The sequence below is a fragment of the Microcoleus sp. C2D2 genome (genome assembly GCF_036702495.1).
Lineage (GTDB): Bacteria > Cyanobacteriota > Cyanobacteriia > Cyanobacteriales > Microcoleaceae > Microcoleus.
On record NZ_JAUBTO010000023.1, the window covers coordinates 1 to 57,671 of the forward strand.

The 57,671-nt window shown below is 46.0% G+C and carries 47 protein-coding genes (1 of these 47 running past the window's edge); 21 read left to right on the plus strand and 26 right to left on the minus strand.

Annotation, left to right across the window (positions count from 1 at the left end; genetic code table 11):
- The 3 genes from QUB61_RS10225 to QUB61_RS10235 all read right to left on the minus strand — a co-directional run.
- Positions 1–1,775: two-partner secretion domain-containing protein (locus tag QUB61_RS10225; protein ID WP_333189931.1), on the minus strand; the 1,775-nt coding region annotated here is incomplete at its 3' end.
- Positions 1,776–2,854: 1,079 nt separating this feature from the next.
- The gene (locus QUB61_RS10230; protein ID WP_333130971.1) at positions 2,855–4,624 is read right to left on the minus strand and encodes a DUF3352 domain-containing protein; all 1,770 of its coding nucleotides are present in this window, start codon (positions 4,622–4,624) and stop codon (positions 2,855–2,857) included.
- 321 nt (positions 4,625–4,945) lie between these two features.
- Complete coding sequence (locus QUB61_RS10235) at positions 4,946–6,037, minus strand: hypothetical protein (protein WP_333130969.1); 1,092 nt, start codon at positions 6,035–6,037, stop codon at positions 4,946–4,948.
- Positions 6,038–6,300: 263 nt separating this feature from the next.
- Here QUB61_RS10235 and QUB61_RS10240 point away from each other — a divergent pair, with 263 nt between their 5' ends.
- From QUB61_RS10240 to QUB61_RS10250, 3 genes are all read left to right on the plus strand, one after another.
- Entirely contained in the window at positions 6,301–7,539 is a 1,239-nt protein-coding gene (locus QUB61_RS10240; RefSeq protein ID WP_333130966.1) for an LL-diaminopimelate aminotransferase, read from the plus strand.
- A 453-nt stretch (positions 7,540–7,992) separates the two neighbouring features.
- Entirely contained in the window at positions 7,993–9,303 is a 1,311-nt protein-coding gene (locus tag QUB61_RS10245) for an AAA family ATPase (RefSeq protein WP_333130964.1), read from the plus strand.
- A complete protein-coding gene (locus QUB61_RS10250) occupies positions 9,293–10,234 on the plus strand; it encodes a hypothetical protein (RefSeq protein WP_333130962.1) in 942 nt (313 codons plus the stop codon). Before QUB61_RS10245 ends, QUB61_RS10250 begins: the two co-directional genes overlap by 11 nt.
- A 31-nt stretch (positions 10,235–10,265) precedes the next feature.
- Here the strand turns inward: QUB61_RS10250 and QUB61_RS10255 are convergent, their stop codons facing one another.
- The gene (locus QUB61_RS10255; RefSeq protein ID WP_333189933.1) at positions 10,266–10,508 is read right to left on the minus strand and encodes a helix-turn-helix transcriptional regulator; all 243 of its coding nucleotides are present in this window, start codon (positions 10,506–10,508) and stop codon (positions 10,266–10,268) included.
- 239 nt (positions 10,509–10,747) lie between these two features.
- On the opposite strand from QUB61_RS10255, the gene QUB61_RS10260 reads away from it, so the two are divergent.
- Both QUB61_RS10260 and QUB61_RS10265 read left to right on the plus strand, forming a co-directional pair.
- On the plus strand, positions 10,748–11,011 hold the full coding sequence (locus QUB61_RS10260; protein WP_172186722.1) for a hypothetical protein: 264 nt from the start codon (positions 10,748–10,750) through the stop codon (positions 11,009–11,011).
- Between the two features lie 208 nt (positions 11,012–11,219).
- Entirely contained in the window at positions 11,220–11,861 is a 642-nt protein-coding gene (locus tag QUB61_RS10265; protein WP_333130958.1) for a Uma2 family endonuclease, read from the plus strand.
- Positions 11,862–11,921: 60 nt separating this feature from the next.
- Here the strand turns inward: QUB61_RS10265 and QUB61_RS10270 are convergent, their stop codons facing one another.
- Together QUB61_RS10270 and cofH are read right to left on the minus strand one after the other, a co-directional pair.
- Positions 11,922–12,527 (minus strand): hypothetical protein, encoded by a 606-nt coding sequence (locus tag QUB61_RS10270; protein ID WP_333130956.1) that lies wholly within the window; start codon positions 12,525–12,527, stop codon positions 11,922–11,924.
- 3 nt (positions 12,528–12,530) lie between these two features.
- Positions 12,531–13,688, minus strand: a complete 1,158-nt coding sequence (gene cofH / locus QUB61_RS10275; RefSeq protein ID WP_333130953.1) for a 7,8-didemethyl-8-hydroxy-5-deazariboflavin synthase subunit CofH — start codon at positions 13,686–13,688, stop codon at positions 12,531–12,533.
- Positions 13,689–13,834: 146 nt separating this feature from the next.
- Here cofH and QUB61_RS10280 point away from each other — a divergent pair, with 146 nt between their 5' ends.
- Both QUB61_RS10280 and QUB61_RS10285 read left to right on the plus strand, forming a co-directional pair.
- Positions 13,835–15,049, plus strand: a complete 1,215-nt coding sequence (locus QUB61_RS10280) for a glycosyltransferase (RefSeq protein WP_333130951.1) — start codon at positions 13,835–13,837, stop codon at positions 15,047–15,049.
- Between the two features lie 127 nt (positions 15,050–15,176).
- Positions 15,177–16,976, plus strand: a complete 1,800-nt coding sequence (locus tag QUB61_RS10285) for a glycosyltransferase family 39 protein (protein ID WP_333130949.1) — start codon at positions 15,177–15,179, stop codon at positions 16,974–16,976.
- On the opposite strand, the gene QUB61_RS10290 is transcribed toward QUB61_RS10285, so the two are convergent.
- From QUB61_RS10290 to QUB61_RS10310, 5 genes are all read right to left on the minus strand, one after another.
- Complete coding sequence (locus tag QUB61_RS10290; RefSeq protein ID WP_333130947.1) at positions 16,964–17,149, minus strand: hypothetical protein; 186 nt, start codon at positions 17,147–17,149, stop codon at positions 16,964–16,966. The genes QUB61_RS10285 and QUB61_RS10290 overlap by 13 nt on opposite strands.
- Positions 17,150–17,156: 7 nt before the next feature.
- Positions 17,157–17,567: a hypothetical protein gene (locus tag QUB61_RS10295; protein ID WP_333130945.1), complete on the minus strand. Its 411-nt coding sequence runs from the start codon at positions 17,565–17,567 to the stop codon at positions 17,157–17,159.
- A gap of 674 nt (positions 17,568–18,241) precedes the next feature.
- Entirely contained in the window at positions 18,242–18,694 is a 453-nt protein-coding gene (locus QUB61_RS10300) for an HNH endonuclease (RefSeq protein ID WP_333130943.1), read from the minus strand.
- A 2-nt stretch (positions 18,695–18,696) separates the two neighbouring features.
- Positions 18,697–18,969, minus strand: coding sequence for a hypothetical protein (locus QUB61_RS10305; protein WP_333130941.1), 273 nt, complete (start codon positions 18,967–18,969; stop codon positions 18,697–18,699).
- 56 nt (positions 18,970–19,025) lie between these two features.
- The gene (locus QUB61_RS10310) at positions 19,026–19,163 is read right to left on the minus strand and encodes a hypothetical protein (RefSeq protein WP_333130939.1); all 138 of its coding nucleotides are present in this window, start codon (positions 19,161–19,163) and stop codon (positions 19,026–19,028) included.
- Positions 19,164–19,725: 562 nt separating this feature from the next.
- On the opposite strand from QUB61_RS10310, the gene QUB61_RS10315 reads away from it, so the two are divergent.
- Positions 19,726–21,870 carry an NACHT domain-containing protein gene (locus tag QUB61_RS10315; protein WP_333130937.1) on the plus strand — a complete coding sequence of 715 codons (2,145 nt, stop codon included), beginning with the start codon at positions 19,726–19,728 and terminating at the stop codon, positions 21,868–21,870.
- Complete coding sequence (locus tag QUB61_RS10320) at positions 21,867–23,132, plus strand: SUMF1/EgtB/PvdO family nonheme iron enzyme (RefSeq protein ID WP_333130935.1); 1,266 nt, start codon at positions 21,867–21,869, stop codon at positions 23,130–23,132. The genes QUB61_RS10315 and QUB61_RS10320 overlap by 4 nt, the downstream gene beginning before the upstream one ends.
- Positions 23,133–23,217: 85 nt before the next feature.
- Here QUB61_RS10320 and QUB61_RS10325 read toward each other — a convergent pair whose 3' ends face one another.
- Both QUB61_RS10325 and QUB61_RS10330 read right to left on the minus strand, forming a co-directional pair.
- Positions 23,218–23,823, minus strand: coding sequence for a DUF3318 domain-containing protein (locus tag QUB61_RS10325; protein ID WP_333130934.1), 606 nt, complete (start codon positions 23,821–23,823; stop codon positions 23,218–23,220).
- A gap of 189 nt (positions 23,824–24,012) precedes the next feature.
- On the minus strand, positions 24,013–25,587 hold the full coding sequence (locus tag QUB61_RS10330) for a nucleoside transporter C-terminal domain-containing protein (RefSeq protein ID WP_333130932.1): 1,575 nt from the start codon (positions 25,585–25,587) through the stop codon (positions 24,013–24,015).
- A 220-nt stretch (positions 25,588–25,807) separates the two neighbouring features.
- On the opposite strand from QUB61_RS10330, the gene QUB61_RS10335 reads away from it, so the two are divergent.
- Positions 25,808–26,086, plus strand: a complete 279-nt coding sequence (locus QUB61_RS10335; protein ID WP_333130930.1) for a hypothetical protein — start codon at positions 25,808–25,810, stop codon at positions 26,084–26,086.
- A 189-nt stretch (positions 26,087–26,275) separates the two neighbouring features.
- Here QUB61_RS10335 and QUB61_RS10340 read toward each other — a convergent pair whose 3' ends face one another.
- Together QUB61_RS10340 and QUB61_RS10345 are read right to left on the minus strand one after the other, a co-directional pair.
- Entirely contained in the window at positions 26,276–26,470 is a 195-nt protein-coding gene (locus QUB61_RS10340; protein ID WP_333130928.1) for a hypothetical protein, read from the minus strand.
- Positions 26,471–26,524: 54 nt separating this feature from the next.
- Positions 26,525–26,752, minus strand: coding sequence for a hypothetical protein (locus QUB61_RS10345; protein WP_333130926.1), 228 nt, complete (start codon positions 26,750–26,752; stop codon positions 26,525–26,527).
- Positions 26,753–27,073: 321 nt separating this feature from the next.
- On the opposite strand from QUB61_RS10345, the gene QUB61_RS10350 reads away from it, so the two are divergent.
- Positions 27,074–31,942 carry a CHAT domain-containing protein gene (locus tag QUB61_RS10350; RefSeq protein WP_333130924.1) on the plus strand — a complete coding sequence of 1,623 codons (4,869 nt, stop codon included), beginning with the start codon at positions 27,074–27,076 and terminating at the stop codon, positions 31,940–31,942.
- A 111-nt stretch (positions 31,943–32,053) separates the two neighbouring features.
- On the opposite strand, the gene QUB61_RS10355 is transcribed toward QUB61_RS10350, so the two are convergent.
- Positions 32,054–32,743 (minus strand): hypothetical protein, encoded by a 690-nt coding sequence (locus QUB61_RS10355; protein ID WP_333130922.1) that lies wholly within the window; start codon positions 32,741–32,743, stop codon positions 32,054–32,056.
- Between the two features lie 28 nt (positions 32,744–32,771).
- Complete coding sequence (locus tag QUB61_RS10360; protein ID WP_333130920.1) at positions 32,772–34,157, minus strand: ATP-binding protein; 1,386 nt, start codon at positions 34,155–34,157, stop codon at positions 32,772–32,774.
- A 396-nt stretch (positions 34,158–34,553) separates the two neighbouring features.
- Here QUB61_RS10360 and QUB61_RS10365 point away from each other — a divergent pair, with 396 nt between their 5' ends.
- Positions 34,554–34,877: a DUF3155 domain-containing protein gene (locus QUB61_RS10365; RefSeq protein ID WP_006635576.1), complete on the plus strand. Its 324-nt coding sequence runs from the start codon at positions 34,554–34,556 to the stop codon at positions 34,875–34,877.
- 325 nt (positions 34,878–35,202) lie between these two features.
- On the opposite strand, the gene QUB61_RS10370 is transcribed toward QUB61_RS10365, so the two are convergent.
- The 3 genes from QUB61_RS10370 to QUB61_RS10380 all read right to left on the minus strand — a co-directional run bounded on the left by QUB61_RS10370 (position 35,203) and on the right by QUB61_RS10380 (position 37,060).
- A complete protein-coding gene (locus QUB61_RS10370; protein ID WP_333130918.1) occupies positions 35,203–35,736 on the minus strand; it encodes a cofactor assembly of complex C subunit B in 534 nt (177 codons plus the stop codon).
- 317 nt (positions 35,737–36,053) lie between these two features.
- Positions 36,054–36,446, minus strand: coding sequence for a PadR family transcriptional regulator (locus tag QUB61_RS10375; protein ID WP_190745100.1), 393 nt, complete (start codon positions 36,444–36,446; stop codon positions 36,054–36,056).
- A gap of 410 nt (positions 36,447–36,856) precedes the next feature.
- On the minus strand, positions 36,857–37,060 hold the full coding sequence (locus QUB61_RS10380) for a DUF751 family protein (protein ID WP_190745103.1): 204 nt from the start codon (positions 37,058–37,060) through the stop codon (positions 36,857–36,859).
- 50 nt (positions 37,061–37,110) lie between these two features.
- On the opposite strand from QUB61_RS10380, the gene QUB61_RS10385 reads away from it, so the two are divergent.
- The 6 genes from QUB61_RS10385 (at position 37,111) to gloA (ending at position 42,600) form a co-directional block, all read left to right on the plus strand.
- Positions 37,111–37,248, plus strand: a complete 138-nt coding sequence (locus tag QUB61_RS10385; RefSeq protein WP_333130916.1) for a hypothetical protein — start codon at positions 37,111–37,113, stop codon at positions 37,246–37,248.
- An 88-nt stretch (positions 37,249–37,336) separates the two neighbouring features.
- A complete protein-coding gene (locus QUB61_RS10390) occupies positions 37,337–38,212 on the plus strand; it encodes a DNA adenine methylase (RefSeq protein ID WP_333130914.1) in 876 nt (291 codons plus the stop codon).
- A 551-nt stretch (positions 38,213–38,763) separates the two neighbouring features.
- Positions 38,764–38,964 (plus strand): heavy-metal-associated domain-containing protein, encoded by a 201-nt coding sequence (locus QUB61_RS10395; protein WP_333129941.1) that lies wholly within the window; start codon positions 38,764–38,766, stop codon positions 38,962–38,964.
- A 322-nt stretch (positions 38,965–39,286) separates the two neighbouring features.
- Positions 39,287–41,542: a heavy metal translocating P-type ATPase gene (locus tag QUB61_RS10400; protein ID WP_333129938.1), complete on the plus strand. Its 2,256-nt coding sequence runs from the start codon at positions 39,287–39,289 to the stop codon at positions 41,540–41,542.
- Positions 41,543–41,561: 19 nt separating this feature from the next.
- A complete protein-coding gene (locus QUB61_RS10405) occupies positions 41,562–42,074 on the plus strand; it encodes a cupredoxin domain-containing protein (protein WP_333129935.1) in 513 nt (170 codons plus the stop codon).
- 97 nt (positions 42,075–42,171) lie between these two features.
- Positions 42,172–42,600, plus strand: coding sequence for a lactoylglutathione lyase (gene gloA / locus QUB61_RS10410; protein ID WP_333129932.1), 429 nt, complete (start codon positions 42,172–42,174; stop codon positions 42,598–42,600).
- A 113-nt stretch (positions 42,601–42,713) separates the two neighbouring features.
- Here gloA and QUB61_RS10415 read toward each other — a convergent pair whose 3' ends face one another.
- The 3 genes from QUB61_RS10415 to QUB61_RS10425 all read right to left on the minus strand — a co-directional run bounded on the left by QUB61_RS10415 (position 42,714) and on the right by QUB61_RS10425 (position 47,157).
- On the minus strand, positions 42,714–44,492 hold the full coding sequence (locus tag QUB61_RS10415) for a hypothetical protein (RefSeq protein ID WP_333129930.1): 1,779 nt from the start codon (positions 44,490–44,492) through the stop codon (positions 42,714–42,716).
- Between the two features lie 272 nt (positions 44,493–44,764).
- Positions 44,765–45,736 (minus strand): DUF459 domain-containing protein, encoded by a 972-nt coding sequence (locus QUB61_RS10420; RefSeq protein ID WP_333129928.1) that lies wholly within the window; start codon positions 45,734–45,736, stop codon positions 44,765–44,767.
- Positions 45,737–45,741: 5 nt separating this feature from the next.
- Positions 45,742–47,157 carry an MBOAT family O-acyltransferase gene (locus tag QUB61_RS10425; RefSeq protein WP_333129926.1) on the minus strand — a complete coding sequence of 472 codons (1,416 nt, stop codon included), beginning with the start codon at positions 47,155–47,157 and terminating at the stop codon, positions 45,742–45,744.
- A gap of 728 nt (positions 47,158–47,885) precedes the next feature.
- Between QUB61_RS10425 and QUB61_RS10430 the strand changes: the two genes are divergently transcribed.
- Positions 47,886–50,807: an AAA family ATPase gene (locus tag QUB61_RS10430; RefSeq protein WP_333129924.1), complete on the plus strand. Its 2,922-nt coding sequence runs from the start codon at positions 47,886–47,888 to the stop codon at positions 50,805–50,807.
- A 217-nt stretch (positions 50,808–51,024) separates the two neighbouring features.
- Here the strand turns inward: QUB61_RS10430 and QUB61_RS10435 are convergent, their stop codons facing one another.
- Positions 51,025–51,255 carry a photosystem II protein, Psb35-related gene (locus tag QUB61_RS10435; RefSeq protein WP_333052866.1) on the minus strand — a complete coding sequence of 77 codons (231 nt, stop codon included), beginning with the start codon at positions 51,253–51,255 and terminating at the stop codon, positions 51,025–51,027.
- Positions 51,256–51,832: 577 nt separating this feature from the next.
- On the opposite strand from QUB61_RS10435, the gene treS reads away from it, so the two are divergent.
- Complete coding sequence (gene treS / locus QUB61_RS10440) at positions 51,833–55,216, plus strand: maltose alpha-D-glucosyltransferase (protein ID WP_333129922.1); 3,384 nt, start codon at positions 51,833–51,835, stop codon at positions 55,214–55,216.
- Between the two features lie 604 nt (positions 55,217–55,820).
- Here the strand turns inward: treS and QUB61_RS10445 are convergent.
- Together QUB61_RS10445 and QUB61_RS10450 are read right to left on the minus strand one after the other, a co-directional pair.
- Positions 55,821–56,144: a 2Fe-2S iron-sulfur cluster-binding protein gene (locus QUB61_RS10445; RefSeq protein ID WP_333129918.1), complete on the minus strand. Its 324-nt coding sequence runs from the start codon at positions 56,142–56,144 to the stop codon at positions 55,821–55,823.
- A 175-nt stretch (positions 56,145–56,319) separates the two neighbouring features.
- A complete protein-coding gene (locus QUB61_RS10450; protein WP_333129916.1) occupies positions 56,320–56,967 on the minus strand; it encodes a sigma-70 family RNA polymerase sigma factor in 648 nt (215 codons plus the stop codon).
- 217 nt (positions 56,968–57,184) lie between these two features.
- On the opposite strand from QUB61_RS10450, the gene QUB61_RS10455 reads away from it, so the two are divergent.
- Positions 57,185–57,671, plus strand: the 5' portion of a protein-coding gene (locus QUB61_RS10455) for a phage Gp37/Gp68 family protein (RefSeq protein ID WP_333129914.1). The gene runs 302 nt beyond the window's last position; the window shows 487 of its 789 coding nt (coding positions 1–487); its start codon is at positions 57,185–57,187; its stop codon lies off the right edge, out of view.

A 57,671-nucleotide genomic window follows, 5' to 3' on the forward strand; every position in this document is an offset into this window, starting at 1 on the left:
GTTGGAGAATCTGTCGGCGCCGGTGTTGCCGTCGGTGTTGGAGAATCTGTCGGCGCCGGTGTTGCCGTCGGTGTTGGAGAATCTGTCGGCGCCGGTGTTGCCGTCGGTGTTGGCGCCGGTGTCTGTGACGGAGAAGCCGTAACCTGTTCCCCTGTAATAAAAATTGGGTCTTTCTTATTCCCAGTTGCAATCTTGCCAGCAGTACCGCTGTCGTTGTCCTCATAGGCGGACCCGACGCCGAAAGTAGCGCCTCCGTGGCTAATGCTGATACCTCCACCATTATTACCGTTGTTCCCTGTCGTGGAGGCGGAAATGCTGCAACGTTGATCCGAACACGACTCGTTGTTTGAGCTTGCGATCAAGCCTGTAGCTCGGAAATAACCGCCGGCTGTAATGGCAATATCTCCTCCTTCTGTTTTGCCTTCGGTGTTGATATGGGTTACTACGATGTCGTTGCTGGCGTTGAGGGTGACTTGACCGCCGTTTTTGCCTGTGGCGTCTATGGATCCTGTTTGAATGTTGCTTGAGGGTCCTACAGTTTCAACGTCTCCGGCGTTAATAGTAACGTTTCCGGAGTCGCCGTTTTTGTCGCTCGACCCTGCGTTGATATTGCCTGTTTCTACTTTTCCTGTCTCGCTGGTGACGTTGATGTTGCCGCCGTCGTTGTTGGAGCTGGAGTTGAGATCGCGAGTGCTAATGTCGCCGTTAGCTTTTAGGGCGATCGCGCCGCCTTGGGTGGTCAGGTTTGTGCTGACTGCAACGCTGTTGGCTGCTTGAATTTCGATCGCGCCGCCTTCGGGGGCCAGGTTTCCGGTGACTGCAACGTCCCCCGCAGCTACTACTCGGTTAGCCGGGTTAGACGCCGTGAGTACCACTTGACCGTTGTCCAAGCTGAGGCCTGTAGCGTTCGCTTGACCGATGCCTGTGAGCAGTTCGGGCAAGGATGCGATCGGCAATCCCGAACCTGTGCTGCTCGTCCCTGAAGCCTGGATTTCCAAACTTAGCAAACTGTTTGCCTCGCTGACGCGCACTAAATTTGTCCCGGGGACTGATGCTAGGGTAATTTGACCGTCTGGGGCCGAAAGGCTGCCGGTGCTGACAACGGTGCCGCCGAGCAAGGTTAAGTTCCCTGACTCGACTGTTAAGTTTGCCGTGCTGATAATTGCCCCTGCTTGAGCGCCTCCAAAAGCAAAGGAAGTGGGCGCCCCTGTCAGAGATGTGTAGTTGGGAGTACCGACAGCGTTAAAGAACAACGAGCCATTACTACCAAATCCAATACCCGTGGCGGTGGTTGCTGTGAAAGAACCCGGCACGTCTAAGCTGGCCTTGCTGCCAAATATAAGGCCGGATGGATTCATCAGAAACAAGTTAGGATTGTTGCCGCCGCTTACTTTAATTAAGCCGTTAATAATCGAGGGGTCGCCCCCGTTTATGCGCCCTAAAATGTTTTCAATTTTGGAGTATGAGTTTGATAGTTTAAAGAGGGCAGTCTCGTTTTGCAACAAGCCGAATTGTGTAAAACTGTGGAAGAGATTTTTTCCCTTGTCCGAGGTTGTTCCGCCTTCAATATTGAAAGTTCCGTTTTGGCCTGCGGGAGTGCTTACTGTTGTTCCCGTTCCCGTGGGGCCCGTCTCTGGCTGAATGCTTTGAGCTTCGGCTTTTGCTTGCAACAAGTAAAGATTTATTAAGATCATTGGCAGAGAAAGTGCCAGCGATCTTATTCTTCTTTTAGAGATAAAGCTTGCCTGTAATTGAATATTTTTGGGGGTTTTCATAGGTTTTTAATGGGTAAAATATATCAATACTTTGGACGGTTTTTGATTCCCAACCTTAGAATAAGGGTTTCAAGGCTCCAAGGAATCGAGCTACCAACGGAAAATCAAGGGTTTCAGACTACGAACTAAAAACAGTCCGGACTATTGATACATAATTAACAGAGATTAGGTAAAGAAACCCGGTTTTTCAGAAAAATTGGGGTTAAAGTCTATATTTATGAAGCTACCGGGTTTCGGAATGCAAGTGCGATCGAGAGTCAATGAGGAAAATTTCCTTGTAAAATTTGCCTCTGCATTTGCAATTCCCCGATCGTATCTTCTCCACAATCTAAGTATAACTCGCAATGCCAAGAAGCTGTATCTTCGGCATGACCTAAAAAAAACGGCTTTCCTAGACGCACTCCGACGCCTAGAAACCTGTTGTTTTTTATATGAGTGAGAGTTTGAACGAAGTATGGCGGTTTAAAAAACCGGTTTCTGCGCCCAAAACAGACGCTTGAAAAATCAAGGTAAAAAAATTTTTATAAAAAAAAACGCATCTACAATTGCCGACCATTAAAATTATGACAAAAATAAGCAGTCCTGGACGCAACGGGCACAGAGAGTAGGGCGCGTCAATCGATTTTAGATTTTAGATTTTAGATTTTAGATTGATCCCACGGATAAATGCGGGGGCTTGAGGATTTTCGATTTGCGATTTTGGATTGATTCCACGGATAAATCACGTGGCGGGTACCATCAAGAAATTCTTGGTCAGGAAAGATCGATTGCTTCTCGATCCCTGGACGCAGAAACCGAGTTTTTGTACGCGAAAATACTTAGGTGCAGTCCCAGGTTTAAAAAACTCGGTTTCTTTGGTAGTCCTGGACGCAGGGGTGCATAGAAACCGGGTTTGTTAACGAAAATAATTCGTTGCAGCCGGCAGAAACGATAAAAAAACCCGGTTTCTGTAGTCCCTATGCGTAAGTCTTGTTCTTGCTTCTTGGTTCTGGCTTCTGGCGGTTGTCTTTGGGTTTTAATCTGCGGCCCCGTTGCTGTTTAATGGGCTGTCCGGGCGGATTTGTGGAATGATTTAAGAGTTAGTTGGGAGAAGTTTGGACGGTGGGCGAGGGACTGGGTGAAGCAAGCCTCGGTGAAGCAGGACTCGGAGAAGCAAGACTCGGTGAGGGATTTGGTGAAGGAGTGGATTGGTTGGATTTTTTGAGACCCACAAAAGCGTCGTAACGGGTGGTACGATCGCCAATGACGGCGGCTGTAACGCCGATCGACCGCGTGGCGTCTATCCACATTTTTTGGTTGGGAGGAAACTCCGGCAAAGCTAGGTTTTTCGGGTTAAACGCACTCTCGGTGTCGATGAAGAAATTGCCGTTGTGGGGTGTAAGTTGCGATCGTACAGTTTTCTGAAACAGTTCGCTGCTTAAAAGCGGACTTTTCGGTGCCGGAACGATCGCATCAACCACTGGAGCTCCTACTGCGATAAACGCTACATCGTTCATCCAGCCGCGAGTTACCGTAATCCCTCCAAACGGCGATGTCCATTTTGTCGCAGGTTTGCCGCCGACTTTAATTTCCTCAACTCTAAACCCTTTCATTTTCATCGTTTCATCAAGCTGTTTCAGGGATTTGTTGGCTGCCCCCCGGTTGTTTGTTTCGACCATAAATACAAATCCGGCGGCAAATTTGTCTTTGGGATTCTGCGCCGGGGCTGGTATTAATGATAGAGAAAATTCTCCCGCCATCCAGTTCATCAAGTCTTTATCTAAATCCATGCCCGTAGTGGATTTTAAACCTGTGCGCAAAACTTGGGGATTAATCGGGGAAATCGGGTTCGCATCGGCTCCCAATACGTAGTCTTGCCACAAACGCTGCAAGTTGCCGCCGGATACCATCATTATTGTATTGTTTGGCAGGCGGTTAACCATTTTTAGAGCATTGTTTTCTACTGCTATCCTTCTGGTAGAATCTGGTTTTAGCCAAGAGACTGATTTGAATCCAATTCCTTCTGCTTCCAGCGTCGCTGTGGTGGCAAATCCCTGATTTTGTTGCAGTTTTTCGAGGTTTTGGGCCGAAATTTCGCGGGCTGAGTTGGCGGCGGCATAGGCGGCGGCAACGGGCATATTGACGTAGATTTGACCGAAGGCGCCCGGACTTTTTATTTTTTCTATGGCGTCTGCATAGCCAGGGGTTTTTGCTAGGGAAGGTTCGCCTTTGTAGGTGTCGATTATTCTGTCTGTAGCGCTAGGATCTGTGGTGACTGCTAGATAGTTTGTGCCGAGTACCGCGACTGAGAAATTGCGATCGGGTACGCCTTGAGTTTCTGTGACTTGCACGCCTTTATAATTACGCTCAACTATTTTTCCTTGGCTCAGAGGTCTGGGTTTTGCTAATAATTCTTTGGCTTTGATCGGGTTGGCAATTGGCAGGATAATTGCCACTGACTGTTGAATTGGCGGAGGCGGGGGCACATTGGGTGCGGGCGGGGGGACTGGTATAGCTATTTTGTTGCGGAGAAAGGCTACCATTGCTGTGTTACCCACCCAGGGTTGAATGTCTTGCCCGTAGGCGTAGCCGTTGCTTGTCAGGAGGCGATCGCGCATTTGGCTTAAAAACCTCTCAAAGGAAGCTTTTGACTCGGGCGTGCCAAACTCTCGCAGTTTATTCCACTGCGATTCATCGGTGCTGATGGATAGGGCCATCATCGTATCTTGCGGGACAACGGTTGCCCCCGCCGGCAAATCTTTGGCGGAGCCACGGGAGAGGACGAGGTAGTAGGTGACAAAGCCTAAACCGATCAGAAGTGTGGCGGCTCCGATCGTAAACAGCAGGGAAGATTTATCTTTCTTAAACATTATTCGTAAGGTTCGGGTGCTCGCAACATCATAAATTATATTGGGGATGGGGCATGGGGGATGGGGCATGGGGCATGGGGCATGGGGGATGGGGCATTGGTAATTTGTTGTTTTTTATTTGTTATTAGAAAAACTACTAACCAGTAACCACTAACCACTATAGTCCTAGACGCAGAAACCGTTTTTTTACTAAATACTGGATTTGAGCGTTGAATCCTGGTAAAAAACCTGGTTTCTTTGGAATTTACGCATAAGCCCTACACTAACTACTCCCGAGCCCCAATTCCCGATGCCCGATGCCCGATGCCCAATTCCCCGATGTTAGTTTCTGGCCTTAAAGTCTTTAAAGATAGTTTGAAACGAGTACATCAGCCGATGCACATCGTTTGTGGCTCTCGGAAAAATGTTGAGTTCCCATTTTTTGCGAGCAGTAGTTAACAGTTTTGCTACGGGTTGGGAGTAACTGTTAGAAATGAAATAGCTGCCGCCTTCATAGCGAATATCAGACGCTAATCCGATAAAAGCACCAGCCATTTCTAGTTTGAGTTCCGAGGTGCTGTGTTCAGATTTTACTGCTAAAATTACCTGCGAGTGCCGGGGTTCGCGGTTGAGCACGCGGCAGATATTAGCTTCTTTTTGGTACAAAATTAACACGTTGCAGTTGTGCAGAACTCCGGCTCTACCTTGGACTTTCACTCCTAGGTGAACTTCCAAAGCTGGTTTGTCGGGAAATTCCACAACAGCATGAGTGTATGGATGTGCAGTTCCGTGGATTTTTCCCGCCGTTTTTCTAAATGTTAAATATTTCGGTGTTTCGTCGTCTAAAACATTGTTATAATAAATATTACCCCCTTCATTAGCAACTGCTTTTAACAGAATAGTGAATAGGTAAGCGTCAAAAATTCTGGCTTGTTCTGCCACTCCGTTGAAATCAGGATCGAGCGAGCTTTTTAATTTGCTTTTAATTTCGGAATTTGTGGCGTAGTTGCTCGGCCCGGAAGGCAGTTTTTCCAGCAAGTGCTTGAGGGCGATCGCCTGTTTGTGACGGGGGGCTGTGACGCTGGAAGTAAACTCGATTGTTTGGGCTGATTCTGCACCTGAATTCGCAAATGTTATTTTTGTGCCGAGGGGAGAGGTTTCTGATTCTACTTTCAAGAAATAAGCAATTTCGTCTTCCATTTCGGAAGTGTTCACAGTCGATTGCTCCACAGCATCAATTAACAGCAAAAGTTGTTCTTTTGCGGTATAATCTTCTATCTTGAGCAGGGGTGTTTTTCTTTTGAGCGATCGCTCTTCAATTACTTTGCCTATCTCTACAGTATCCGCTACTTGTTGAACTACCCAACCCAAATTAAACTCATTCAGAATTGCCGCCAGTTCTTGATAGAGTTTGGCGTACTCGATCTCGTCCATAATTGTTTCTGCAGTGCATACTATTCTGATTATACAAGCAGATTTGATTTTTTTGTCAATGGCTGGTGAGCAAGTGCGCAGATTGCCTGTAATGGCGGATTGGCGGAGTGTTCGAGTGTTCGAGTGGGGAAAATCTTTGTCTTGGCCCAATATCCATCCGTTACATCCGTTAAATCCCGTACACTGCTGGTTGCCGAAGTTCCTGCTGCTTGAGAGAGACAATTGGGAGTAAGCTATTCTACGACATTTGTAGCGATCGAACTATGGCAACTATCAACGACAACTACCTCAAACTCAAAGCTGGCTACCTGTTTCCCGAGATTGGGCGCAGGGTGAAAGCTTTTGCAGAGGCGAATCCCGAAGCGCCCATCATTCGGCTGGGGATTGGCGACGTGACTGAACCACTACCGGAAGCTTGTCGCCAAGCGATGGTGGCGGCGGTGGAAGAAATGGGTTCGCGGGATACTTTTAAAGGATACGGCCCGGAACAAGGTTATGAGTGGCTGCGGGAGAAAATTGCCGAGCACGATTTCAAGTCGCGGGGATGCGATGTTGATGCTTCGGAAATCTTTATTTCTGATGGTTCTAAGTGCGATTGCGGCAATATTCTCGATATCTTTGGCAACAATAACACGATCGCAGTTACCGATCCTGTTTATCCGGTGTATGTAGACACTAACGTGATGGCCGGGCACACGGGAGATGCGAACGAAAATGGCGAATACGGCGGCTTAGTTTACCTGCCAATTACAGCGGAAAACAATTTTACTGCGGAAATTCCCACGGACAAAAAAGTCGATTTAATTTACTTGTGTTTTCCGAATAACCCGACGGGGGCAACTGCAACTAAGGAACACTTGCAAGCTTGGGTAAATTATGCTAAGGCTAACGGTTCGATTATTTTCTTCGATGCGGCTTACGAAGCGTATATTACCAATCCGAGTTTACCGCATTCTATCTACGAAATTGAAGGGGCGCGGGATTGTGCGATCGAATTTCGTTCTTTTTCCAAAAATGCTGGTTTCACGGGTACTCGCTGTGCGTTAACAGTTGTACCGAAGACGTTGACTGGAAAAGCAGCAGATGGTTCCGATGTCGAAATTTGGAAGCTGTGGAACCGCCGCCAATCTACTAAATTTAACGGAGTTTCTTACATCGTGCAGCGCGGTGCTGAGGCGGTTTATTCTGAGGCTGGCAAGGCACAGATTCAGGCTTTAGTCAATTTTTACATGGAAAATGCTGCGATTATTCGCGAGAAATTGACAGCGGCGGGAATCGAGGTTTTTGGTGGCGAGAATGCACCTTATGTGTGGGTGAAAACGCCTCACGGTTTGTCGAGTTGGGATTTCTTTCAGAAGTTGCTGGAAACTTGCAATGTGGTGGGAACTCCGGGTTCTGGTTTTGGTGCGGCGGGTGAGGGTTATTTCCGCATTTCGGCGTTTAATAGTCGGGAGAATGTGGAGGAGGCGATGAGACGGATTGTGGAGAAGTTTAAGGTGTAAAAGGGCGAGAGATAAGTCTTTCTGGGGCGGGCAAGATGCCCACCCCACAAGAAATTTGATGTGTTGTGGAACAGGCATCTTGCCTGTTTCTTTGGGCGGGCAAGATGCCCACCCCACAAGAAATTTGATGTGTTGTGGAACAGGCATCTTGCCTGTTCAAGTGGGTGGGCATCTTGCCCACCCCACAAGAAATTGATAAGTTGTGGAACAGGCATCTTGCATGTTTCTTTGGGCGGGCAAGATGCCCACCCCACAAGAAATTGATAAGTTGTGGAACAGGCATCTTGCCTGTTTCTTTGGGCGGGCAAGATGCCCACCCCACAAGAAATTCATATGTTGTGGAACAGGCATCTTGCCTGTTTATGAAAATAGTAAAAAATGTGAGTTATAATCTAAAATGATTGTGGGTCAGGGTTTCAATAAAAAAATGCAAGCTAACACCAGGAGTTTATTATGCACTTGCTACGAGTTCAAGTTCCTGATTTTCGCGGTTTGAAAAATATAGACATCTCTTTTGAAAAGGACTTTTTTCCTAGTATTTTTCCGCTAGGTAGTCAAAATGGCGGCGGTAAAAGTACCCTATTGCAGTTGATTTTTGTATTGCTACATTGTTCCGGTAATTATAATAAAAAAATATTTTTAGAAAACCTGCTTCATGGATTTAAAATTTCTGATGAGGAAGACAAAAGAGTCTTAGCGATCATTGATATTTGGGATGGAAAAAAAATTGTCAAACTTCAATTTATCTCTCACAGAAATCTTTCTATAAAAGAATTATTGCCCTTAGATATTAAAAATGAAGCTATCGATGAAGCTGCTCTCAGTTTTTCGGGATTAAAACAATTAGAAATACTTCAAAATAATATTGATTATCTTGAATCTCAAGATATGGACAGTTACGATGAAATAATAAAAGCTTGTGAGAAATTAGAAGCTCTTGAGGTAATTTATAGGGGAAGTATTGAATATTTAAAATCCCAAAATATGAAATATATCTGTAACTATTCAAGTGACAGAAATTCCAATCATCATCAAGATGAAGCTTTACTCTGTCATATCAATAATATAAAGGGCAAAGAAGTAGGAGATTTTTTTAAAAAACTGTCAAATAAAATATTTTTGGCAGCTCCTTCCACACAAGTTTTTCTATTTCTTCCGCCGGATTCTAGAAGACTATTATTTAGCAACTCAAGTAAGGAAGATAAGAATTATTACGGGATACTCGAATCTGCAAGATCTAAATTAAATGGGTTGTTTACCTATGACTTCCTTGCTGTAAAGCTACTTATTAAATCATTTAAAGATGCTCGCGATCGCGATTTCAGAGAAGCGATAAAAACTGGTAGCTACGGGAACAGCTATCAATCTCTAATTAATGACTTAAATCTGCTATTAGGCAATAAAAGGATAAATTTAAATGAAGATTTTTCGGGAGTCAACTTTCAATTGTATAATAATGGTGAAGCTATAGAACTATATCCCGAAGATTTAAGTCACGGCGAACTCAAAAGACTCAGCATTTATATATGGCTCAAGTCCCGCAACATAAAAGATGCTATTGTTTTGATGGATGAAGTTGAAATTGCTTTTCATCCTGATTGGCAATATCAAATTATATCAGACCTCCAAGAGTGGGGGCCCAGCAATCAATATATTCTGGCAACTCACTCCTACGCCTTGTGTGAAGCTTTGACACCAGCTCACGTTAAAGAAATCGAGCCAAAACTGCTCAAACAACAATCTAATATTACAAATGAGTCTTAGTCCAGAACAGCTAAAAAAACATTGCGAGGCAATTCTTCAATCTCCCAGAATTAAAAACAAAATTGTGGTATTGTGCGAAGGTGATATTCGCAAGACGCAGGGTAGAGAGTCACCTCAATCTTATAAAGCAATGGAGCAAATGCCTGATGCCAACTTTTATAAGGCTTGCGTTCCGACATGGTGGAGACAGAAGCGACCGGAATTTTTCAACTGCGGCGATCGCAAAGATGTAATAGACACCTACTTTACTCTTTCAATATTACACGAAAAGGATACCACTAATTCATATTTAGATCCCGATCGACTTTTTGCAATGATAGATTTAGATTTGCAACTGCAAACGATCGACAATTATATTTTTACAGATACAGAAGCAATTTTTCGGGATCTTTACGAAAAATCGCAGGTGAAAGAGCAAAATGCAGCACAGCACCGGATCTGGATTACAGGTTTGATTCATAAAGAAGCATATTTTCTGACACCTGAACTTCAACCAATATTTGACAATTGTTGTAACAAGCCGATTTATAAGCGAAATCCTGCGGTACTCGCAAGTATTTATCTGGATATGGCTGATGCAATTTGTAGCGACTTGGATTTACAGAATAACCTACAGAGAGCCTTCGCTCGCATTAGTTACTGTTCTGGATTGGATTGTACTGAAGTTCAAGCATTTCAGGCTTCGTGGAAAGAGCGGTTTCAAAATGCTGTAGATGAAACGCATAAGAATCAGTCGATCGCAGTTTTGCTGACAATTAAAAAAGCTAAAGATTATTGGCATCAAATTAAGCCATTTGGTGACTTTAGCCGGGAAGATTGGGTATTTAGAGAGCAACTCTCGTTAGAAATTGGGAGATTTTATTCAGAGCAAAGTAGCGATGTTAAGTATCATATTCCTTTTTTTTTCAAAACATTGTATGAGTTCGTTTAAATAAAACACATCGATTATAATGTTTCATTTTCTATCCCTCAGCATCGCTGGGATAACCAAATTGATCTGGCAACTCATCGACAGTAATTTGCAAAAGCTTTAACAATTTCTTGAACTGAACTGGCGTTAGCTTCGGTACAGATCGCCCCGATTCCCAGTTGCTTACCGTCATTTCCGTAACTCCAAGTGCTTTTCCTAGCTGTTTTTGAGTCATAAACCGCTTAACTCGGAGTCTCTTTAGTGGCGATCGCTCGAATTTTTTAAACATTTCCATAAGCTAATTGACCCTGACCGTAAATTGATTTACGCTTACCCTAAATTGATTTACGCTTACCCTAAATTGATTTACGCTTACCCTAAATTGATTTGCTCTAGGCAAATACAGAAACATCAGATAGTATTGTTTTAACAAATTGTGCTTTACGGAAATAGCGGTCTTTTCTTTAATTAGAAATTGTACGCGGTTTTACCGTTACAAAGCATCAAACCTATCCAAAATTATTAGTCAAAGCTATGTTGCAAGATTCATCATCGAACCAAACATCGCCCAATGTTTTAACCAACCAAACCTTTGAGGGCGATCGCGAAGCAGTCCGTCACGTCATCATCGGTTCGCCGCTGGGGGTACGCCGAACTATCCACCAACTGCACGCATTGCGCTACGAGGAAGCTGTTCGTTGGACTCATCCGATCGCCATTCCCGACAATCGCATCATTATTACACCCGACCAGGGAGAAATCATGAGTCTGTTAGTCAAATTAATCCGGCTGCAATGAAGCCATAAATGTGCGAGCGATGTTTCTAGAATTGAGTCAAAAGTGCGATCGCGAATCTCTTCTCGTTGCCCGTGCTACACTCAAGAGATATCTTGTATTCTTATCAATAACAGGCAAGATGCCTGTTCCACAAAGAATGAGTTTTCTTGTGGGTAGGCATCCTGCCTGCCCTTGGCACAAACTTAACAACTAGCTCGCAATTCAGCTTATGATTGTTATCACCCCCGTCCTAAAACCCGTTAGCCAGATAACGCTTTCTCCCGGTAGTGTCGTAACTATTCCCAATATAACTTGGCTGGAATTTGAGTCGATTTTGCAGGAATTAGGAGAAAAGCGAAGAACTAGAATTGCCTACAGCAACAGTACCTTAGAAATCATGGTTCCCTTACCCGAACACGAAAGGCCGAAAGATTTAATTTCCGATATTGTAAAAATTTTACTCAAGTCAGCGGGCAGAAGATATGAACCCTTTGGTTCTACTACTTTCAAACGGGAAGGTGCAGCAGGAGTTGAACCTGATGCTTGCTTTTATATTCTAAATTATCAGCGGATGATTAACCGCCGCCGACTTTTACCAGACGATCCGCCGCCCGATTTGGCAATTGAAACGGATGTTACTTCTAAAACTAAGATCGATGCCTATAAAATTATTGGAGTTCCAGAAGTATGGGTTTATGACAGCGGCAGACTTCGCATCTATTTGCTGCAAGATGGAGAGTATGTAGAATCGGATATGAGTCCGAATTTTCCAGAAATCGCGATCGCCCAACTTATCCCCACTACAGTAGAACGTGCTTTGCAGGTAGGAAGTTGTCAAGCGCTAGAAGAATTTGAAAGTGCGATCGGCTAAACTCCTAGGATTCTTTACGCGCTTCGCATCCGACAAGCTTTACCAACTGAGAGGTTTTAATTAGCCATCTCGTACCATCCAAACCAGCATTCCCAAAATTTCGTCCACCGGAGGTAAGGCATAGTCATTAAGATCGATCGATACAATTTTTTCCTCTAGTTTGAGAAATCGCCACTGCGTGCCGTTACTGACACTGCCATAAATAACTGAAATTGGTTTCCCCTTCGCTTCATTAAACTTCTGCATTGCCACCATTTCTGCAACGCACTGTCCAATTCCTGTCTTCAAATCAGCTTTTTTAGCCTCAACAACCGCCACTGCGGGTGCTTCAATCTCCAACATTTCTGCAGAACGACTAATCAAATAATCACAAATCCCGTTTAGTCCACTTTCATAATCAACCGTAAAGTCTTCTCCCGAAAACAAGCTAATATTCTGCTGCAAAATCTTCCTGACTTCCAGCAGTACCGGAGTAATAATCATTTCCGATCGAGCTTTTTCGCTACCTGTGGCCACAGCTACGGGTAAACTATTCGCCAAAAAATCTGTCAGGGTTGCACTCGGATCGATCGGAGTTGTTTGCGGTAGAAATCGCGGGCCTTCTACAGTTGTTAATCCAAAGGCTTGTTTAACTTTGATAATTGAGGTGAACTCGCGATAACACATCGCTCAATTTATCCTACTACTTATTACTGCAAAATTGTCAACCCCTAAAGGTCGATAAATTGTATCTCTTTGCTGATAACTCCGGCCCAAAGAACTAATTGCATTTTGCAAATCTTCGACAGATTGACAACTGCCGCCAACCGCACCGGCCATTGTAGTAATGTGCTCTTCCATCAAAGTGCCGCCGATGTCGTTGCAGCCCCATTTCAGCGCTTCAGTAGCTCCATCTAAACCTAATTTTACCCAACTCGGCTGGTGATTGGAAATCAAATTTCCCAAGAAGATTCTCGATACAGCGGTGAGTAACAATGTATCTGCTAAAACTGGTTGGTCGCGGCCGACTCGACTCCGCAAAGGTGCCGGTGCTTCCTGTCCGACAAATGGTAGTAAAATAAATTCTGTGATGCGTGCCCCATAGTTTTGGTCGATCGCACTTTGTTGGAGCGATCGCACTTTTTCTAAATGCAAAACCTGCTGTTGGGCCGTCTCAATATGCCCGCAAAGCATCGTACTCGTTGTCGGCAAACCCAGACGGTGAGCCGTTCCCACAATTTCCAGCCAACTTGCCGAATTTAGTTTTTCCGGGCAAATCACCCGTCGCACAGAATCGTCGAGAACTTCCGCCGCCGTTCCCGGCATCGAACCGACTCCCGCATCCTGCAAAGCCGAAATTACATAGCTGAAACTAAGATTATCTCCTCTGGCAATAAATTCTATTTCTTGGGGCGAAAAAGCGTGCAAGTGCAACTGAGGAAACTTATCCTTAATAGTTTTCACCAATTGCAGATAATAAGGTAAAAATGCGCCGTTGAGCTTAGCTTGAAGATTTAAGCCGCCCTGCATACAAATTTCCGTCGCACCCCGCTGCACTGCATCAGTTGCCTTTTCCTGAATTTGAGCTGCATCTAACCAAAAAGCGCCCTCATCTCCCTCGTCGCGGCGGAATGCACAAAAACTGCAATGCTGCTCGCAAATGTTAGTAAAGTTAATATTTCGATTTATAACGTAGGTGACTGTATCCCCTGATTGTCGGCGGCGGAGCAAATCAGCGGTTGTTTGAATAGAAGCTCGCGCATCGGGATCTCTTTGCTGCAAAAGTACCAAGGCTTCTGCGGAAGAGATATTATAACCTTGTAAAGCTCGATCGAGAATTGCATCCACAGTTTTTTTTTGTTAGCTAAGCTACAGAATTGCTGCCTATAATTAAGGCTTTTTTATATTTTAACAAATCAACTCTAGACGAAACAGATTCTAAAGTCTAAAGTAAAGTCATCAAAACATCTTTTATATTTCTATAAACGGGAATTATGACCATCAAGCAATCAAATCAGGTATTGCCAGTGCCGTCTGGGCCTTTGGAAATTCCTGCTGTAGAGACTTTCAATTCAACTTTTACAGACGCAGGCACACCGCCAATTTATTTTTCCCTGGTCATTCCCACCTACAACGAGTGCAAGAATGTCAAGAGTATTGTGGAAAAATTGAGCCACTTGCTCGATGGCAGCATTCCCGGCAACTACGAATTAATTGTAGTCGATGACGACAGCCCCGATCGCACCTGGGAAGTTGCCCAGTCCCTGACACCGGAATATCCGCAGTTGCGGGTGATGCGCCGCGAACACGAGCGGGGACTTTCCACAGCGGTAATTCGCGGGTGGCAGGCCGCTCGGGGCGAGGTTTTGGGCGTCATCGATGCCGACTTGCAGCATCCCCCGGAGACGCTGTTGCAGCTTTTAGCAGAAATTCAGCGGGGAGCCGATTTGGCCGCTGCGAGCCGCCACGTCGCCGAGGGCGGGGTGAGCGACTGGAGCATTGTCAGGCGATTTTTATCGCGGGGCGCTCAAACCCTGGGGTTGGTGATCCTGCCGGGAGTGGTGGGCCGAGTTTCCGATCCGATGAGCGGCTATTTTATGGTGCGTCGCAGTTGCATAGCGGGCAAAACCATGAATCCTGCTGGTTACAAAATATTGATTGAAGTGCTCGGCAGAGGCGATATCCGCTGGATTGGAGAAGTTGGTTACGTGTTTCAGGAGCGGCAAGAAGGCGAGAGCAAAGTTACCTGGAAACAGTATATTGACTATTTGCGACATTTGCTTCGGTTGCGGTTTGCCCGGTGGCCGATGGGCAAGTTTCTGCGGTTTGGCCTTGTGGGTTTCAGCGGCGTGTTTGTGAATATGGGGGTTTTGTACGTGCTGCGGGATATCCTCAATTGGGAGCTGACTCGCAGTCTGATCGTTGCTGCTGAATTCGCAATTATCAGTAACTTTTTGTGGAATGATTTGTGGACTTTTGGGGATATTTCTAAGCGGCAGCCAGGAAAGCGCCAGCAATTGAAACGGCTGTTGAAATTTAATACGATTTGCTTGATGGGTTTGATTTTGAATGTGCTGCTGGTTAATTTGCTGTTTAATATTTTTGGGATGAATGAATATTTGGCTAACTTAATTGCGATCGCGGCTGTGACTCTGTGGAATTTCTGGATTAATATGAAGTTGAGCTGGCGGGTAACGGATGTTGATTAGCTAATTGGTAAGGGGTAAAGGGTAATCGGTATTTGGTAATTGGTGATTGATAATTGATAAAATGATTGATGGCTAATGACTAATTACTAATTGCTCTTCTTCCCTATGCCTTTGAATGACTGAATTAATGATTAAGAACAAACAACTGTTGTTGCTATTGCTGTGGACGGCGATCGCCTTTATTTTGCGCTTTGCCAATTTAAACTCGAAACCGCTGTGGACAGATGAGTTTTCTACTCTAGTTTTTAGTTTGGGCAACAGTTTTCGAGGGGTGCCGCTCGATCGCGCGATCGACCTTTCTACATTATTACAACCGCTGCAATTGGATCCCGGTGCTGGCATTGCAGATGTCCTCAACCATTTGCTGCTAGAAAGCAACCATCCACCAGTGTATTTTATGCTCGCCCACTGGTGGATGCGACTCTTTGGGCCGACCGAGGATAGTTTAGTTTTGATTGGGCGAGCTCTTCCTGCATTATTGGGCGCGATTTCAGTTCCAGCTATCTACTTTTTGGGCAAATTTGCTTTTAGTTCTCGTTTAGTCGGTCAATGTGCGGCCGCGATGATGGCAGTTTCTCCCTACGGCATTTATCTCGCTCAAGAAGCTCGCCATTATACTTTAGGAATCTTATTAGTTATTACCTCTCTTTTTTGCCTCGCCTTAGCTGCAAAAAAGCTGCAACAGCGCGCTCCCCTGCCTATTTGGGCGGTGCTGCTTTGGGTACTTGTTAACTGTTTGGGAATTGCGGTTCACTACTTTTTTGCACTGACTTTGTGTGCCGAAGCAATAGCATTAATTGCTGTAATCTGGCAGCAGTTTAAGGGAAAGTTGCCAATTGACAACAGCCAGCAGCCTAATATTTGGCAGTTTCAAATCCTCGGGAGGCTTTTCTCCGTAGCGATGGGTACTTTAGCAGGCGGTTTAGTTTGGCTGCCGGTATTTTTGTCAAATAAATACGGCAGCGAACTAACTAATTGGATTGTCAGCGGCGATCGCACATTTTTAAATTGGATCAATCCGATTTTTCAAGCTTTAGCTGGATGGATCACTGTCATGTCTCTGCTGCCGGTGGAATCGCAAAATTTGGCAGTAGTAGTTGTATCGGCGATCGCCATGACAATATTTTTTATATTGGTGCTTCCCATCCTGTTTAGCGCTCTTAAAAATTCCTTAACCACGCCCGATACTCGTTTAGGTACTGTTATTTTCGGCGGATTTGTGCTCGGAGCAATTTTCCTATTTTTCAGCTTTGCATATATTCTAGGGATTGACCTAACTCGCGGCGCACGATACAATTTCGTCTACTTTCCGGGGGTGATATTGCTTTTAGGAGCAACTTTGGCGGTTATTTTTAACACACCTACAGCCAAAAGTCAATGGTTTAATTTACGGGCGATCGAAGTTCCGGGCAAAAAAGCAGTGGTGCTAATTTTAGCAATGGGTTTTTTTAGCGGTGTCACAGTAAATTCCAATCTCGGCTATCGCAAATATTACAAACCAGACCTTTTAATTCCGATTATCCGCGAATTATCGAAAGTTCCCGTGTTAATTGCCACTACTCAAAAGACTCATGTAGAAATAGGAGAGTTGATGGGGATAGGGTGGGAATGGGAAAGAAGGAAGAAGGAAGAAGGAAGAAGGAAGAAGGAAGAAGGAAGAGGGAAGAGGGAAGAAGGAAGAGGGAAGGAGGAGGATGTTAAAGCATCGGATTATCCACAGTTTCTTTTGGCTAATCAGAGAAGGGAGGGGCCGGAAATAGCGGCAGGGACACTTGACAAAACACTCAGTCAATTGGAACGTCCGCTTGATTTGTGGTTGGTTAATTTTCGCGTACCTGTCAATCTAGCAGCACAAAAATGTCAGGTTGAATCGGGCGAGTTGCCTGCGGTGGATGGGTATGAATATCAAGTTTATCATTGTTCCTGATTTGGCGATCGCCCGCAGCTAACGTCCGACTGAGATGTTGCACCATTGTCAGCAACAGGCAAGATGCCTGTTCCACAAAGAGTGAATTTCTTGTGGAACAGGCATCTTGCCTGTTCATAAAAGCACTGCGCTGGGCGCACCTTACCGCTATCAATACGATCGAGACTGTTCAATCAAACGCTAAGAGTCAGCGGCCAAATGTTTAATTAAGACACTCATCACTTCACCTGGATTCTGAGTTGGGACAAGCGGACTCCAGTCAGAAACGCAGGCAAAATTATCGCGGTGAAAAGAATGAATGACGCGGGAAACAACAGGACGAGAACTGATAAGGAAGATTTTCAAGAGTTCTCGGTTAACTGAAGTTTGCAAGTTTGGTTCTTTAGCAGGGGGCTGATTGAGTTCGGTAGTTGGATTTTCTGGCCCAACCTCGAAAGCAAGTATTAATTCGGTATTGGGTAGCATTTGCCGGATGACTTTCAGGGAAGATTCTGCTTCGCTGCGGCTGCGAAATAGCGCGACGGGTAAGCGCTGAAAGTTGGGCAGGAGTCGGTAAATAATCCAGGCATTCGCAGTTTCTGGGGTGTTCATGGCTGTATTGTAAATTGGGTATGTTTGCCCATAGAAAAGTGACAGACTTGCACTTTATTGTGAGCGCGATCGAACATCGCGCTACTTCAATAAAGATGCGTCCTAGTTGATGATTTTTCCTCGATTGCCTCAAGAGATATCGGAAACTATATCGTGTTGGGCAATAACGCTATGTTAGCTCGAAAATCAACTTTTAGATTGAGTTATTACATAATTTAATTCCATTAGTTAAAGGTTCAAAATAAGCGCTTAAAATAGGCGGTTAAAATAGGCTACTCAAAAGCAATAACAATCATAAATAAACGTTAGACAATGCCAAAAACCAACAATTCAGCTCAAAATTAATTTAAGTTTTCGCACCAGTACACGGCACTGCCGTGTCCCTACTTCGTCGGTGCGGCGATGGGAAAAGGGAGACGAACCTACGATGACTGTTCGGCAAATGAGGGATTTTTGCCGTTTGGTGGGGGTATGTTTTGATGACTTGCCGGATTATCTCAGTCGGCGAGTAGATGAGGAAGAGCCATAGGGGGATAGATTGGTCGATCGCACTTTCGATTAAAATAATTAAAAAAAGTGCGTTAGCGAAGCTTTCCGCAGGAATCAACCTTTCATTTCAGTACAAATTTTGCGGCAGAGGTAGCCGCTCCCACTTTTAGTAACTCTCAGGATGCTCAACTTTCTGATTGAATTAAATCGCCTGCAGGTGGATGTCGTTTTATAACTTTGTCAGCGGCCCGAATATTAATGACTCTCTCTCGATTTAAGACTAATGCTGTAACTGTAGCTCGTCCAATTGGAGTCAAACCAACTATTGATAATCTATCCGCCGACCAAATAAAATGTTCGTTCCAACTATCTTGTCGGGGGTTAAACAACGGTACTTCTACGTCTGACTGAGCATCTATCGCTGTAGTTTTATCAGATTTCTTGCGGTTGCAGTGAAAGCAAGCTAGTGCCAAATTGTCAATATCGTTAGTCCCACTTTTAGTTAAGGGAATGATGTGCTCGATAGTAAACTCTACGTACTGCCATTGTTCGGAGGCATGACAATATTCGCACAGACAGTTTGCTCTCTGACGAACTTGATTTTGGATATTTTCAGGGATTTGACGGCGACCGGACATTTCTACACAGTAGGCTGAATCTGGCCCAAGAAAAGATTGCGGACAGTCCGATTGACAAAACTGAGGTAATCGTCGATTTCTTCGTAAAGATTGAGTTCTTGTTCTTCGTCAGGATTGAGAGGTAAATTTTGTTGTTTGTCTAACAGTTCTTCTATGCGATTTTTGACAGTTGTGGAGGCTCTAAACATGGGTATACCTTCCACTAATTCAATGCGAACCGCTCCTTCTAGGGGTAGAGTATCGCGTAGGTTTTCCAGTTGTGGCAGGATTAGCATAGTTGTGGATTTTATGGGTTTCCGTCTTGATTATATCAATAATTCTCAAGGGTAACTCAACCGATCGCACTTTCGATTAAAATAAGTGCGTTAGCGCAGCTTTCGGCAGGAATCGCACTTTTTTCCTCAGTCGCAACAGTATAAAGTGCGATCGCTCTTGCGTTTAGCAAAACTGCTAAAATTACATCACTCAAAAATTAAAAGATAAAAAACATGACTTTAAAGGCAGTTTTTAGTCTTGTTAATAAGTTTTATATCTCCGAAAAGTTACGGTTGATTAAGTGGATGGTTCCTGAGATATAGCAATCCTAAATGATTATACTCGTTACCAGGCTCTGCCTGGTAACTCATATCCGGAGGCTCTGCCTCCATTGTCGCAGCCGAGGCAGAGCCTCTGGACATCGGTTCCCAGGAAGAGCCTGGAAGTTAATTGTGGGGTTTATGGGCTGATTTGGGAATTGCACCATCGGCTGCTGAAATAGATGAAGTTCGCGGGTAAAAATGGGCGAATTTTCCCAGGCAGGATTTTTAATGTTGCGTGCCGTAGCTGATAATTATGCAGTTATATCGAGTGTCAATACAATTTGGTAAAGCGGATATTTTTATAAAGTAGGCTGAATCTAACTGAAGCAGCGGGCGATCGCCAAATCTACTTCGCAAATATCGCACATCAGCCATAAATAACACCTATTGCTAACGATCGATCGCTACGATCGCCTAAACTGGGAAACAACAAGCTTTTAAGTGCGATCGCGTATGTCCAGATTTATACAAAATTGGCTGCTACCATTGCTATTGATACTCAGTAATGGTTTCTTGGGTTGGCTGATCAACCAACTGCCCGATAAACAGGACTTAAAAATTGAAGACCCTATCATAATCATACTGACAGTAGTGTGTCTCTTGGCACTTTTTATCCTCGGTGCTATATCCAGTCAGTCTCAGCCGAGTTCAACGCCTGCAAATCAAAATTGGGTTCTTGGTTTTTTACCCCTGCTGGGAGGTGGCATCCTTTTCGCACTCTTGAAGGGGAACCACGTAGCCGCCGAATTCAACCCAGCAGTTTTTTATACATCTCTCATTCTGTTTGGCTTGGGGACTGTGCTCCCGCCTGTACTGCTTTTACCGAGACAATGGCAGAACAGGTTGGTATGGTTGCCGCCCGGTTTGGGACTGGCGGTAACGTTGTATTTCATACTGAGGGGCGAATGGACAGCAGGGTTTTTGGCTTTGGTTCTGACTGTAATTTTGATGCTGTTTATCCATGCCATCAAGTTCCTCATCCCAGTTACGAACCAGCTTGCACCGAAGTTTAGGGCAAAGAGACAGCAACTTGCAATTAGTTTTGCAGACGGGATTGGGAATAAATTTGAAGATTTTACCTCATCTTTTCAGCGGCAATATTACAAGGGTTTGACTTATATCTGTCGAGACTATCAAACACAGGGATTGGATACAGACCGGACCCTGAACTTGGAAAAGGTATTTGTGCCACTCAAAATTGCTGTAACAGAGGCAGCGAATACAAGTCACAAAATGATTCAGCCACCCAAGGATGAAACAAATAACTCAAATGAAACACAAATTTGGAATTTTTTAGCAGAAATAGATAAGCAGCCGGCATTTCGGCGCATGGCAGTTTTGGGCGCAGCCGGTTCCGGGAAAACTACCCTTTTGAGATATTTAACGCAGATTTATGCTACAAAGCAACAGCGGAAAAAGCATCCGAAAGCGCCGAAACTGATTCCGATATTGTTGTATCTCCGAGATGTGCGTCAGGAAATTGTGAATAATAATCAACTCACTCTGGCAGAGTTAATTACTCAGCAGGTACAGAAGCAGCAGCAAAAATATGAACTGGAGAATCCACCGCCTAACTGGTTTGCCAAAAAAATACGTCAAAACAAATGTTTGGTCATGTTAGATGGATTGGATGAAGTGGCAGATGAAACCCAGCGCCAGCAAGTAAGTCGTTGGGTAGACCAACAGATGCAGAGATACCCGGATACGCCTTTTATCTTAACCTCTCGACCTGTTGGCTATAAAACTGCGCGGTTGCAACAATATGTGACTGTCTTAGAAGTGCAACCATTTAACCTGAAACAAACGGAAGAGTTTATTCGTAGCTGGTATTTGGAAACAGAGGTAATAAGTCACCCTGGACAAGATGATGCGAGAGTACGGGCAGACGCTAAAGAAAAAGCTGATGATTTAATTAAGCGGATTAAGAATAGCAAACCTCTGGCGGACATGGCGGTGAATCCTTTGCTGCTAACAATGATTGCCACAGTTCACCGTCGCGGTAGTGCCTTGCCCGGAAAACGGGTTGACCTTTACAAAGAAATTTGCCAGGTTTTACTAGAAAGGCGACAAAGGGCTAAAAATATTGCGGATGCGCTAACAGCGACGCAAAAGCAATCTGTTCTGCAAGTGCTGGCATTTGAATTAATGCAGCAGAAAACTCGTGAGTTCAACCTATCCGAGGGAATTGATTGGATTACAGACACATTGGCAGATGTAGCAGGCAGTGGGGCGAATCCAGAGGAATTTATTCAACAAGTTCAGGATGTGAGTGCGTTGTTAGTGGAAAAAGAAGTAGGCGTTTATGAATTTGCTCACTTGAGTTTCCAGGAATATTTAGCAGCGGTTCAGATTAAGGAATCGAACCAAGAGAGTCTGTTAATCGGAAATATTAACAAGTCCTGGTGGGCGGAAACTATCCGTCTTTATGCAGCGCAGAGTAATGCTAGCAATCTGATTCGTAAAGTCTTGGGGATGCCATCTCCATCCGTTGAGGTAATGGCACTCGCCTATGATTGTTTGGAGGAGGGGTTGAGTGTAAATCCAGACGTTCGGCAACAACTGGAGCAAAGGTTAAACGCAGATTTGGAAAGTCGATGACAGAAAGATTCACCTTAGCAGCTAATGTTTTGTTATCCAGGCGCCTGCAAAAGCTACTGCGGATTGATGAGAATGTCGAAATTGACATGAGTTACATCACCTGCGCCGAATATCAGCTTTTTATTGATCAGAGGCTGAAAGCAGATGAACATCGCCAACCTGACCATTGGACAACTTACAGATTTCCACCAGGAGATGCCAAAAAACCTATTACTGGAGTAAGGTTCAGTGATGCTGAGGAGTTTTGTGAATGGTTAACTCAGAAGGAATCTGTACCAATATTTAAATATAGACTTCCAACTTTAGCTGAAGTAGAGGAGTATCCAGTTACAGAAAAACAAGTAGGATGCTGGTGTTTTGATGGAGAACAGCGAATCCTTGCAGGCATAGAAACTGGACAGAAGCAAACTTGGCAACAGAATTTAGCTAAAGTTTTGCTCCTCGACCGCGACCTCGACCGCGTCCTCGATTTCATCCTCTACCGGGTTCTCGACCGCGTCCGCTACCGCGACCTCTACCGGGTTCTCGACCGCGTCCTCGACCGCGTCCTCGACCGCGTCCGCGACCGCGTCCTCGACCGCGACCTCTACCGGGCCCTCGACCGCGTCCTCTACCGGGTCCTCGACCGCGTCCTCTACCGCGACCTCTACCCCGACCTCTACCGGGTCCTCGACCGCGACCTCTACCGCATCCTCGACCGCGTTATCGACCGCGAACTCTACCGCATCCTCGACCGAGTCCTCGACCGCGTTCTCAACCGAGTCCTCGACCGCGACCGCGACCACGACCTCTACCCCGACCTCTACCCCGACCTCTACCGCGTCCTCGACCGCGTCATCGACCGCGACCTCTACCGCGTCCTCAACCGCGTCATCGACCGCGACCGCGACCGCGACCTCTACCCCGACCGCAACCGCGTCCTCGACCTCTACCCCGACCGCGACCGGGATCTCAAAGCCAAAATTAAAGCTGTTGAAGCAAGCGAAGCGAATGATTTCCTGCTTTTATACTTCCTACTGCTTTTTGTTATTGTTATCTATCATGCCTTGTCAGCAACTTATGAGGTAATCTCCGAAAATAAAGAGGCACTCAATACTATTAAGTTAAGCCGTCAAGAGAGTGAAGCTATTAGAAGTAAGTATCTAGAGAGTTTCAATGAAATCTACCCAATTTATGTTTACTTGGTATTACTAGATGAGCGGCAAGCGGGTCGGATGCCAGCATGGGAGAGTATTCGGATTGTCAGGGAAAGAGTTGAGTAGCAGATATAGCGCCTGGATAGTAGGGACACAACACTGTTGTGTCCTTTGGCTGCGGAACACAGGATTGTTTGTGAAATAGTATTTTCTAATCTTGCCTGACACTATCGGGCACGCCCACCGTCGAAATACCCGATATCGCCCTTAAGTTTTGACACCGAATCAATTCGTTAAAATCCAAACTGCGCCCTTCAATTTGCGCCACAGCCTCGATCGCCTCCAGCAAATGTCCGGCCGCTTCCGCTTCGTTGTAACCGCGCCTTCCCGCTACTCTAATCGCCGCTTCGTCAGCATCTAACTCTACTTGGGAACTGCGGTTGTCGCGCCAAATTCGAGTCATGGCGAGTCCCGTCAAACCGCCCGCGATCGCAGTGCCGATCGCATCTCCCTGCAACAATTCTACAACAGTCCCGACAATTCCCGCCAGAGCCGCACCTTGATAAATATCCGGTTTAAACCACTTAAAACTGCACAGAAAACATACATTCCGCAATAGCAGTAAATCCCGCTGCGGCTTAGAAAGCAGCCGCCACCAATCAAAATTAATATAAATCGGGCGAGATTGATTCCAAGGCAAAGGAAAATCGCAGTCAATTACCGTTGATTGTTGTGGCTTATTAATAATTTTACACATCATGCGGCCGGAAGCGGGCATCACATCTAACAGGCGGCGAATTTCTGGTTCGGGATTCATAACTTTTTGGGTAATTGGTGGTTGGTTATTAGACCTATTGCATAAAATTTTTATTAATATGTCAACCGCAGATTAAAGGCAGATAAACGCAGATAAACGCAGATAATTTCTAGATAGTTTCGGAATGCTTGCAATTTGAGTCTAATCTGTAGGGACACGGCATTGCCGTGTCCTTTTCCCGCAGCTCATTTAAGGGCTTTTCTTGGAGTCAGATTTGGGAGATTCTTGAGCTTTCGGAGCCGCTTTTTCGGCCTTGGGTGAAGGCTTCGGACTGGGAATTGCTGGGGCAACTGACGGCTTTGAATTCGTGGCTGGGGATGGCAGCGGTTTGGGAGAATCAGGGGCTGTTAGCGGTGCAGCAGGGGCTGTCTTAGCGCCTAAAATGCTGGCGTCTCCGGTGTCAAATGTGCCGGCGATGCAAGCGATCATCATTGTAGCTAAGGTGCCGACAAATAATGCTTTCCAACCGAGCTCGGAAATGTCTTTGCGGCGGGATGGAATTAGAGCGATCGTGCCGCCGACAAATATGCCGACGGAGGCGAGGTGGGCGAAGCCGGAAAGGGCGTAACTGACAATTAAAACTGTACGATCGCTCACCAGTCCTTTTGCCCCCGCTTCTGCTAAACTTTGATAGGGCGGAATCGCTGTTTCTAACAACCTGCGACCGATAATTACTGACGCTTGCCAAGAGTCGTCTAATGGAACTCCTGTTAATAGCGTCAGGGGATAAAATAAGACTCCCATAATGTTGGCTAAGGTGACAACTTTGAACAAGTCACCAATTGGACTTGGCAAAATTGCCAGCCAGCCAAAGAATTGATTGATTAAGGAAACTAAGCCCAAGATTAAAATCAAAACAGCGGCAATGGCTACCGCCATTTTTACACCGTCCAAGGCGCCAACAATTGCTGCATCCAAAGGGCTGACTCGTTCGATGGGTTCTCCCCCCACAGTCTCTTGTTTCAATTCTGCGCCCTCCATTTCGGAAATTTCTTCGCCCACAAATTCGCTGCCTTTAGGCTTCGGTTCTTCCTTGGGAATGCCGCCCATTGTCAGGGGTACGCCTGTTTCCGGTACTAAGATTTTGGAGAGGACAAAACAAGCGGGAATGGCGATAATTGAAGCTGAAACTAAATGCCCTAAAATATTGGGAAAAACTGGCTTGAGAAAACTAACATAAATTGCTAAAGTTGAAGAAGCGGCGGTTCCAAAACAGCAAGAGAGGATTGCACAAAGTTCCGAACGAGTCATTTTCGGCAAATAAGGCTTGACGACAATTGCCGCTTCAATTCCTACGAAAATATTAGCCGCACCGCTGAGGGCTTCCGCGCCACTCAACCGCATTGTTCTATAAAAGATTTTGGCAAAAAATTCGGTGATAATTTGAATCACGCCGATGTTGTATAGCAAGGCCATGAGGCCAGAAAAAAAGATGACTGTCGGTAAAGCTCTAAAAGCAAAAATATATCCTAAATTAACTGCCGGATCTTTACCAGGTATCGGTACAACATTGCTCCCGAATACAAATCTCGCTCCAGCGTCAGCAGCGGTGAATACTCCATCCAGTAAGCCAGTAAACCACTCTAGGGCGATGCGAGTAGGGGGGAACAGGAATACTAAAAATCCTAAGACTAATTGCAGGCCAATGCCCCAGATGATGACGCGCCAAGGTATATACTGAACTTTGCGGTTTTCTGAAAAAACCCAGGCGATCGCACACAAGCCAAAGATGCCCAGAAACGAGATAAGATTGTAGATAGACATGAGCCTAGTCCTTGAAATAGTTCAGAATGCCGATCGACGGTTTGCACCACATCAGTTATACTATTCATCTGACGGCAAATGTTAAAAAAAATAACGGGCAGATGAATTACGCACTCAACAGCGTACTTATGTCATTGCTTAGGTCATTCCCAAGTCTGCGGATCTTTCGCAACCCTTGATTTGCCGTAATTACCAGCAGTTTAGATAGAAACTCTAACACATGGAAGCTTTTGCTCCACATCCTCCTGAATGGACTGCGACGGCGGTTCACGCTAATGAGTTTTGCTGTCCCAAGTGCGGCGCTAGCTGTACGGATGCCGCTGAGGTCTGGATTAATCGCCGATCGCCAGTATACACCGAGTTCAACCGCCGCAAGTGGCAAGAATTTTACCGCTGCCAGTGCGACGGCGTGTGGTGGGCCTGGAGTAACGATAGGCCTCCTTCTGAACTGGTGCGTCGCGATGAAAGATCCGATGAGGGCCCCGATGATGATTTTTAGAACGGTGACAGAATTTTCGATTTTATAGAAGAAGGAAGAAGGAAGAAGGAAGAAGGAAGAAGCGGTAATAGCAATGGTTTCAGCGATTAAGAATGTCCTCACCGTCTTGGCGGTTGCTATATTTAAAATTAGGGTAAGGTGCGCGGCCCGGCGCACCCTACATTTAGATAGGTGAGGGCCACTTCTAAACTAATCGAGCACGTCAAGTATTCCCTTGACTACGCCTTCCATGACTCTTTCAATTAAGCTCAATTCATTTTCGCCGATCGACTCATTTAAAAGCATTGACTTAATTCGCTGTCTGTCATCGCGAGTAAGTTCGCCTGACGAAAATATCCGCTCTACTATTTGTTCAGTTAGAAATGAGTAAGTTTGACTTTGCATGGTTGGTCTCTAAAACCATCAATATTTTGTTTTTAACTTTATTAGAAAAGCCAGTTATTTTGTGGGTTTTTGCCGTCCCAGCCAATCAGTGTTCCAATCATAGGACTCTAGGGGCATTTTGTCAAGACACCGGCTGCAGATAAATATAAAATCTGCATTGTATTTCCGACATTCTGGCAACGGCTGGTTTTGGAGGGCGATCGACTGATGCCCTGTGCCTGCAAGCTCGATCGACCTCCGGCGGTGGCGGTGTTCGATCGACCTTTTTAAGTTTATTGGCACTTGGGCGGAACATTACTGCTCAAAAAAAATCAAAACTACAATAGATTTAAATTGGTAATCGGGAATTGGCTTTTCTGACTTCCCTCTTCTTTCCGGCTAATGACTAATGACTAATGACTAATATAGCCTTTCTCAGTAACATGAGGTAGCCGACGTGCATAGGGCATAGGGCATAGGGCATAGGGCATAGGCCTCCGTGGGCATAGGCCTCCGCGGGCATACCTCACCACGCGATCGAACCGCTATAACTAAGGACTAATGACTAATAACTAATAACTAAGGACTAATGACTAATAACTAATGACTAATGACTAATAACTAATGACCTATTTTCGTTCGGCTCTAATTTTGACATTAGGTTTGTGGCTGCTACCCCTAGCAGTTCGAGCGCAACCTGTCGTTCCTGCAAATGACGGCACTAATACTGTTGTTAAGTCCGAGCAAAACCGCACAGACATTAGTGGCGGACAACTGTCAGGAAACGGGGCAAATCTGTTTCACAGCTTCAGCCAATTTAATCTCAGCGAAGGTCAAATTGCTAATTTTCTAACTAATCCCAATATTCAAAATATTTTAGGGCGAATTTCCGGCGGCGATGTTTCCGTCATTAACGGTCTGATTTCTGTAAGCGGCGGCAACTCGAATTTATTCTTAATGAATCCGGCGGGAATTGTCTTCGGTCAAAATGCTAGATTAAACGTGCCGGGGTCTTTTTTCGCGACAACGGCTACAGGTATGGGTTTCGGCGACGGCTGGTTTAATTCGACCGGAATTAATGATTACAAAGCTTTAGTGGGAAATCCCAATCAATTTAATTTTAATAACTCACAAGTCGGTGCAATTGTCAATGCGGGAAACTTGGCAGTTGGCAGCGGGCAAAGTTTAACTTTGCTCGGTGGCACCGTTATTAATACAGGACAATTATCCGCTCCAAGCGGCCAAATTACAGTGGCTGCTGTTCCGGGAGAAAAGACAGTCCGGGTCAGTCAAACGGGTAACTTATTGAGTTTAGAAATAACTCCGCCTTTGCAGTCAGAACAATCGGCGATCGCCCCGGTTTCTTTGCCTCAGTTGCTGACGGGCTCCGGCGCAGCGTCAGCCACAGGTTTAACGACTAACGAACAAGGTCAATTGGTACTCACTGGCGGCCAAACAGTGCCGGCAGTTGCCGGAAGTGCGATCGTCTCGGGTTCTGTCAACGTATTTGCTTTTTCTGGCATTGCGGGCGGCACAGTTAATATTTTAGGTGAAAAAGTAGGACTCTTCGGCGCAAATATCAATGCGAACGGGACCGACGGCGGAGGTACTGTGCGTGTCGGAGGCGGTTGGCGGGGGATGGAAACCGTGCCAAACGCACTGGTAACATACGTTAGTCCTGATTCTACGATCGCAGCAAACGCGATCGACCGCGGCAATGGCGGCACTGCGGTAATTTGGTCAGACAATACAACTCGCTTCTTGGGCAATATTACTGCTCGCGGGGGCACAGCAGCAGGTAACGGCGGAAGAGTAGAAGTTTCCGGCAAAAATGCTTTAACTTTCCAAGGAGAGGTCGATACCCGCGCGACTAACGGTGCGATCGGCAATTTGTGGCTCGATCCGGCAAATATTACGATCGTCAGCGGTAACGGATCCACCAGCGCGCGATCGACTGGCGGGGAACTTCAATCAGCACCAGAAGCCCAGGAAACATCGATCTCAGAAGTGCAGTTGGAACAGATGACGGCCGGTAGCAACGTGGTTCTAGATACCCCCGGCAACCTCACCCTCCAAAACTTGCCCGATAACAAACTTTCCCTGCAAGCGAGAACCGGAGACACCGTAACATTTAGAGCGGGCCGAGTGTTTTATGTCAATGACCCCAAGGACTCAATCGAGACTCAAGGTGGCAACATCAACATTTTCGCCAGCAGCATCTCTCTGGGCGGACTTAATGCCAACGGCGGCAATATCGCTCTGACTGCTAACGGCATAGACTTGAGAGGCGGCAGCAATTCCGCAAGCAGTGCGGGGGGAACAATTCGCTTGCAGCCCAACGACAGCCGACGAATTCGGATCGGTGGCACCGGCGATATTTTGGGCATTTTGGACTTGACGGCAACGGATCTCGGCGCTTTGGCGGGGGATTTTGGTTCGATCGCGATCGGGCGCGAAAACGGTAGCACCTCGTCGATCGCGATCGTCGCACCCATTACCTTCAACAGCCCGCTGACACTTCAAGCCAGCTCGATCGCGATCGACAATCCCCTCAACACAACCGGCAGCGCTAGCTTGACTCTCGACGCGCCCCAAACTGCTCTCGGCGCCAACATTGCGACATCCGGCGCCGATCTCACTTTTACAGGAAACGCATCCCTCAATGCTGACGTGGCTTTGATCGCAGAAGCTAGGGGCAACATTCTGTTCTCCGGTAGCCTAGACGGATCTCGGGCCCTGAGACTAGACGCTGGGCGAGTGCACTTCGGCGGTACAGTCGGTCAAGCTGCACCGCTGGCGAGTTTGACTGTCAACGCCGGCAGTAGCGAGGTTTCGGGCAATATTGCGACATCGGGCGACATGACTTTCAACACGGCCGTCACAGTCAATCGCAGCGCCGCCCTAGCCGCCGCTACCGGCAATATCGCTTTTGCCAATACCCTCGACAGCACCCCGGGCCGAGCAAATAATTTGACGCTGGGCGCTGGCGGCAACATTACTTTTGGCGGCAGAGTCGGTCAAAATCAGAGGTTGGGCCTGCTCTCGGCTGACGCTGCTAACGTGACGGCTGCTTCCACAATAGCAGCGCGCAGTTTGAGCGTTAACGCCCGAGATGCCGCTCGCTTCGGGGGGGACAGCACCGCGACTTTGGGAGCCGATATCGAGGCAAGAAATGTCCTCTTAGAAGGTAATTTAAGGACGGATGGCGGCAGCGTGAACCTGCAAGCAAGCCGCGAGGTTCGGACGGGCAATATTACCTCGAACGGTGGGAGCATTCTGGTTGAGGGAAATACTGTTGCTGCAGGTGCGATCGACTCGTCGGCGGCGGGAACATCCGGCGCGATCGCTCTCAAAAGCAATGCCGGCCCTTTAACTGCGGGAGCTTTGAACGCTTCGGGAGCGATCGGCGGAAATATTGCCCTTACTTCGAGAGCGGGGATTTCGGCTCTCGATGTCAACTCCAGCAGCACTTCAAACGGAAACGGCGGGGACGTCTCCCTGAGCGCGACTGGTAACATTCAGTTGGGTTTTATCAACGCTAGAGGCGGCACTGGCGGCACTGGCGGCAGCGTTGATGTGACAACCCTCGGTTTGTTTCGATCGAACAATGTTTTCAATGATGATATATCGGGCAATATTTCCAGTATTTCTACGAACGGAGGTGCGGGGGCGGGGGCGATCGCAATTCGCCACGGAGGCGGTATCTATCGACCGTTTATAGTTGGCGGCGCGATCGACAATGGAACCGCAGGAAGCATTAATGCTGGCGCGGGAAACGCCATTTTGCCCAGTTTTTCCTTTGGGGAAACTTACGCCCAGGGAAGTTTACCAAATCAAATTTCCCTAATTACACCGGGCGCGCCAAGAGTTCCTGCACCAATTCCCGAACCAATTCCCGAACCAATTCCCGAACCAATTCCCGAACCAATTCCCGAACCAATTCCCGAACCGCCTCTAGTGCCCGTAAATCCCGATCCTGCGCCGTCACTTCCTGCATCTTTGCAACTAGAATTGAACTCGCCAACTCGAGACAAAAATTCCCCCATTAGCCTGGGTATTTTCGCTACTTCTGGCAGCTCAGATCCGGCAGGTTCGGGAGTTTTAGAATTTGAGAAAACCTTTAGTCGCGAGTATGAAAAATATCTCGAATTTCCCGCCAAAACCGCGATTACTAATATATCGGTAATTTACGAAACTCTTCGCAAAAACGAAGAAATTACCGGGGTACAATCGGCAATTATTTATATGAACTGGGTCAGCAGCTCGGATGCAGCCGCCGCCAAAGAAAATGGTTCTGTGCTGGTGGCAAGTGCCGATTTATCTAATCTATTGCCTGTGAGAAAAAAACTCAACTCCGGGCCCCCTCGCCCCTTAGAAGATAAGTTGGGGGAGAGGTTGTCGCCGCAGGGCAAGGAAATTTCCGATGTTCCTAACGGGGAGCATTTAGAATTAGTGTTAGTCACAGCTAACGCTCAACCGATACGCGTTTTAGTTTCGGCGACAACGCGGTGGCAGGTGTTGCAATTGGCTGACGCCTTGCAAACCGAAATAACTAATCCCAGAAGAAGAAGCAGCATTAGTTATTTGGATTCGGCTCAAAAACTTTATCGCTGGTTAATTGCGCCAATTGCCGCAGAATTGGCAGCTTTAAATATTGACAATTTAATTGTAATTCCGGCAGCAGGTTTGCGGAGTGTGCCCTTTGCGGCCCTTCACGATGGTAAACAATTTTTAGTTGAGAAATACAGCCTTAGCGTGATGCCGAGTCTGAGTTTGACTGATATTCGCTACGACAATATTGCGGATGATGAAATTTTGGCAATGGGGGCGTCGGTATTTGAAGATAAAGAACCATTACCAGCGGTACCGGTGGAGTTAGAGTCGATCGCGCCGCCCTCAGAAGGAAAATCATTTTTGAATCAAGATTTTACACTCGGGAATTTGCAAGCTCAGCGGGCAAATCGGCATTTTGGAATCATTCACTTAGCAACTCACAGCGAATTCCAGCCAGGGGAACCGAAAAATTCTTACATTCAGTTGTGGGATACTAAATTGCGCATAGATCAAATGCGGCAGTTGCGGTGGAATGAACCGCCGGTGAATCTGTTAGTTTTAAGCGCGTGCAGTACCGCTTTGGGCGACGAAGAGGCGGAGTTGGGGTTTGCGGGTTTGGCGGTAGCTAGCGGTGCTAAATCGGCTTTGGCGAGTTTGTGGGAAGTCAGCGATGAGGGGACTTTGGGGCTGATGACGGAGTTTTACCGACAGTTGCGGATGCCGAGACGTGAGGGCAATTTGATGACTAAAGCCGAGGCTTTGCGGCGGGCACAATTGCAGATGCTGCGGGGGCGCGTGCGGATTCAAGACGGGAAGTTGCGAGTCGAAGGGCTATCTGTGATTCTAACTTTGCCTCCGGAAATTGCAGCGCGGGGCGATCGAGTGCTTTTGCATCCTTATTATTGGGCCGCCTTTACAATGATTGGCAATCCTTGGTAATGGGGATTTTGAAGGAATAAGGAAAAAACAGCTATCTTACTATCCGTGACTTCCGTATCGTGCTGTTGGCAAGGGGTATTGGGTAATTCGTAATATCATCTAGGCGTGAATTTAACTATCTTCCCTCTGCCAATGCCGCCAAACTTCTTGATGACATACGTGCCAAAAATACATGGCTAAATTCAGAAGAGCTAATAATTTAGTGCCATCTTCTAATATCTCGTGTGCTCCTTCACTTGGCAAGGGTAAAAAATCCGCAAACCGCGAGATAGCCAACAATAGGAATGCTGTGACTAATGACAGGTAAGGAGTGGTTTTGATGGATCGCCAAAACTTAACTCCGTAAAGGAAAACAGCACTACCATAACACAAATAAATTAATTTCGTAGATATTCCCAAAGTAGAAAAAATCAAAGTCATCCGAAACCTGTCATCCAGGAAAAAAACTCCCAGTAGTAAAGCACTAAAAAATAAGAATATCCCCGATCGACTGCGTGGATATTTCTGGCGCAACACTCCGAAAGTAAATGCACAAATTGCGACTGGGATGCACCACAGGACTTCTGAAACTCCGGTTAAAATGCCTTCGTAAGGGAACACGAAATTAAAAGGATCCCTAAACAAACGTGCAACTCCGTCTCCCTGGTTGTTGAGTTTGCCGTATACGCTCAGCCCGCCCAAAATCAGAACAGTCAGAGTGTTGAAAGCAGCTAAAAACGGTACACTAAAAAAGTGTTTTTTGAAAGCTTCTAAAAAATTTGAAAATCGGGGAAGGTGAGCGACTAAAGGTAGATTCTTCATAAAAAATGTCTCTAAGCAATAGAGATCGTTACTTATTCAGCGGCAGCCAAACCACAAATGTAGTGCCGCGATCGGTTGGATATAAATGAGTTTCGAGAGAGGGCAGCCATTCAGGATTGACTGGGGAAAATACTTCTATTTCTCCTTGCATTTGGCGGACTAAATCGCGGGCGATCGCCAAACCCAATCCTGTGCCGGGAATTTCTGTCTGCGCTTTTTCTCCCCGGTAGTGCCGCTCAAATAAATGCTCTAAATCCTGGGGAGGAATGCCGGCACCTGTGTCGCTGACTGCAACTGCTATCGCAGGCAATTGGCTGTATCCTGCCCGATCGCCCTCCGCTGCTTTGTACCTGACTTTAATATAAATTTGGCAGCCGGCAGGGGTATATTTCAAAGCATTGTCAATTAAATTGCTCAAAACTTCGCGCAAAGCTCGATCGTTCGCTGAGACTGGCGGCAAATCCGCCTCCAGGTCGGCTAGCAATTTCAGATGTCTTTCAGATGCGATCGCCTCGGCGGAAATTAACAGCGGTTTTAAGACTTCTGCCACAAAACAGGATTCCTGCAAATTGGCAGCCGGTGATAGCGACAGAGGAGAATGCCGGATTGATTCCACATTGGACCTGGCTTTTTCTGAAGTGCCCGATGGCAGTTTGAGATGTGCTTCGCCGGTGTCAACAGTTCGATCGAACTGGCCGAGCAACTCTTCTAGCCGATCGCTTTCTCGGACAATACTAAAAGCCACATTGCGGTTTTTGTCTTCGGGTACCAGCCGCCGCGCTAACAGCTTGCCAAAAGTTCGCAACGCTGTCAGCGGACTTTTGAACTGATGCAGCAAATTGTGCATCGTGTCGTAAACCTGAGCCTGGATTTGCCGACTCGAACCCAATTCTTTGTGCATCCACTGCGATCGCTGGTCTAAAATGCAGGCTAGGGTTAAGGTGCGAGCAATTTGTTGCATCTGAGCCTCCTCTGGCTCGTTCCAAGCCCTGTCTTGCCGACCGCACACCAGGAGTCCCATGATAGCTCCCTCGTGTATCAGAGGCGTCACAATTTGCCGGCGCTGCTGCCACACGTTCTCCGGGCCTTGGCACTGATGGGAACTGCCCTCATTACCCTCAAGCGCCTCGGGTGCGATCGCCCCCACCGTTGATTCTTCCACAGGAAGAACCGGCGGCGCCAGCAGTCGCGGCACCGGTTTCACTGTCGAGCTTTCGCAAGATTGCAACCTCAACCCCTGATTTTCTTCCGATTCGACTGAGATTTCTGGGTAAACCGCGATCGGCACCAACTTTGCTTCGCTGCCTTCTACCAGCTCTTGTGTCAGGTATACCGCGCTGAATGTCGCGCCCAAACTGACGGCGATCGCCACCTGCGATCGGCAAAGCTTGACAAATTCTGAACTTGCTGGCATTAACATGAGCGCCACATTAAGATATCTAACGAAATTCTAAGTAAATTACAACCGATCGGCAGCCTTTTACAGATGAGAGACTTCTAGATTTCAGGTATCTTCGCTGTGATAGAAGGTCGCTATGTTAAAGGCATGGGGCTTTAATGAACCAAAATTGCCCGGAATCCGGGTGCGGTCGGCTTCCACAGCTCCCGGATTCTTGGCTCTTGCCGGAACTTGCCGCCGGCGATACCACAACCGCTACACTTTTGTCGATCGGCACCAATGTTAAGATTATGTCGATATATTAAAAACAGTTGAACTTTTGAGCGAGAACGGATATACTGACCTCGGATTTGGTAGCTATCATTACAACCTGTCTGCTCATACTGTCTGCTCACAGAGGAGGTAAAGAAATTGGCCAGGAGACGCAAACGCAAGAGTCGCCGCCGACAAGAAGGACGAAGAATTTTAGAGTGTGTGCCTCAATATAGCATCGAGAGCGGCGAAGATAAACCCGTAACAGCGGCTCGCAAGTTCATCCATGCCGAAGGCATTGCTCCCCCAGCTTTGCTGTTAGTCAAGCGTAACGAGCATACCACTGACAGATACTTCTGGGCTGAAAAAGGTTTATTTGGAGCCCAATACGTAGAAGAGAACCATTTCTTGTTTCCCAGCTTAAAGGTGATGTTGGAAGCTACCACAGAAAAAATTCCTGTGGTGTCAGCCAGCCGCGCATAGCTCAAAATGTTGAGCTCAAAACATTGACAGCAATGTTTTTCTAACTCTTTTAACAAAAGCGCTAGAGTTCTCATTGTCTGGAGAGTGCCAACTGAAATTTCTGCGAAAAGTCCTTAGGAATTAGGGTATAAGGAGCCATCGCAACAGGCTCGATCGCTGCCGCGGGCGATCGCCACAATTGGCACTTTCACGATAATGGTTTTTTTTGCCTGTTTTGTCACTCAAACAAACAGCCAACGAGAGAGCGGCTCTTTAGTCATCGGTTTGTCAGCTCGAAGTCTAAGTACGGCATCTAGCATATCAAAAAACGTTCCGTGCCAAACTTTTAATCAAGCGGTTTCAAATCTAAAGCTTTTTGCATGGCTGCTAGTTCATCGCGGTGAGCTCTGACAGTAACAAAGCTCTTGGTTTGGCTTCCCGACTCAGCAACTGATTCGAGTTTGAGCGAGACTTGCTCAGAGCGTCCAGCTTTTTTCCAGTAAAATACCCCCGCCAGCGGCGACAGCAGTACCAAAGCTAGGAAAACTTGACCCTGCTGGGGAACTAGCATTCCCAAGACCAGTCCCAAGCACAGAGCGCCGCCTGCACTCAGCAGAGTTAAAAAAATAGCTAGAAACCAACTAGGCCTGACAAAACCCTCAAACGTGACTTTATAGTTGGGGGCATCGACGGCTGCAACTCGGTAAGCCCTAGAAGCAAAATACTCTTGTAGCTGGGTTAACAGTGACTCTTGGGCGCTCTCGGAAGCAAGCTTGACTTGTTCGATTCTATCTTTGACCGAGGCCTTGATGAAGAAAAACAAGCCAACAGCCAGCAGCAGCGTCAGCACAAAGGTTGAAGGAAGAACAGCAGTATCCATCGGTAGAAGTTTGTGTAATTGAAACGATCTACTATTACTTTACAGAACTTTACATACGAAAGCGATCGAGGACTTACGCAGACACTTTTTTACCAAAATTCGCAGAAAGCTTTGTAGCAAAGCGTTTTTCTCCCCATCACCAAATTCCCCTATCTCTACCTCGTCGCTAATTCTCAAGTGACCGTGCGTAAGTCCTGACGAGCCGTGTAGATGCTTTAATGGCTGTGCGGCGATCGAGCAAAGCGAAGGCAATCGGGCAAATCGCTTTGCAAGTAGCGCCAGCTTCTCTTGGGTTTAGGCATCCGATTCAAACTCGGTTAACCCGTCTGACCAGTTTCTAAGGCGCGGGGCCGACGCCCTGACGCGCCGTTTCCCTGACCGATGTACTCGTGCCAGAGACGAGCCAGGTCTTGAGCTTGGTGCCGCCACTCAGGGAGGATTTGATACATCCGGCGGGGGCGGCCGCGTCCTTCTACTTTTTTCCAGTAACCGGTGATTACGGCTTCATCCTCGAGGAATTTCAGAGCGCTGTAGAGCACGGTATCAGAAAGTCGGTAGATGGGGAATTCCCTCTCTAGTTGTCCGATGAGTTCTGTACCGTAGGAATCTCCGCGCAATAACACCGAGAGAATGTAGCACACTGCTAGTTCCTTGTTTAGATAAACAGGAGGGGGGTCTTGAAAAAATTGATAGATATGTTCAAACTTCATCTGTCTTGTCCGCTGGAAACTCTCGTGATACCGTCAGGTTAACGGGAGAGGAAAGCGGGGCGGGGGATGCCGCTTCCTAAGGATTAAGTGGGACACCGAGGAAACAGAGGTGCAGTATTTCCCCAGTGAATGTTGATCGCCCCAAACGCTTGTCCTGCACTTCGGTAATGTTTGCCTGCCCCAAGGTTGAGGATCACTGGCCTAACTAGCGCAATTTTTTTCCTCTTCCAATCTATCGCAGCGACTATTGCCAAGTGTGCGATCGCCTACAAAATTTGGCAGTTACTTCCGGAGTTGGTGTTTTAACTGAAAATTAAAAATTCGCAACTTCCCGGAGCCCTTTGTCGGCCTCATCTCTGCGCTCTAGCTTGTCTGAGAGAGCAGTTGATGTTTGCGCTCAAGCGCAGGCTTTAAACCAAACTCAGACCTAACATGGCGCGCAGTGTAAAAGTTAGAAAGACAAAAGTCGCTACGATCGAACTAATCAGGGCGATCGCAGTTGCCGGTCGATCGAGCAGGGGTCTGAGTCGCTCGAACAGGAAAAAGAAAATTCCCAGGCATATCGTAATGAAAAAGCGGGGGTAGCGAGAGACGTTATTAATAAAATCTTGCATGAGCTTGGTGGGGTAAAGTGTCACAGCTCGATCTTTGACTGGTAACACTTGTGAGCGAGTTAGACAATTTTGGCACAGCCGGAGCTAAATCTGCCGATCGGGCGATCGGGCATTTTTGCCTAGGCTTAGCTGACATATATAATTCTAACGAAAACTTTTCGCCGCTCGATCGGGCACTGTCTGTTTAATGCCACCCGACCTCCGGTAACAACTTCAGAAGTATTTCTATTGAGTTCTAGTTGTGATAGATATTATAGGGCCGTTATTTCTAGATAAATGTCTGCTTCCGCACCTTCTTTCGTCTTGCCACGTCCCTTTCTGAAATGGGCTGGAGGTAAAACTAGGTTGATTGGACAATATCAACCTTATTTCCCTGAAAAGTTCACCACTTACTACGAGCCTTTTTTGGGCGGCGGAGCCGTATTTTTTTACTTAGCACAACAGCACCCTTCTTTGCAAGCTATTTTAACAGATATTAATCCTGAGTTGATTAATGCCTATTGCTGTGTCAGGGATAAAGTTGAGGAGCTAATTGAGCTTTTGTTCGAGCACCAGTCAGAACACAGGAAGGACAATAAAGAGTATTATTACTGGGTGCGATCGCGCTCCTACAAAAAAGATACAGAAAAAGCAGCACGCCTAATTTACCTAAATAAAACTTGTTACAACGGCCTCTACAGAGAAAACTCAAAAGGTGAATTTAATGTTCCGATAGGTCGATACAAAAATCCTAACATTTGTCAACCAGAGTTATTGCGATCTGTCTCATCTTTACTCGCGCGCGCTCAAATTGAAGTGAGAAAGTTCGATGAAATTTTGGATTTTGCTACTAGCCGCGAAGACTTTGTTTATTTTGACCCGCCTTATTATCCTATCAGTGCCACGAGTAACTTTACGGCTTACAACCGGGATAATTTTCCAGAATCAGAACAGCTTAAACTGAGAGATATTTTTGCCGAACTTCCAGAACGCGGCGTGAAAGTTATGCTGTCTAATTCTAACTGCGATTTCATCCATAAAATCTACAGCGATAGTCACGCTTTTCCCATAAATTCTCTTCCCCAATTAATAGAAATATCAGCATCTAGGGGAATTAATTCTAATAGTGGCAAGCGCGGCAAAGTCAAGGAATTATTAATATGTTCATTTTAATCAACAGTTAAGCAGATTTTGTACGGGCAACCGCGGGGGTTGCCCCGCAGGCGGCCTCCTTGCGTAAAGGGAGGATATCAATGAGAGTAAAAAGCGTTTTTGAGGAGGAGTGCGAGGGTGCAATTAGCATTTCTCCGATCTCGCTTTGAGGAAAGCGCTGGAAAGCGCTGCGGTGTGAAAGCTCTGACCGAAAGCATCCAGGATACAAGCCCCCGGATTCATCCGTCCAGAAATAAAAAACCTGTATCCGATGAAACTTGCCCCCCGAATTTATCCGTGGGGTCAATGCTTCAATTCTTTAATCTAAAATCTCAAATCTAAAATCGATTGACCGAAAGCATCCAGGATACAAGCCCCCGGATTCATCCGTCCAGAAATAAAAAACCTGTATCCGATGAAACTTGCCCCCCGAATTTATCCGTGGGGTCAATGCTTCAATCTCAAATCTAAAATCTAAAATCTAAAATCACTTGACTCTCCAGTGAACTGGAGACTTTACAATGGAGTTAATTCATTTATTGAGCAGAGTAGTTTCTGCTGAGGTTCAAACTATGACTTTACAGCTAAAAGTTCCTAAGATGGCTTGTTCTGCTTGTGCGAATACAATAACAAAAGCAGTCCAAGCCATTGACTCAGCCGCTGGTGTTGAGGCGGATATCAAGACCAAATTGGTCAGGATTCAAACCGCTAAGTCGGAAAGTGAAGTTAGGAAAGCGATCGCATCTGCTGGCTATCCAGCAAGTCAATTTTAGATTTTAGATTTTAGATTTTAGATTTACTTGCAGCTTTGAATCTGGGAGATTTAACAAGAGTCTAAAATTTTTGATTCTCCACGACAGGAGTACGTCGCACATTATCCGTATTTAGGCGAGGTCAATCGATTTTAGATTTTAGATTTTAGATTAAAGAATTGAAGCATTGACCCCACGGATAAATTCGGGGGCAAGTTTATCGGATACAGGTTTTTTATTTCTGGGTCCTGAGTCTGCGAAGGAATGAATCCGGGGGCTTGTATCCTGGATGCTTTCGGTCATGTGAAGGCAGAAGGTAAATTTATAACTTAGGAGGGCATCTATGGACAATCTCACACTTAAATTGCGGGGCATGAGTTGTGCTTCTTGTGCTTCCTCTGTCGAACAAGCAATTGAATCGGTTCCCGGCGTAATTGAGTGTCATGTAAATTTTGGGATGGAACAAGCAACCATCCAATACGACTCCAAGCAAACCAACTTAGAAACAATTCAATCGGCTGTTGATGCTGCGGGATACCAAGCTTTGCCGCTTCAAGAAATGGCGGCGGCAGAGGATGATTCCGAACAAGCCGATCGCAAATCGGAATCTCAAACCTTGCAGCGGAAACTCTGGACGGCAGGTATCATAAGCATCCTGCTAGTTGTGGGCGCTATTCCAGCCATGACCGGCTTGCATCTGCCATTTATTCCCGCATGGCTGCACAATTTTTGGTTGCAATTAGTGCTGACCTCACCCGTACAATTTTGGTGCGGAAGATCGTTTTATGTGGGAGCTTGGAAATCCCTAAAACGGCGCGTAGCAACAATGGATACCCTGATTGCTTTGGGTACGAGTGCTGCTTACTTTTATTCTGTATTTGTGACATTTTTTCCCGGTTTATTGACAACCCAAGGTTTGACTCCTAGCGTTTACTACGAAGTAGCCGCCAGCGTGATCGCCTTAATTTTGTTGGGGAAAACCCTAGAAAATCGGGCGAAGGGAGAGACTTCCGAAGCCATTCGCAAACTCATGGGTTTGCAAGCAAAAACTGCTCGGATAGTTCGCAACGGGGAAGAGTTGGAAGTGCCTATCGCCCAAGTGGAAATTGGCGACATCGTGCAGGTGCGGCCGGGCGAGCAAATCCCCGTAGATGGAGATGTTATTGAAGGCTCTTCCACAGTAGACGAAGCAATGGTTACAGGAGAAAGTTTGCCCGTTAAAAAGCAGCTTGGCGACGAAGTTATCGGAGCCACAATTAACAAAACTGGCAGCTTCAAGTTTCGGGCGACAAGAGTTGGCAAAGATACATTTTTAGCTCAAATTGTCAAGATGGTGCAGGACGCACAGGGTTCAAAAGCACCGATTCAAAAGTTAGCAGACCAAGTGACTGGCTGGTTTGTTCCCGCAGTAATTGCCATCGCTTTAGCTACTTTTATTATCTGGTTTAACGCGACGGGAAACTTCACTCTAGCCACAGTGACAATGGTGGAAGTGCTGATTATTGCCTGTCCCTGCGCTTTGGGTTTAGCGACTCCGACTGCTGTGATGGTGGGAACTGGTAAAGGTGCAGAAAATGGGATTTTAATTAAAGGAGCCGAAAGTTTAGAATTGGCTCACAAAATCCAAATTATTGTGTTAGATAAAACTGGAACTCTCACAGAAGGCAAGCCGACGGTAACTGATTTTGTGACAGTTAGGGGAACGGCGAACAGCAATGAGTTAAAGTTGCTGCAATTGGCTGCGTCTGTCGAGCGCAATTCGGAGCATCCTTTGGGGGAAGCTATTGTGAGGTACGCTCAATCTCAAGAGGTTAATTTGACGGAGGTTAAGGATTTTGAGGCGATCGCCGGGAGTGGTGTTCGAGGGGTTGTAGGCGGAAAGTCGATCGCCCTGGGAACGCTGAGGTGGATGCAGGAACTAGGCTGCGATACTGAATATCTGGAACTGCGCGGCAGAGCTTTGGAAGCTGCGAGCAAAACGGTTGTTTGGATGGCTGTAGAAGGCAAAATAGAGGCAATTCTGGGCATTGCGGATGCTCTCAAACCATCGTCAGCGCAGGCGGTGAAAGCACTTCAAAAACTCGGTTTGGAGGTGGCGATGCTGACTGGAGATAATCGCGCGACTGCGGAGTCGATCGCCCAATCCGTGGGCATTACTCGCGTTTTTGCCGAAGTTAGACCCGACCAAAAAGCAGCTCAAATCCAAGCCCTGCAAGGGGAAGGAAAAATTGTCGCGATGGTGGGAGACGGGATTAACGATGCACCGGCTTTGGCCTTAGCAGACGTGGGAATTGCGATCGGCACCGGCACCGATGTGGCGATCGCAGCCAGCGACATTACCTTAATTTCTGGAGATTTGCAAGGCATAGTTACAGCAATTAAACTTTCCCGCGCCACCATGCGGAACATCCGCGAAAATTTGTTTTTTGCGTTTATTTACAACATCGCTGGAATACCGATCGCGGCGGGCATTTTGTTTCCCATTTTTGGCTGGCTGCTAAATCCAATTATCGCCGGTGCAGCAATGGCTTTCAGTTCAGTCTCTGTAGTTACTAATGCTTTGCGATTGCGAAATTTTCAAGCCAAATCTCGTGCATAAATTTGGAGGAATTAGAAAAATGTTACAGCCCAGTCAAATTTGGGGAAGTCTCGCGAGTTTAGGACTTGTGATGGGAATGGCATCGGGAGTTCAAGCTTCCGAAATGTCCGTCCAGCATTCTACTTCAACGACTCAATTCCGCAGCATTGAACAGCCACTAGGTTTAAAAGTTGGCGTCACAATAGGTGGTTTGACATTAATTGGTTTGGAATTGTGGTGGTTTTTGTTCAGTAAAGCTAAAGGGCAGCAAGCGGAATATATTCAGGGGATACAAGAGTTGACTATTACTGTAGACGGGGGTTATGAGCCTGCCACTGTAGTTGTGAAAGCAGGTCAATTAGTGAGGCTCAATTTCTTGAGGCGCGACCCCAATAGTTGTCTTGAAAAAGTGTTGTTACCAGATTTCCAAATTGTGCGAGAATTACCTCTAAATCAGGTAACTGCTGTTGAATTCACCCCTCAAAAACCTGGACGATACCTCTTTACTTGCGGCATGAATATGTTTAGGGGTGTGGTGGAAGTACAAAGCTAAATCACAAGCTGCGGCAATTGCGACGGTTGAGGCGCGAGTTTTTTCAGCAAGAAATCGCTAAAATAGATGAAAGCTTAAAAAATTTGGAGTGAGGTAAATGCAACTACTACACACGATGCTCCGAGTCGGCAACCTGGAAGAGTCCCTCAAATTTTACACTGAGGTTCTGGGCATGAAATTGCTGCGGCAAAAGGACTATCCAGATGGTAAATTTACTCTGGCTTTTGTGGGCTACGGCGACGAATCAGACACTACAGTTTTGGAATTAACATACAACTGGGGGGTCACAGAGTACAATTTGGGGGATGCTTACGGTCATATTGCGATCGGCGTTGACGACATTTACGGTACTTGCGAAGAAATTAAAGCCCGCAGCGGTAAAGTTATTCGGGAACCCGGGCCGATGAAGCACGGTTCAACTGTCATCGCTTTTGTGCAAGACCCAGATGGATATAAAGTTGAATTAATTCAACTGGGAAATCAAAACAGCAGCAGTCAGAAAGTAAGTGCGGCGACCGCATCCTAGAGTTCGTCCTGCTCGTCCTGGTATGGTGCGTCAGAAACAAACTTTTTGAGTTAGATTGAAACTCTTTCTCTGACGCACCGTACTGAGGGGATGCGAGGGGGTTTTCAACACTTTTAATTCGATCGCACCGACGGTACAAACTGCTGCAAGTAAATCTTTTTCCACAAACTAGAAAAACTGCTGCTTATTTCGCTTAAGCTCTCAAATTTAGGAATTAATTGAGATTTTCGGCGATTGTCTGAAGCAGCCATCGCCGAAAAGAATACAGCTAATACTAACAAAAATACCACCATCACACCAAATAAAATAGCCCAATAAAGTAGAACTTCGTTTGTCTCGGTGACCAGGAATATCGACTTAATCACTGAGTCCGAAAAATACAAAAACAGCCCTCCTGGAACCCCCACCGCGAACAATAGCCACATCCACTTAAACATATCTGTTGAAGTCTTGCTATTTTTGGAAATAGAAAGTTCTAACTCTCTAATTTGGCTGTTAATATTTGATGTGACTTCATACAAAGTATTCTGCAAAGAATCTTTGATAGAATTGAGTTCCTTGTCGAGGTTTATGCACTGCTCGGAGGTGCTTGTGTCAAAGCTCAGCTTTTGGAGTTTTTTGCTGTGCGCAGCCAGTTTAGTGCCTAGGGTATAATCCCATTTTTCCAGCATATCTACAGTCAAATACAAAAGTTCCTTATTAGCATTTAACAATCTCTGGCAATCTACGATCGATTTAACGAACTTGCTGAGATTGTTTATCTGCTCCTCTACAGTATTTTGGTATTGCCTTTGTTTAGCTGACAAGAAACTTGCGAGCTCGACCTCGCGATCGTCGCACAGCGACAAAGCCTCACCATACAAGTCGTCAATTTCCCTTTTCACGAGATACAGTGACGCTTTGCACTCCTCAATTTCGGGAAGAGTCAGACCTTCTAAGCGCTGATGTTTTACATTAAATTTATATACGATCGCTGTCATAATCAGCGCCGATTTTCCCTCAAGCTTGTCTTTGTAAGGTTCTAAAATAATTGCCGCTAGATTTTTGACTTTCGCTTCCGGGTGGTTCAGGAACTCAAAAATTTTGGCAAGTATTTTGGAGAATTCCAAGTCATTAAAATTATTTGCCGCAACTTCCAAAAAGTTTGTTACCGCTGCATCGTTTTCGGCCTGACCTTTGTACCGATCGCCCGTAAGTGCGATCGCAGCAAATACTCGCTCGATCCAAAACAGATATTCCTCGCAATCCATTGGCAGGCTCGGCAGCAGCCAGCTCGGGCCGTACATCCAAAAATCGAGACAATTCTCATATTCCTTACTGCTGTCATTTCTGCTGTTGTCGCCCAAAGCAAATTTGTTGCTTGCTAACACTTTAATTTGCTCTTCTACAACCTGCCGCTCAATTTCTCCTGCATTGATTGTGACATTTACAGCACCTTCCTTGCCTTGCCCTTGCCTTGCTTCATCCAACCAAATTGACTTAATACTAACAGCCACAGACCACCGAATTAAAGGAGTCGCTCCCCCTCGCACTTCCACTTCTAACGCCGCCAGCAGCTTTTTGCTAAAATCCTTTGCTCTCGCTGCTCTCTCACTTGATATCAGACCATCTCCCACCTTCCCAAATGCCTGAATTGCCAAAGCGCGAAACAGCAAATTCGGATGCGGTTTTCTGAAGGATATCGGTATGTTTCCCCTTAATATTCCGGTTTTCGGTACGCCCAAAACTTCAGCAAAAGGCTCGAGTCCGCACTGTTGCAGGATTCCTTCAACTATGTTTATTCTTTGCCAAGGTTGAGTATATTTACTGAGACTGAAGATTAGCGCTGAGCCACTGCATTCCATTGATTTAGGGATGCTGGTGCGATCGGGTTTCCATTGATTGCTCGTCATAATTTTTCGCTATGACAATTAGTAGATATTGACACCGCTGTTTGATTCTCAATGTAACTTTACATCTACTGCTGCTTTTTGTCAATATTAGTCTTGGACGCATAGGGAACTAGAAACCCGGTTTCACGAGTAAATTTCTCATGACTAAAGCGCTGATTTTCCCTCTCAACCGGGCTTAGCAAGGCAAATGTTCATCCCGAACTAAATATATATAATTTTGCAGTAATCGGTGAAATATCAAATTTTTACGTTGGGTCACGAAACCCAACCTACTATAATGATTTCTTTTTCGGAGCTTTTAAGATTTTGTCGCTCGCCATTTTGTCAATGATTAAATCACTGATAATTTGAGCTCCGTGGGAGGTAAAGTGCAAGCCATCATTATTTTTTACATAGCCTCGCTTACCCGATTTATCAGCAACTACAGTCACCAATTTTCCGGCTTGTGCAAAAGTGTCCCAAGTAGAAATAAATTCGAGTTTGGCTGAAGACTTGCTGGCATTTTTATAAATATCGTTCATGATGGGAAAAGCTTTGAGATACCAAGATTTGTTAGGTATCGATTGACCGACCCAATACACTTTTCTCACCGATGACGAATCAAGTAAATTGGCATATTTTTCTACTCTTTGTTGATAAGCTTTTTGCCATTCTTTAGTCATAATTACCCGAGATTTTCCTTGAAAATCAGTGATATCTTGAGGGTCATTTGCTCCGAACAAAACTATCACTACATCCGGCTGGTAATCATTAATAATTTGGCGAGTTCTCGCATACCAGTCATAATAATCTATCCGATTTAATCCGCTCGATACCTTGTAGTCAATTTTCGTATCGGCGATATTGTATTTTTGCTTGAGAGTGTACTGGAGTTTAATTCCTAAGTCGAACATTACGGAATCTCCAATAAATAAAAATTTTCGATAAGGTCTGGTCAGTTTGGGTTTAGCTGGGGTTGGTTTTTTAGCAGGCTTTTGGGGCAGGACGGCCGCTTTTGTTTCGGTTTTGACCGGAGGAACTTCGGATTTTTTGGAGGGGCTATCGAAGTTAATATCTTTAAGTTTGCTCCAAAAATCTTGTTCGGATTTCCTGAAACCCTCTATTTCGATCTGGCGCGCTGCTTGTTTGATTTCTGGACTGGCGAAAGGAGTTGAAGAAAAGCTTTTCAGAAATAATGATAAGTTTGAAAATATTAAAGTGAGAATTACAGAAGTAACTATCAGCAAAATTTCCCGGTCTTTCATATTTCTTAGAAATTAAAGTAAATAAAAGGCGGGACGGTACTCGGCCCCAACATCAAGATAGTATACACGAGCAGCGAAACTAAGACAACCCGAAAGAAAATGTTTTTTAATGACAATACGGTTTGCAATAGTTGGGCGATGCGATCGCCCCACAAGTTGAGCGCGCCAATGACGGCAATTACTAAATACAATTGCCAAAAGTTAAATTGAAAAGTGGCGACGGTAGGATGGACAATTCCTTGCAAAAAAATCACCGCAGTTTCCCAGTTGGGAGTGCCGAAAAATACCCAGCTACAAGTAACAAAACTAAAGGTTAACAGCCAACTGCAAAATTTAGCAAATCTGGGAAAGGCATAGTCTAATTTAAAGTGGATAGCTTGGGGGATATCTTTACATAAATGGTTGACAATTAATCCTAAACCGTGAATTGCTCCCCAGAAAATAAAGTTTAAACCTGCGCCGTGCCAAAATCCGCCGATAGCCATTGTTAAAAATAGATTTAGGTACTTCCTCAACTTGCCGTATCTGTTGCCCCCTAAGGGAAAGTAAACGTAATCCCTCAGCCACTCGGAAAGACTGATGTGCCACCTTTTCCAAAATTCTTGCAGGCCCAGCGATCGGTATGGCATATTAAAGTTGGCGATGGGTTTGAAACCCAGCAAACAGGAGATGCCGTTGGCTAAATCCGAATAGCCGCTGAAATCTACGTAAATTAAACAGGAATAGGAAATTGCCGCGAGGATTAAATCGATGCTGCTGTACTGCTGGGGAACTTTAAAGGGCAGTTGAGTGAAGTTAAACAAAAAGCTCGATAAAGTATATTTTTTGAAGAGTCCTGATAAAATCAAAACTATAACTTCTTCGATTTGATAGTCGTATTTTTTTGCGGAATTTAGCTGCGAGTAAAATTCGCGAGGTCGCGAGATTGGTCCGGAGGCAATTTGGGGAAAGTAGGTAATGTAGGCGGCGTAATCTACAAATTTCGGACAGGGGATTTTTTGCTGGTAGCAGTCGATTAAATGGGAAATCATTCTAAAAGTGTAGAACGACACACCGACGGGGGCGATTATTTGCAAAACTTGAAAGCTGGCTGGAATTTGTAGCTGGTTCAGTACCTCAAATAAAGAAGTTACAAAGAAGTTGCAATATTTAAAGATGCCGAGATTGGCAATGTTGAAAATTATCCCCGAGATTAAAGCAAGTTTTTTATATTTGCCGTTGCCGACCGCCCGGAGAATGATATAATTGTAGGCAGTACCTAAAACGAGCAGCAAGAGAAAGTCGAAACTCCAAAAGGAATAAAATAATAAACTGGAAAGTAGCAAGACAATTTTATACAAATCGACTTGGGGTTTCACAGAGACGATCGCGCTAAAAATAATTAGGAAAAATACTAGAAATTGGTAAGTGGGAAATAGCATAAATCTCAGCCGCTTAAAAATTTTGTTTCTGGCAATATTTTTATAAGTACGCGCAAGCGTTGCTATCTTGAAGGGAATCGCCCGCAAGGAGTCTGACCGCACCAACTTTCGGGGTGGATTGCCGACTTTAAGCTTTTGCAAGAGGTCAATTATGTCACAACTTTCTTTGGGTTAACCGTACTCAGAAATTCACAATCGTGTTTAAAGATTATGATGGTTATCAAGGAAATGGGGTCGAAAACCCTGTCCTTCTAGGACGGCTTTAATTTCTTAAATCCCTGAATAAAAATCAGGAAAGTTCTAGTATACTAGAGTAGTCAAGGTTAAACTCCTGCGCCATAGTGCATAAAAACAGTTAACGACACACTGTGAGGCGTAAACCGGGGGACAAAGAGCGGCGAAAACTCTATAAACAGCTAGGGGCTTAACACAGTTCCTTTAACCAGAGAAACAAACTATTTAGTCTTGTTAAGTAGGGTAGGGCATACCCGAACTCTAGGTAAATATCCTAGTACGCTTTTGGAGATAGACCCTAGGAGGGTGGCTGCGAATCAGGCTCGTTAATTGGTAGGATTTCTACGGTTAAAAAGTTTGAGTATTGCCGAAAGGACGCAACATTTTAAGGTCAGTCGCTGAATTAAGAATCCTTGTCCTTTAGGTCAGGGAGTGTCAAGAGACGATGTATTAACGGATAACAACAGGAATCCCCTTGATTGCGAGGAACCAACGTGCAGCCAACAGACCCTAGCAAATTTACAGATCAAGCCTGGGAAGCCATTGTCAAATCCCAGGATGTAGCCCGCCGCTTTGCCAATCAGCAGCTAGAGGTTGAACATTTAGCCATCGCCCTTCTCGAACAGCAAGGCTTAGCCAACAGCATTCTCAGCAAAGCTGGAGTCGATGCCCCCCGCTTGGCCCAGCAGTTAGATGCTTTTGCCAAACGACAGCCCAGAGTTGCCAACGCTGACCAACTATACCTCGGCCGCGGCTTAGAAGTGATGTTAGATGTTGCCGAGGCCACCAGAGCGACTTGGCAAGATAATTTTATCGCCGTTGAACATTTATTAATTGGCTTAGTAGAAGACGAACGAGTCGGCCGCAGGTTGCTGACAAAAGGCGACGGGCCGCCGGGCCGCCCCGGTTACGATCGCAAACCCCCAGCCGGTACGATCGATCGGCCAAAACTCGAAGAAGCCATCAAATCAGTCCGCGCCACTACTAAAGTCCAAGAAAAAAATTCCGAAACCGGGAAAGCCAGCCTCCGCAACGGTAAAGCCCAAGATCAAGAGGGCGAAGCTAACTCCGACGCCCTCAGCAAGTACGGCCGCGATTTGACAGAAGCCGCCAAGGCCGGCAAACTCGACCCAGTAATCGGCCGCGACGAGGAAATCCGCCGCGTGGTGCAAGTTCTTTCCCGCCGCCAAAAAAACAATCCGGTGTTAATTGGCGATCCCGGAGTCGGAAAAACTGCGATCGCCGAAGGTTTAGCCCAGCGAATTGTCAACGGCGACGTACCGGAATCTTTGAAAAATCGCCAGCTATTTAGCCTTGACATGGGCAGTTTAATTGCTGGGGCAAAATTCCGGGGCGAATTTGAAGAACGATTGCGGTCTGTGCTGCGGGAAGTCATCGATTCCGACGGGCAAATTGTCCTGTTTATTGACGAATTGCACACCGTTGTCGGCACTGGCGGCGGTGGCAGTTCCGGTTCGGGAATGGATGCGGGAAATTTGTTAAAACCAATGTTGGCCAGAGGCGAATTGCGCTGCATCGGCGCTACAACTCTCGACGAATTCCGCAAGAATATTGAAAAAGATCCTGCCTTGGAACGCCGCTTTCAACAAGTATTTGTCGGCGAACCGAGCGTTGAAGATACTGTTTCGATTTTGCGCGGATTGAAAGACCGTTACGAACGCCACCACGGGGTAAAAATTACTGATTCGGCCCTGGTAGCTGCTGCAACTCTGTCTTTTCGCTATATTTCCGATCGATTTTTGCCGGACAAGGCGATCGACCTGGTAGATGAAGCGGCCGCCCACTTGAAAATGGAGATTACCTCTAAACCTGTGGAATTGGAAGGAATCGATCGCCGGGTGATGCAGTTGGAAATGGAAAAATTGTCGATCGAAGGCGAAGGAAAAGGCGCTCTAGCCCCTGGGCTCGGCTTCCGCGTCGAACGCATCACATCGGAGATTGACATTTTAAAAGTCAAGCAGGAAAAATTGTCCTCTCAGTGGTTGGGCGAAAAGCAGTTGTTGGATGCAATCAATAAATTGAAAGCAGAAGAAGACCAACTGCGAGTCCAAATCGAACAGGCAGAAAGGGCTTACGATTTGAATAAAGCCGCACAGTTAAAGTACGGCAAGCTGGAAACTGCGGTGCGCGATCGCGAAGCGAAAGAAGCGGAACTTTTGAAACAGCAAGCTCAAGGTTCTTCCCTGCTGCGCGAAAAAGTTACTGAGGGCGATATTGCGGAAATAGTCGCTAAATGGACGGGCATTCCGGTTAACCGGTTGTTAGAATCCGAACGCCAAAAATTGCTGCAATTGGAAAAACACTTGCACCAAAAAGTCATCGGTCAAGAGGAAGCTGTAACAGCCGTGGCAGCGGCAATTCGGCGCGCGAGGGCGGGCATGAAAGACCCCGGCCGGCCGATCGGCTCTTTCTTGTTTATGGGCCCGACAGGCGTCGGAAAAACTGAGTTAGCGCGGGCGTTGGCGGAGTTTTTGTTTGACAGCGATGATGCGATCGTCCGCATCGATATGTCGGAATACATGGAGAAACACAGCGTTTCCCGGTTGGTAGGAGCTCCCCCCGGATATGTCGGCTACGATGAAGGGGGACAACTTTCCGAAGCAGTGCGGAGACATCCTTATTCGGTAGTGCTGTTTGATGAAGTGGAAAAAGCGCACGCGGACGTATTTAACATTTTGCTGCAAGTGTTGGATGACGGCAGAATTACCGATTCTCAAGGTCGAGTGGTTGACTTTAGAAATACCGTAATTGTGATGACTAGCAATATCGGCAGCGACCACATTTTAGACGTGTTTACTAAGAAGGAAAAAACCCCCAAAAAACCTGCTACTCGGAAGCAGGAAACGAAAGATTTGTCAAGTCAAAAGACAGATTATAAAGTAGCTGCCGACGGTACTGTTGAGGTGTCGGCCGAGCGAGTCGATACTCCAGACAAGAGCGAAAATGAAAATTTATTGACTCAAGAACGGGAGACAGACCAAGAGTACGAACAGATGTTAAAACGGGTGATGGCAGCGCTGCGATCGCACTTCCGGCCGGAATTTCTCAATCGGGTGGACGAGATAATTTTGTTCCACACTTTGAGCAAGATCGAATTGCGGCAAATAGTCACCATTCAAGTGAAGCGGATCGAGCGTTTGTTGGCAGAGCAAAAAATTACTTTGGAACTGTCGGATGCGGCGAAAAATCATATCACAGATGTTGGTTACGACCCGGTTTACGGCGCTCGCCCCTTAAAACGTGCCATCCAGCGGGAGCTGGAAAATCCGCTGGCAAACAAGATTCTGGAAAATGCGTTTGTCGAGGGCGATACAATTGCGATCGACTGTGAAAATAACACTTTGCAATTTCGCAAAAAAGAATTTCGCCCAGCGCTAGTCGGTAATAGTTTGTAGTTGCCGAACAGCTAGGAACAGGCAGGATGCCTGTTCCACAAATAATAAGTCTTCTTGTGGAACAGGCATCCTGCCTGTTATTGAAAATTAGGAACAGGCAAGATGCCTGTTCCACAAACCATCAATTCTCTTGTGGAACAGGCATCTTGCCTGTTATTGAAAATTAGGAACCGGCATCCTGCCTGTTATTGAAAATGGTGAAACCTGTTACTTGATATCAGGAATTCGAGATGGTGCGGCTGCCGTAAGCATCCATGCTGTAGGCGGGAACGCGAACGCTGTAATCCATCTCTGTGGCTGTGATTGCTACAGCCAATTTTTCAAAAGATTCATCGTTCCAATTCCGCTCGTGGATGGGCTTTGACTGTTCGCCCAGGAAATATGCTTGAGTACCAATGACTGAGGCCGCTACCCAGCCGACGATTAAAAGAGCGATTACAATTGTCATTTTTGCTTTTTCCTTAACTTTTGTTGCTTTATGTAAACAAATGTAACAATAGCTAGCCATTAAGGTCAAGGTAGTCTTATGTCGTGGCAACCGTCCGGCAGGTAGTAAATACCGCCCCTGATACTTCGTCTGTAGGGTGTGCTTAGTGTCAACAAGGGCTCGATCCCCCTAGCCCCCCTTAATAAGGGGGGGGCAAGAGTGTTCTCTTTCGTCCCCCTTATCAAGGGGGATTTAGGGGGATCTAGACTGGGCTACCAGCGAGAGATACAGAGGGGTTTCAGGCTTAAGTTGACACGCCTTGGTAGGGTGTGCACCGCGCACCGGTCTTTCGGCTGTGCACCCTGCATCGGTACCGGGATTGTGAACTGTATCCGAAATAGCAAAACAGAGTGTTGAGGTTTTATAGTTAAGAAGTGATAAGTTTTGCGTGAAAAAATTACGATTAAAACTCTGCGGCTCGCCTGAGGAACCGCGGCCAAATTATGAGTTATGATTTATCAGTTTGGATTTGAAATAACAAATCCAAATTACCAAATTCTAAGTACAAATTCCCAATTACCAATCAACCCTAAAAATTATGCCAAACTCAATGTTAAATAACGACCCCTTGTGGTTCAAAGACGCGATTATTTACGAAGTACCAGTTCGCGCTTTTGCAGACAGCAATGGAGACGGCATCGGCGACTTTCGAGGACTGACAGAAAAACTGGATTACCTGCAAAACTTGGGAGTAACAGCAATTTGGGTACTGCCATTTTTTCCCTCGCCGCTCCGAGACGACGGCTACGATACATCTCACTATACCACCGTCAACCCAATTTACGGCACATTAGAAGATTTTAAAGATCTTTTAGAAGCAGCGCACCAGCGGGGAATTCGGGTCATTATTGAGTTAATTGTCAACCACACTTCCGACCAGCACGCTTGGTTTCAGCGAGCGCGCCGCGCCCCTAAAGGCAGTAACGAAAGAGATTTTTATGTATGGAGCGACACGCCGGAAAAATATCAAGATGCTCGGATTATTTTCCAAGATTTTGAGACCTCTAATTGGGCTTGGGATTCGGTAGCAAAAGCTTATTACTGGCACCGTTTTTATTCCCACCAACCCGATTTGAATTACGACAATCCCGCCGTCCGCCAAGCCATCTTAGATGTGGTAGATTTCTGGTTGGCACTGGGAGTAGACGGACTGCGCATGGATGCGGTGCCTTACCTGTACGAGCGCGAAGGTACTAACTGCGAAAACCTGCCAGAAACTCACGTATTCTTGAAGCACTTGCGGAAGCACGTAGATGAGAAATTCCCGAACCGGATGCTGCTTGCTGAGGCGAATCAGTGGCCGGAAGATGCGGTTGAATATTACGCTGCTGGGGATGAATGTCACATGAACTTTCATTTTCCGCTGATGCCGCGTTTATTTATGGCTTTGTATATGGAAGATAGCTTCCCAATTAGCGATATTCTCCAGCAAACTCCCCATATTCCTAATAACTGTCAGTGGGCCTTATTTTTGCGGAATCACGATGAATTGACGCTGGAAATGGTGAGTGATGAAGACCGAGATTATATGTATCGGGTTTACGCTCAAGACACTCAGGCGAGAATTAATTTGGGCATCCGCCGCCGCTTGGCTCCTTTGATGGGAAATAACCGCCGCCGCATCGAGTTGATGAATGCTTTGCTGCTGTCTCTTCCGGGTACGCCGGTGCTTTACTACGGCGATGAAATTGGCATGGGAGACAATATCTATTTGGGCGATCGCAACGGGGTGAGAACTCCGATGCAGTGGAGCGGCGATCGCAATGCCGGTTTCAGCCGCGCTAACCCGCAGCGGCTTTACGCGCCGCCAATTGTTGACCCTGAATATCACTACGAATCTATTAACGTGGAAGCGCTGCGGGCGAATCCGAGTTCTCTTTGGTGGTGGATGAAACGCCTAATTGCAATTCGGCAGCGCTTCCAAGCATTCGGCCGCGGAACTTGCGAGTTTCTGTACCCGGAAAACCGCAAAGTTTTAGCTTTTGTGCGCACTTATCAAGACGAACACATCCTCGTAGTGGCTAATTTGTCGCGCTTCGTGCAGACGGCAGAATTAGACCTTTCGCCCTTTAAAGGTGCTATTCCAGAGGAGATTTTCGGCCGCACTGAGTTTCCGCCGGTTGGCGAGTTGCCTTACTTTTTGAGCTTGAGCCCTCACACGTTTTACTGGTTTACTCTTAGTGCTAAACACGAAGATTTTTTGGTGAACGGTTTTAACACAGGCTTGCCTAATTTGGCGGTCATAGGTACTTGGAAAACGGCTTTTTCTACAAGTCAGTTAAGCGATATGCTGGTCAATCTTTTGCCGGAATACTTGCGACGCAATCGCTGGTATAGCGGTACAGACCGGACAATTCAATCATTAGAAATAAGTGAGGTTGTACCTGTTGAATGTAAAGATAGTGCCGGGGAGGAATCTAAAGTTTATATTCTGTTTTTGCAGTTGAATTATACTGAAGGTATGCCGGAAACTTACGTTTTGCCTTTAGGTTGGGAAGAGATGAAAGGCGATGTGGACGAGCGGGCGATCGCGCGCCTGCAGTTCCCAGAAACCAACAAGGAAGTCGGGATACTATTTGATGCAGCAGGGGACAAAGGTTTTCTGAGCGCGCTGCTGGGGGCGATCGGCAATTCTCGCAGTTACACAGGTGTAGCAGGTAAACTGGTAGGAATTGCCGACAGTGCATTCAGATCGGAACAAGATTTATCGCAGCTCGAACCTCACCTGTTCAAAAAAGAACAAAGCAATACATCCGCAGGTTACGGCGACCGCTTCGTCCTGAAAATATTGCGAAAAGTCGAGGAAGGAATCAACCCCGAATTAGAAATCGGACGATTTTTAACAGAGCGCAACTCGATCCAACACTACGCTCCAATTGCCGGAGCATTGGAATATCACACACCAGGAAAACAAGTCATTACAGTCGGAATACTACAAAAATTAATCCCCGACAGCGTAGACGCTTGGTCTTATACATTAGACACACTGCGCGACTATTTCGAGCAAGTAATGACAGTAGAAGCAAAGCATTCCGGCGAAAATTTATCTATTTCCCCCGAAAATTATTTACCGACCGCTTTGACCGGATCGACGCAGCGGCAGTCAAACTCGCTAGTAGCGGATTTATCCCTAGAAATTCCGCCATTAGCTCGCGAACTCATCGGCTCTTACTTAGCATCAGCCGAACTTTTAGGTAAGCGGACAGCCGAACTTCACCTCGCTTTAGCTTCAGACACAGAAAATCCCGCTTTTGCCCCAGAAAGCTTCACCTCCTTTTACCAGCGTTCCATCTATCAGCACATGAGAAATCTGGCAGGAAGAACTTTGCTGGAGGTCAAAAAACGGCTGTCCAAACTGCCGCCAGAAATACAAAAATCGGCGCAAAAGCTCCTCAACCGCGAAGATTTGCTCATGGAACGTTTCAAGTCTATTTTGAACTTGAGAATCACGGCTGATAGAATTCGCTGTCACGGGGACTTTCATTTCGGGCAAGTTCTTTATACAGGCAAAGACTTCGTAATTATTGATTTCGGAGGAGAACGGGATCGACCCTTAAGCGAGCGGCGGATGAAGAGGTCGCCCCTGCGAGATGTTGCGGGAATGCTGCAATCTTTAAGTTTCGCTGTTACTTTGGCACTCCGCAATGAAGTAGAAAGTGGCATGATTCGCCCTGAAAATCTCCCGGAGATGCAGCAGTGGGCGAATGTTTGGCACCGCTGGGTCAGCCTCACTTTTCTTAACAGCTATTTGGTAACAGCAGCCGATGCAAATTTCTTGCCCAAATCTATACCGGAACTACAAGTTTTGCTAGATGCTTACATTTTGGAAAAAGCGGTTGCCGAGCTAGCCTACGAACTCAATTACCGCTTGGATTGGGCGCAAATTCCGCTTCAGCGGATTCTACAATTGCTGAATTTATAAGGGCGGGTTTATCTATACTCATTAGGGTGCGTGACTTTCTAGCCACTCAAGTGGCGGCCCGATTTTTGAGAGTCACGCACCTTACATGACACGAAATCTGGTTGAAAAACCATGGACAGCGGCGAATATTAGGTAGGAGTCACAACTGATTCACTTATCTTTGCGATCGCTTTGATAATTTCTTCTCGATTCTTACCTGATTGTATCCATTTTGGAAGTCGAGAGAACAGACTCTTATTGGACCAGCCATGAATTTCATGAGGTTTTCGTTCCCTCAGCTTTGCCCGAACAAAGGCCTCAATAAATTCTAAATGTCGAAGATTGTAAGCCCAAAGCGTATCACCGCAACAGGAAGTTTCAAGCCACAGAGGATAGCCTAAATAGTCATCCCCTGGCCTACTATACCAGCTTTCAATCTTTTGCTTAGACCAATCTTTTGAGGAACCACAAGCTGTACAGGAAAATCTCCGAGGAGCCAAGCGATCGACCTGATCGGGATCGATACAACGCAATATCGCACATGAATCACAAAAGGGGCATCGCACCAGAAATTCATTCTGGAATGAGTAGATGTCTTCACGAGTATCTTTAAATCGTTCCATACTTACGGCTTTAAATAAAGAGATGTTTGATATAAAACTTGTTCTTGATGAGTTAACAAAGTGCAGTCAGAAAGCGGGTAAGCCACACAAGTAACAGCGTAGCCAGCTTGCAATTCTGACGGCTTCAAAAACTTTTGTTCGCTTTGGTCGATTTCACCGCTCAGCAGTTTGACAACGCAAGCAGAACACTCTCCTTGCTTGCATCCATTCGGCAAGCGGATGCCGGCATCTTCTGCCATATCTAAGATATACTGGTCGTCTGGTACGGAGATCGTGCGATCGAGCGCGATCGCCTCATTCACCAACCGAACTTGATAAACAGCCATTTCCACCTCTTATATTGGGATTGCTGGTATTCAACCAAAATAGATGATTACAATTTACACAAAAAATCAAAATGTAGGGTGCCCACGGAGCACATTCCGCTATACATGATAGCTAAAAAAACCCGGTATTTTCCAAACACCGGGTTTTTGAGAAGCCACAAACTCGATCGCTATACTAGACAAGTTCTTCTTGATAATCGAGATTTTCATCTAGATAAATAGCCCGAATATCATCCGGCAAGTTGGATTCTAAACTTTGATATCCTTTTTGCAGCAAAGCCTTTACCTGAGCGGGCGAAATAGCTTCGCCTTCTGCTTGTAAATAAGCTGCAATTCGAGTTTCGCTCCAGCGGAAAGTCTGAGCCATCAACACGACTAAACGGGGCAGAGGCGCTAACAATTCTAAGGCTTGTTTGACGTAACACCAGAGGGGAGGCGAAGCCGATTGCAAAGAGTAGTGAATCGACTCAACAGGGGGCAATTCGGCTTGATTGATGCAGACGGCGGTGACATTAATCAGCCAGTTTTGGAGACTGAGATTTTCGCCATCAGACTCTTGGGTTTCGCGGCGCAAATCCAGGCCTCGGAGTTCGTGATAGATGTGCAGCCAAGTGTGGGCAAATAGGTAATCTCCTTGTACGGGCGATCGCACCGAATGGCGAATCAGGGAGTGGACAATTTGAGCGTAGCGGCAAAAAATTGCCGTGAAGAACCTACCTTGATCGGGATGGTTTTGAAACAGGGTCAATAATTCCTGATCGCTGTGGTGAAACAGGGATTTGACCACAGGATGGTTGAATTCTGAAAAATTATGTGTTTGCACAATTGTTCTGTAACGGTTTTGGTAATAAATGCTGGTGCAGCCCGATTCTACACTACGATATACATTTGATGCAAGTGCTTAAAAAATATGTTGATAATAAAGTCAAATTAATTATATAATTAAGTTGTAGGTTACGGTGAATAAACCTCAATTAATAGAGCGAATCTTATTGGTTCACCGTAACCTACAAAGGTTGTTTAAATGGTAAATTTCTTGTATGTCTAGCATTAATACTGGTATCGAATGGACCGACAGAACGTGGAATCCAACAACTGGCTGCGATAAAGTCAGTCCCGGTTGTACGCATTGTTATGCTGAAGCATTAACAAAACGATTTCATACTAATTTTCCTAACGGTTTTGATTTAACACTACATCGCGAGCGGCTGCAAGAACCCAAACGCTGGCGAAAACCGAGCCGCATTTTCGTGAATTCGATGAGCGATTTATTTCACGAAGAAGTTCCTTTTTCATTCCTTCAAGAAGTTTTTGAAGTTATTCGAGAAACTCCTTGGCACGTATATCAAATTCTGACAAAAAGACATGAACGCCTTCTCGAACTAGCAGATAAATTAGACTGGCATGACAACATTTGGATGGGAGTGTCTGTTGAAAATCAAAAGTACGTTGACAGGATTGATTGTTTGCGAAAAGTACCTGCCAAGGTCAGATTTCTCTCGTGCGAACCGCTTTTAGGTGCTTTGG

Bases quoted from the DNA above. Each gene is read 5' to 3' on its own strand.
- QUB61_RS10230 (WP_333130971.1), bottom strand. From the start codon at position 4,624: ATGTTTAAGAAAGATAAATCTTCCCTGCTGTTTACGATCGGAGCCGCC.
- QUB61_RS10235 (WP_333130969.1), bottom strand. From the start codon at position 6,037: ATGGACGAGATCGAGTACGCCAAACTCTATCAAGAACTGGCGGCAATT.
- QUB61_RS10240 (WP_333130966.1), top strand. From the start codon at position 6,301: ATGGCAACTATCAACGACAACTACCTCAAACTCAAAGCTGGCTACCTG.
- QUB61_RS10245 (WP_333130964.1), top strand. From the start codon at position 7,993: ATGCACTTGCTACGAGTTCAAGTTCCTGATTTTCGCGGTTTGAAAAAT.
- QUB61_RS10250 (WP_333130962.1), top strand. From the start codon at position 9,293: ATGAGTCTTAGTCCAGAACAGCTAAAAAAACATTGCGAGGCAATTCTT.
- QUB61_RS10255 (WP_333189933.1), bottom strand. From the start codon at position 10,508: ATGGAAATGTTTAAAAAATTCGAGCGATCGCCACTAAAGAGACTCCGA.
- QUB61_RS10260 (WP_172186722.1), top strand. From the start codon at position 10,748: ATGTTGCAAGATTCATCATCGAACCAAACATCGCCCAATGTTTTAACC.
- QUB61_RS10265 (WP_333130958.1), top strand. From the start codon at position 11,220: ATGATTGTTATCACCCCCGTCCTAAAACCCGTTAGCCAGATAACGCTT.
- QUB61_RS10270 (WP_333130956.1), bottom strand. From the start codon at position 12,527: ATGTGTTATCGCGAGTTCACCTCAATTATCAAAGTTAAACAAGCCTTT.
- QUB61_RS10280 (WP_333130951.1), top strand. From the start codon at position 13,835: ATGACCATCAAGCAATCAAATCAGGTATTGCCAGTGCCGTCTGGGCCT.
- QUB61_RS10285 (WP_333130949.1), top strand. From the start codon at position 15,177: ATGATTAAGAACAAACAACTGTTGTTGCTATTGCTGTGGACGGCGATC.
- QUB61_RS10295 (WP_333130945.1), bottom strand. From the start codon at position 17,567: ATGAACACCCCAGAAACTGCGAATGCCTGGATTATTTACCGACTCCTG.
- QUB61_RS10300 (WP_333130943.1), bottom strand. From the start codon at position 18,694: ATGTCCGGTCGCCGTCAAATCCCTGAAAATATCCAAAATCAAGTTCGT.
- QUB61_RS10305 (WP_333130941.1), bottom strand. From the start codon at position 18,969: ATGCTAATCCTGCCACAACTGGAAAACCTACGCGATACTCTACCCCTA.
- QUB61_RS10315 (WP_333130937.1), top strand. From the start codon at position 19,726: ATGTCCAGATTTATACAAAATTGGCTGCTACCATTGCTATTGATACTC.
- QUB61_RS10320 (WP_333130935.1), top strand. From the start codon at position 21,867: ATGACAGAAAGATTCACCTTAGCAGCTAATGTTTTGTTATCCAGGCGC.
- QUB61_RS10325 (WP_333130934.1), bottom strand. From the start codon at position 23,823: ATGAATCCCGAACCAGAAATTCGCCGCCTGTTAGATGTGATGCCCGCT.
- QUB61_RS10330 (WP_333130932.1), bottom strand. From the start codon at position 25,587: ATGTCTATCTACAATCTTATCTCGTTTCTGGGCATCTTTGGCTTGTGT.
- QUB61_RS10335 (WP_333130930.1), top strand. From the start codon at position 25,808: ATGGAAGCTTTTGCTCCACATCCTCCTGAATGGACTGCGACGGCGGTT.
- QUB61_RS10340 (WP_333130928.1), bottom strand. From the start codon at position 26,470: ATGCAAAGTCAAACTTACTCATTTCTAACTGAACAAATAGTAGAGCGG.
- QUB61_RS10350 (WP_333130924.1), top strand. From the start codon at position 27,074: ATGACCTATTTTCGTTCGGCTCTAATTTTGACATTAGGTTTGTGGCTG.
- QUB61_RS10355 (WP_333130922.1), bottom strand. From the start codon at position 32,743: ATGAAGAATCTACCTTTAGTCGCTCACCTTCCCCGATTTTCAAATTTT.
- QUB61_RS10360 (WP_333130920.1), bottom strand. From the start codon at position 34,157: ATGCCAGCAAGTTCAGAATTTGTCAAGCTTTGCCGATCGCAGGTGGCG.
- QUB61_RS10370 (WP_333130918.1), bottom strand. From the start codon at position 35,736: ATGGATACTGCTGTTCTTCCTTCAACCTTTGTGCTGACGCTGCTGCTG.
- QUB61_RS10375 (WP_190745100.1), bottom strand. From the start codon at position 36,446: ATGAAGTTTGAACATATCTATCAATTTTTTCAAGACCCCCCTCCTGTT.
- QUB61_RS10380 (WP_190745103.1), bottom strand. From the start codon at position 37,060: ATGCAAGATTTTATTAATAACGTCTCTCGCTACCCCCGCTTTTTCATT.
- QUB61_RS10390 (WP_333130914.1), top strand. From the start codon at position 37,337: ATGTCTGCTTCCGCACCTTCTTTCGTCTTGCCACGTCCCTTTCTGAAA.
- QUB61_RS10395 (WP_333129941.1), top strand. From the start codon at position 38,764: ATGACTTTACAGCTAAAAGTTCCTAAGATGGCTTGTTCTGCTTGTGCG.
- QUB61_RS10400 (WP_333129938.1), top strand. From the start codon at position 39,287: ATGGACAATCTCACACTTAAATTGCGGGGCATGAGTTGTGCTTCTTGT.
- QUB61_RS10405 (WP_333129935.1), top strand. From the start codon at position 41,562: ATGTTACAGCCCAGTCAAATTTGGGGAAGTCTCGCGAGTTTAGGACTT.
- gloA (WP_333129932.1), top strand. From the start codon at position 42,172: ATGCAACTACTACACACGATGCTCCGAGTCGGCAACCTGGAAGAGTCC.
- QUB61_RS10415 (WP_333129930.1), bottom strand. From the start codon at position 44,492: ATGACGAGCAATCAATGGAAACCCGATCGCACCAGCATCCCTAAATCA.
- QUB61_RS10420 (WP_333129928.1), bottom strand. From the start codon at position 45,736: ATGAAAGACCGGGAAATTTTGCTGATAGTTACTTCTGTAATTCTCACT.
- QUB61_RS10425 (WP_333129926.1), bottom strand. From the start codon at position 47,157: ATGCTATTTCCCACTTACCAATTTCTAGTATTTTTCCTAATTATTTTT.
- QUB61_RS10435 (WP_333052866.1), bottom strand. From the start codon at position 51,255: ATGACAATTGTAATCGCTCTTTTAATCGTCGGCTGGGTAGCGGCCTCA.
- treS (WP_333129922.1), top strand. From the start codon at position 51,833: ATGCCAAACTCAATGTTAAATAACGACCCCTTGTGGTTCAAAGACGCG.
- QUB61_RS10445 (WP_333129918.1), bottom strand. From the start codon at position 56,144: ATGGCTGTTTATCAAGTTCGGTTGGTGAATGAGGCGATCGCGCTCGAT.